Origin of the sequence: Hydrogenophaga electricum, assembly GCF_030160815.1 — a bacterium.
Taxonomy (GTDB): Bacteria; Pseudomonadota; Gammaproteobacteria; order Burkholderiales; family Burkholderiaceae_C; genus Hydrogenophaga; species Hydrogenophaga electricum.
The window spans coordinates 112,592-164,490 of record NZ_BSPB01000005.1; the positions used below are offsets into that span (position 1 = coordinate 112,592).

72 protein-coding genes (2 of these 72 running past the window's edge) are annotated in these 51,899 nt (G+C 66.6%); 50 read left to right on the top strand and 22 right to left on the bottom strand.

Annotation, left to right across the window (positions count from 1 at the left end):
- The 20 genes from QQK43_RS05210 to QQK43_RS05305 all read left to right on the top strand — a co-directional run.
- Window positions 1–189, top strand: partial view of a hypothetical protein gene (locus QQK43_RS05210; RefSeq protein WP_284306939.1) — the final stretch only. It extends 489 nt beyond the left edge of the window; the window shows 189 of its 678 coding nt (coding positions 490–678); the start codon falls outside the window, past its left edge; its stop codon occupies window positions 187–189.
- 40 nt (window positions 190–229) lie between these two features.
- Window positions 230–667 (top strand): hypothetical protein, encoded by a 438-nt coding sequence (locus tag QQK43_RS05215; protein WP_284306940.1) that lies wholly within the window; start codon window positions 230–232, stop codon window positions 665–667.
- Window positions 651–1,436: a hypothetical protein gene (locus QQK43_RS05220; protein ID WP_284306941.1), complete on the top strand. Its 786-nt coding sequence runs from the start codon at window positions 651–653 to the stop codon at window positions 1,434–1,436. The genes QQK43_RS05215 and QQK43_RS05220 overlap by 17 nt, the downstream gene beginning before the upstream one ends.
- On the top strand, window positions 1,429–2,208 hold the full coding sequence (locus QQK43_RS05225; RefSeq protein ID WP_284306942.1) for a hypothetical protein: 780 nt from the start codon (window positions 1,429–1,431) through the stop codon (window positions 2,206–2,208). Before QQK43_RS05220 ends, QQK43_RS05225 begins: the two co-directional genes overlap by 8 nt.
- A 5-nt stretch (window positions 2,209–2,213) precedes the next feature.
- A complete protein-coding gene (locus QQK43_RS05230; RefSeq protein WP_284306943.1) occupies window positions 2,214–2,432 on the top strand; it encodes a hypothetical protein in 219 nt (72 codons plus the stop codon).
- Between the two features lie 210 nt (window positions 2,433–2,642).
- Entirely contained in the window at window positions 2,643–3,221 is a 579-nt protein-coding gene (locus tag QQK43_RS05235) for a phage baseplate assembly protein V (protein ID WP_284306944.1), read from the top strand.
- Window positions 3,222–3,223: 2 nt separating this feature from the next.
- Window positions 3,224–3,583, top strand: a complete 360-nt coding sequence (locus tag QQK43_RS05240) for a GPW/gp25 family protein (RefSeq protein WP_284306945.1) — start codon at window positions 3,224–3,226, stop codon at window positions 3,581–3,583.
- On the top strand, window positions 3,580–4,452 hold the full coding sequence (locus QQK43_RS05245) for a baseplate assembly protein (protein ID WP_284306946.1): 873 nt from the start codon (window positions 3,580–3,582) through the stop codon (window positions 4,450–4,452). Before QQK43_RS05240 ends, QQK43_RS05245 begins: the two co-directional genes overlap by 4 nt.
- On the top strand, window positions 4,449–5,084 hold the full coding sequence (locus tag QQK43_RS05250; protein WP_284306947.1) for a phage tail protein I: 636 nt from the start codon (window positions 4,449–4,451) through the stop codon (window positions 5,082–5,084). Before QQK43_RS05245 ends, QQK43_RS05250 begins: the two co-directional genes overlap by 4 nt.
- Window position 5,085: 1 nt before the next feature.
- Window positions 5,086–5,979, top strand: a complete 894-nt coding sequence (locus QQK43_RS05255) for a hypothetical protein (RefSeq protein WP_284306948.1) — start codon at window positions 5,086–5,088, stop codon at window positions 5,977–5,979.
- An 8-nt stretch (window positions 5,980–5,987) separates the two neighbouring features.
- Window positions 5,988–6,317 carry a hypothetical protein gene (locus tag QQK43_RS05260; RefSeq protein WP_284306949.1) on the top strand — a complete coding sequence of 110 codons (330 nt, stop codon included), beginning with the start codon at window positions 5,988–5,990 and terminating at the stop codon, window positions 6,315–6,317.
- Entirely contained in the window at window positions 6,317–7,630 is a 1,314-nt protein-coding gene (locus QQK43_RS05265) for a hypothetical protein (RefSeq protein ID WP_284306950.1), read from the top strand. Before QQK43_RS05260 ends, QQK43_RS05265 begins: the two co-directional genes overlap by 1 nt.
- Before the next feature lie 17 nt (window positions 7,631–7,647).
- Window positions 7,648–8,280: a hypothetical protein gene (locus QQK43_RS05270; protein WP_284306951.1), complete on the top strand. Its 633-nt coding sequence runs from the start codon at window positions 7,648–7,650 to the stop codon at window positions 8,278–8,280.
- The gene (locus tag QQK43_RS05275) at window positions 8,277–9,449 is read left to right on the top strand and encodes a phage head spike fiber domain-containing protein (RefSeq protein WP_284306952.1); all 1,173 of its coding nucleotides are present in this window, start codon (window positions 8,277–8,279) and stop codon (window positions 9,447–9,449) included. Before QQK43_RS05270 ends, QQK43_RS05275 begins: the two co-directional genes overlap by 4 nt.
- A 21-nt stretch (window positions 9,450–9,470) precedes the next feature.
- On the top strand, window positions 9,471–10,013 hold the full coding sequence (locus QQK43_RS05280; protein WP_284306953.1) for a hypothetical protein: 543 nt from the start codon (window positions 9,471–9,473) through the stop codon (window positions 10,011–10,013).
- Complete coding sequence (locus QQK43_RS05285; protein WP_284306954.1) at window positions 10,010–10,270, top strand: hypothetical protein; 261 nt, start codon at window positions 10,010–10,012, stop codon at window positions 10,268–10,270. The genes QQK43_RS05280 and QQK43_RS05285 overlap by 4 nt, the downstream gene beginning before the upstream one ends.
- The gene (locus QQK43_RS05290) at window positions 10,267–10,779 is read left to right on the top strand and encodes a glycoside hydrolase family protein (RefSeq protein ID WP_284306955.1); all 513 of its coding nucleotides are present in this window, start codon (window positions 10,267–10,269) and stop codon (window positions 10,777–10,779) included. The genes QQK43_RS05285 and QQK43_RS05290 overlap by 4 nt, the downstream gene beginning before the upstream one ends.
- Window positions 10,776–11,303 carry a hypothetical protein gene (locus QQK43_RS05295; protein ID WP_284306956.1) on the top strand — a complete coding sequence of 176 codons (528 nt, stop codon included), beginning with the start codon at window positions 10,776–10,778 and terminating at the stop codon, window positions 11,301–11,303. Before QQK43_RS05290 ends, QQK43_RS05295 begins: the two co-directional genes overlap by 4 nt.
- Window positions 11,300–11,740, top strand: coding sequence for a hypothetical protein (locus QQK43_RS05300; RefSeq protein ID WP_284306957.1), 441 nt, complete (start codon window positions 11,300–11,302; stop codon window positions 11,738–11,740). Before QQK43_RS05295 ends, QQK43_RS05300 begins: the two co-directional genes overlap by 4 nt.
- Before the next feature lie 130 nt (window positions 11,741–11,870).
- The gene (locus QQK43_RS05305) at window positions 11,871–12,200 is read left to right on the top strand and encodes a hypothetical protein (protein WP_284306958.1); all 330 of its coding nucleotides are present in this window, start codon (window positions 11,871–11,873) and stop codon (window positions 12,198–12,200) included.
- A 30-nt stretch (window positions 12,201–12,230) separates the two neighbouring features.
- Here QQK43_RS05305 and QQK43_RS05310 read toward each other — a convergent pair whose 3' ends face one another.
- The 7 genes from QQK43_RS05310 to QQK43_RS05340 are packed head-to-tail and all read right to left on the bottom strand — an operon-like array spanning window position 12,231 to window position 18,183.
- Window positions 12,231–13,274 (bottom strand): contractile injection system protein, VgrG/Pvc8 family, encoded by a 1,044-nt coding sequence (locus QQK43_RS05310; RefSeq protein WP_284306959.1) that lies wholly within the window; start codon window positions 13,272–13,274, stop codon window positions 12,231–12,233.
- A gap of 8 nt (window positions 13,275–13,282) precedes the next feature.
- On the bottom strand, window positions 13,283–13,690 hold the full coding sequence (locus QQK43_RS05315; RefSeq protein WP_284306961.1) for a phage tail protein: 408 nt from the start codon (window positions 13,688–13,690) through the stop codon (window positions 13,283–13,285).
- Window positions 13,691–13,704: 14 nt separating this feature from the next.
- Window positions 13,705–16,029, bottom strand: a complete 2,325-nt coding sequence (locus QQK43_RS05320) for a phage tail tape measure protein (RefSeq protein ID WP_284306963.1) — start codon at window positions 16,027–16,029, stop codon at window positions 13,705–13,707.
- A 42-nt stretch (window positions 16,030–16,071) separates the two neighbouring features.
- Window positions 16,072–16,203 (bottom strand): GpE family phage tail protein, encoded by a 132-nt coding sequence (locus QQK43_RS05325; protein WP_284306964.1) that lies wholly within the window; start codon window positions 16,201–16,203, stop codon window positions 16,072–16,074.
- 14 nt (window positions 16,204–16,217) lie between these two features.
- Entirely contained in the window at window positions 16,218–16,505 is a 288-nt protein-coding gene (locus QQK43_RS05330; RefSeq protein WP_284306965.1) for a phage tail assembly protein, read from the bottom strand.
- A gap of 11 nt (window positions 16,506–16,516) precedes the next feature.
- A complete protein-coding gene (locus tag QQK43_RS05335) occupies window positions 16,517–16,999 on the bottom strand; it encodes a phage major tail tube protein (protein ID WP_284306966.1) in 483 nt (160 codons plus the stop codon).
- 26 nt (window positions 17,000–17,025) lie between these two features.
- Window positions 17,026–18,183 carry a phage tail sheath subtilisin-like domain-containing protein gene (locus tag QQK43_RS05340; protein ID WP_284306967.1) on the bottom strand — a complete coding sequence of 386 codons (1,158 nt, stop codon included), beginning with the start codon at window positions 18,181–18,183 and terminating at the stop codon, window positions 17,026–17,028.
- A gap of 169 nt (window positions 18,184–18,352) precedes the next feature.
- Here QQK43_RS05340 and QQK43_RS05345 point away from each other — a divergent pair, with 169 nt between their 5' ends.
- Both QQK43_RS05345 and QQK43_RS05350 read left to right on the top strand, forming a co-directional pair.
- Window positions 18,353–18,841, top strand: coding sequence for a WYL domain-containing protein (locus QQK43_RS05345; protein WP_284306968.1), 489 nt, complete (start codon window positions 18,353–18,355; stop codon window positions 18,839–18,841).
- A 9-nt stretch (window positions 18,842–18,850) separates the two neighbouring features.
- Complete coding sequence (locus QQK43_RS05350) at window positions 18,851–19,306, top strand: hypothetical protein (RefSeq protein WP_284306969.1); 456 nt, start codon at window positions 18,851–18,853, stop codon at window positions 19,304–19,306.
- 277 nt (window positions 19,307–19,583) lie between these two features.
- Here the strand turns inward: QQK43_RS05350 and QQK43_RS05355 are convergent, their stop codons facing one another.
- Window positions 19,584–20,159 carry a hypothetical protein gene (locus tag QQK43_RS05355; RefSeq protein ID WP_284306970.1) on the bottom strand — a complete coding sequence of 192 codons (576 nt, stop codon included), beginning with the start codon at window positions 20,157–20,159 and terminating at the stop codon, window positions 19,584–19,586.
- On the opposite strand from QQK43_RS05355, the gene QQK43_RS05360 reads away from it, so the two are divergent.
- The 18 genes from QQK43_RS05360 (at window position 20,158) to QQK43_RS05445 (ending at window position 30,194) form a co-directional block, all read left to right on the top strand.
- Window positions 20,158–20,424 (top strand): hypothetical protein, encoded by a 267-nt coding sequence (locus tag QQK43_RS05360; protein WP_284306971.1) that lies wholly within the window; start codon window positions 20,158–20,160, stop codon window positions 20,422–20,424. The genes QQK43_RS05355 and QQK43_RS05360 overlap by 2 nt on opposite strands.
- A gap of 49 nt (window positions 20,425–20,473) precedes the next feature.
- Window positions 20,474–20,863, top strand: a complete 390-nt coding sequence (locus QQK43_RS05365) for a hypothetical protein (RefSeq protein WP_284306972.1) — start codon at window positions 20,474–20,476, stop codon at window positions 20,861–20,863.
- Window positions 20,864–20,872: 9 nt separating this feature from the next.
- Entirely contained in the window at window positions 20,873–21,097 is a 225-nt protein-coding gene (locus tag QQK43_RS05370) for a hypothetical protein (protein WP_284306973.1), read from the top strand.
- Window positions 21,094–21,435: a hypothetical protein gene (locus QQK43_RS05375; RefSeq protein ID WP_284306974.1), complete on the top strand. Its 342-nt coding sequence runs from the start codon at window positions 21,094–21,096 to the stop codon at window positions 21,433–21,435. Before QQK43_RS05370 ends, QQK43_RS05375 begins: the two co-directional genes overlap by 4 nt.
- Window positions 21,416–24,286, top strand: a complete 2,871-nt coding sequence (locus QQK43_RS05380) for a toprim domain-containing protein (RefSeq protein ID WP_284306975.1) — start codon at window positions 21,416–21,418, stop codon at window positions 24,284–24,286. The genes QQK43_RS05375 and QQK43_RS05380 overlap by 20 nt, the downstream gene beginning before the upstream one ends.
- Window positions 24,287–24,336: 50 nt before the next feature.
- Window positions 24,337–24,606: a hypothetical protein gene (locus tag QQK43_RS05385; protein ID WP_284306976.1), complete on the top strand. Its 270-nt coding sequence runs from the start codon at window positions 24,337–24,339 to the stop codon at window positions 24,604–24,606.
- Window positions 24,603–24,770: a hypothetical protein gene (locus tag QQK43_RS05390; protein WP_284306977.1), complete on the top strand. Its 168-nt coding sequence runs from the start codon at window positions 24,603–24,605 to the stop codon at window positions 24,768–24,770. Before QQK43_RS05385 ends, QQK43_RS05390 begins: the two co-directional genes overlap by 4 nt.
- On the top strand, window positions 24,767–24,994 hold the full coding sequence (locus QQK43_RS05395; protein ID WP_284306978.1) for a hypothetical protein: 228 nt from the start codon (window positions 24,767–24,769) through the stop codon (window positions 24,992–24,994). The genes QQK43_RS05390 and QQK43_RS05395 overlap by 4 nt, the downstream gene beginning before the upstream one ends.
- Before the next feature lie 12 nt (window positions 24,995–25,006).
- Window positions 25,007–25,315, top strand: coding sequence for a hypothetical protein (locus tag QQK43_RS05400; RefSeq protein ID WP_284306979.1), 309 nt, complete (start codon window positions 25,007–25,009; stop codon window positions 25,313–25,315).
- 31 nt (window positions 25,316–25,346) lie between these two features.
- On the top strand, window positions 25,347–25,649 hold the full coding sequence (locus QQK43_RS05405; protein WP_284306980.1) for a hypothetical protein: 303 nt from the start codon (window positions 25,347–25,349) through the stop codon (window positions 25,647–25,649).
- A 45-nt stretch (window positions 25,650–25,694) separates the two neighbouring features.
- The gene (locus QQK43_RS05410) at window positions 25,695–26,042 is read left to right on the top strand and encodes a DUF4406 domain-containing protein (RefSeq protein WP_284306981.1); all 348 of its coding nucleotides are present in this window, start codon (window positions 25,695–25,697) and stop codon (window positions 26,040–26,042) included.
- Complete coding sequence (locus QQK43_RS05415; protein WP_284306982.1) at window positions 26,039–26,521, top strand: hypothetical protein; 483 nt, start codon at window positions 26,039–26,041, stop codon at window positions 26,519–26,521. Before QQK43_RS05410 ends, QQK43_RS05415 begins: the two co-directional genes overlap by 4 nt.
- Window positions 26,518–26,817 (top strand): hypothetical protein, encoded by a 300-nt coding sequence (locus QQK43_RS05420; protein WP_284306983.1) that lies wholly within the window; start codon window positions 26,518–26,520, stop codon window positions 26,815–26,817. The genes QQK43_RS05415 and QQK43_RS05420 overlap by 4 nt, the downstream gene beginning before the upstream one ends.
- Window positions 26,814–27,095 carry a hypothetical protein gene (locus tag QQK43_RS05425; protein ID WP_284306984.1) on the top strand — a complete coding sequence of 94 codons (282 nt, stop codon included), beginning with the start codon at window positions 26,814–26,816 and terminating at the stop codon, window positions 27,093–27,095. The genes QQK43_RS05420 and QQK43_RS05425 overlap by 4 nt, the downstream gene beginning before the upstream one ends.
- Entirely contained in the window at window positions 27,088–27,477 is a 390-nt protein-coding gene (locus QQK43_RS05430) for a hypothetical protein (protein WP_284306985.1), read from the top strand. The genes QQK43_RS05425 and QQK43_RS05430 overlap by 8 nt, the downstream gene beginning before the upstream one ends.
- A complete protein-coding gene (locus tag QQK43_RS05435) occupies window positions 27,470–28,399 on the top strand; it encodes a phage Gp37/Gp68 family protein (protein WP_284306986.1) in 930 nt (309 codons plus the stop codon). Before QQK43_RS05430 ends, QQK43_RS05435 begins: the two co-directional genes overlap by 8 nt.
- Window positions 28,396–28,956 carry a hypothetical protein gene (locus QQK43_RS05440; protein WP_284306987.1) on the top strand — a complete coding sequence of 187 codons (561 nt, stop codon included), beginning with the start codon at window positions 28,396–28,398 and terminating at the stop codon, window positions 28,954–28,956. The genes QQK43_RS05435 and QQK43_RS05440 overlap by 4 nt, the downstream gene beginning before the upstream one ends.
- A 260-nt stretch (window positions 28,957–29,216) precedes the next feature.
- Complete coding sequence (locus QQK43_RS05445; protein ID WP_284306988.1) at window positions 29,217–30,194, top strand: hypothetical protein; 978 nt, start codon at window positions 29,217–29,219, stop codon at window positions 30,192–30,194.
- Between the two features lie 27 nt (window positions 30,195–30,221).
- Here QQK43_RS05445 and QQK43_RS05450 read toward each other — a convergent pair whose 3' ends face one another.
- Both QQK43_RS05450 and QQK43_RS05455 read right to left on the bottom strand, forming a co-directional pair.
- The gene (locus QQK43_RS05450; RefSeq protein ID WP_284306990.1) at window positions 30,222–31,445 is read right to left on the bottom strand and encodes a DesA family fatty acid desaturase; all 1,224 of its coding nucleotides are present in this window, start codon (window positions 31,443–31,445) and stop codon (window positions 30,222–30,224) included.
- A gap of 164 nt (window positions 31,446–31,609) precedes the next feature.
- Window positions 31,610–32,869: an RsmB/NOP family class I SAM-dependent RNA methyltransferase gene (locus tag QQK43_RS05455; RefSeq protein ID WP_284306992.1), complete on the bottom strand. Its 1,260-nt coding sequence runs from the start codon at window positions 32,867–32,869 to the stop codon at window positions 31,610–31,612.
- Window positions 32,870–32,903: 34 nt separating this feature from the next.
- On the opposite strand from QQK43_RS05455, the gene QQK43_RS05460 reads away from it, so the two are divergent.
- Both QQK43_RS05460 and QQK43_RS05465 read left to right on the top strand, forming a co-directional pair.
- Entirely contained in the window at window positions 32,904–34,523 is a 1,620-nt protein-coding gene (locus QQK43_RS05460; RefSeq protein WP_284306993.1) for a peptide chain release factor 3, read from the top strand.
- A 23-nt stretch (window positions 34,524–34,546) separates the two neighbouring features.
- Window positions 34,547–34,774 carry a DUF3820 family protein gene (locus QQK43_RS05465; protein WP_234267316.1) on the top strand — a complete coding sequence of 76 codons (228 nt, stop codon included), beginning with the start codon at window positions 34,547–34,549 and terminating at the stop codon, window positions 34,772–34,774.
- Between the two features lie 7 nt (window positions 34,775–34,781).
- Here QQK43_RS05465 and purN read toward each other — a convergent pair whose 3' ends face one another.
- Window positions 34,782–35,363 carry a phosphoribosylglycinamide formyltransferase gene (purN, locus tag QQK43_RS05470; RefSeq protein ID WP_284306994.1) on the bottom strand — a complete coding sequence of 194 codons (582 nt, stop codon included), beginning with the start codon at window positions 35,361–35,363 and terminating at the stop codon, window positions 34,782–34,784.
- A gap of 54 nt (window positions 35,364–35,417) precedes the next feature.
- On the opposite strand from purN, the gene QQK43_RS05475 reads away from it, so the two are divergent.
- The 4 genes from QQK43_RS05475 to mdtD all read left to right on the top strand — a co-directional run bounded on the left by QQK43_RS05475 (window position 35,418) and on the right by mdtD (window position 40,206).
- Entirely contained in the window at window positions 35,418–36,089 is a 672-nt protein-coding gene (locus QQK43_RS05475) for a YceH family protein (protein WP_284306995.1), read from the top strand.
- Window positions 36,090–36,167: 78 nt separating this feature from the next.
- On the top strand, window positions 36,168–37,349 hold the full coding sequence (locus tag QQK43_RS05480; RefSeq protein WP_234267318.1) for an acyl-CoA dehydrogenase family protein: 1,182 nt from the start codon (window positions 36,168–36,170) through the stop codon (window positions 37,347–37,349).
- Between the two features lie 92 nt (window positions 37,350–37,441).
- Window positions 37,442–38,557, top strand: a complete 1,116-nt coding sequence (locus QQK43_RS05485; RefSeq protein WP_284306996.1) for an acyl-CoA dehydrogenase family protein — start codon at window positions 37,442–37,444, stop codon at window positions 38,555–38,557.
- A 209-nt stretch (window positions 38,558–38,766) separates the two neighbouring features.
- Window positions 38,767–40,206, top strand: a complete 1,440-nt coding sequence (gene mdtD, locus QQK43_RS05490; protein ID WP_284306997.1) for a multidrug transporter subunit MdtD — start codon at window positions 38,767–38,769, stop codon at window positions 40,204–40,206.
- Between the two features lie 29 nt (window positions 40,207–40,235).
- Here mdtD and QQK43_RS05495 read toward each other — a convergent pair whose 3' ends face one another.
- The 11 genes from QQK43_RS05495 to QQK43_RS05545 form a co-directional block, all read right to left on the bottom strand.
- Window positions 40,236–40,793, bottom strand: a complete 558-nt coding sequence (locus QQK43_RS05495) for an HNH endonuclease (protein ID WP_234267322.1) — start codon at window positions 40,791–40,793, stop codon at window positions 40,236–40,238.
- Window positions 40,794–40,941: 148 nt separating this feature from the next.
- Entirely contained in the window at window positions 40,942–41,499 is a 558-nt protein-coding gene (locus tag QQK43_RS05500) for a recombinase family protein (RefSeq protein WP_370465222.1), read from the bottom strand.
- 413 nt (window positions 41,500–41,912) lie between these two features.
- Window positions 41,913–43,046 carry a zonular occludens toxin domain-containing protein gene (locus QQK43_RS05505; protein WP_284306999.1) on the bottom strand — a complete coding sequence of 378 codons (1,134 nt, stop codon included), beginning with the start codon at window positions 43,044–43,046 and terminating at the stop codon, window positions 41,913–41,915.
- 1 nt (window position 43,047) lies between these two features.
- Window positions 43,048–43,359 carry a DUF2523 domain-containing protein gene (locus QQK43_RS05510; RefSeq protein ID WP_284307000.1) on the bottom strand — a complete coding sequence of 104 codons (312 nt, stop codon included), beginning with the start codon at window positions 43,357–43,359 and terminating at the stop codon, window positions 43,048–43,050.
- Between the two features lies 1 nt (window position 43,360).
- A complete protein-coding gene (locus QQK43_RS05515; protein WP_284307001.1) occupies window positions 43,361–44,071 on the bottom strand; it encodes a virulence factor TspB C-terminal domain-related protein in 711 nt (236 codons plus the stop codon).
- A 959-nt stretch (window positions 44,072–45,030) separates the two neighbouring features.
- A complete protein-coding gene (locus tag QQK43_RS05520; RefSeq protein ID WP_284307002.1) occupies window positions 45,031–45,258 on the bottom strand; it encodes a major capsid protein in 228 nt (75 codons plus the stop codon).
- Between the two features lie 254 nt (window positions 45,259–45,512).
- On the bottom strand, window positions 45,513–45,719 hold the full coding sequence (locus tag QQK43_RS05525) for a hypothetical protein (RefSeq protein WP_284307003.1): 207 nt from the start codon (window positions 45,717–45,719) through the stop codon (window positions 45,513–45,515).
- Entirely contained in the window at window positions 45,719–46,039 is a 321-nt protein-coding gene (locus QQK43_RS05530) for a hypothetical protein (RefSeq protein WP_284307004.1), read from the bottom strand. Before QQK43_RS05530 ends, QQK43_RS05525 begins: the two co-directional genes overlap by 1 nt.
- Before the next feature lie 13 nt (window positions 46,040–46,052).
- Window positions 46,053–47,255 (bottom strand): replication initiation factor domain-containing protein, encoded by a 1,203-nt coding sequence (locus tag QQK43_RS05535; protein WP_284307005.1) that lies wholly within the window; start codon window positions 47,253–47,255, stop codon window positions 46,053–46,055.
- Window positions 47,252–47,647, bottom strand: coding sequence for a hypothetical protein (locus tag QQK43_RS05540; RefSeq protein ID WP_284307006.1), 396 nt, complete (start codon window positions 47,645–47,647; stop codon window positions 47,252–47,254). Before QQK43_RS05540 ends, QQK43_RS05535 begins: the two co-directional genes overlap by 4 nt.
- Before the next feature lie 73 nt (window positions 47,648–47,720).
- The gene (locus QQK43_RS05545; protein WP_284307007.1) at window positions 47,721–47,912 is read right to left on the bottom strand and encodes a hypothetical protein; all 192 of its coding nucleotides are present in this window, start codon (window positions 47,910–47,912) and stop codon (window positions 47,721–47,723) included.
- Window positions 47,913–47,936: 24 nt separating this feature from the next.
- On the opposite strand from QQK43_RS05545, the gene QQK43_RS05550 reads away from it, so the two are divergent.
- The 4 genes from QQK43_RS05550 to ileS form a co-directional block, all read left to right on the top strand.
- Window positions 47,937–48,131, top strand: coding sequence for a hypothetical protein (locus QQK43_RS05550; RefSeq protein ID WP_284307008.1), 195 nt, complete (start codon window positions 47,937–47,939; stop codon window positions 48,129–48,131).
- 120 nt (window positions 48,132–48,251) lie between these two features.
- The gene (locus QQK43_RS05555) at window positions 48,252–48,518 is read left to right on the top strand and encodes a hypothetical protein (protein ID WP_284307009.1); all 267 of its coding nucleotides are present in this window, start codon (window positions 48,252–48,254) and stop codon (window positions 48,516–48,518) included.
- A gap of 31 nt (window positions 48,519–48,549) precedes the next feature.
- Window positions 48,550–49,623 carry a bifunctional riboflavin kinase/FAD synthetase gene (locus QQK43_RS05560; protein ID WP_284307010.1) on the top strand — a complete coding sequence of 358 codons (1,074 nt, stop codon included), beginning with the start codon at window positions 48,550–48,552 and terminating at the stop codon, window positions 49,621–49,623.
- Window positions 49,624–49,744: 121 nt separating this feature from the next.
- Window positions 49,745–51,899: the 5' portion of an isoleucine--tRNA ligase gene (gene ileS / locus QQK43_RS05565; RefSeq protein ID WP_284307011.1), read on the top strand. It continues 767 nt past the right edge of the window; the window shows 2,155 of its 2,922 coding nt (coding positions 1–2,155); it begins with the start codon at window positions 49,745–49,747; the stop codon falls past the right edge of the window.

Below are 51,899 nucleotides of genomic sequence, written 5' to 3' on the forward strand. Positions count from 1 at the left end.
GCCGCCATCAACTTTGATGGCGTGATCCACGGCAGCCTGCGCGACGCGCTGCTGGCCGAGGCTGAACGCCGCTTCGACGAGGACGGCGACGACGGTCTGGACGAACGCCACATCGCGGCCCTGATCGCTGACGGCCGAATCACCCAGGCGCAGGCCGACGAGCGCGCCGAGAACATCGCCAACAACTGATCCACCGCCGGCCAACGCGGCCGGCATTTTTGGAGGCCAAATGGCTGAGAAATTTGCAATCTACGCCGGCGAGCCCATGGCCAGCGCCCTGGCGGGCTACGAGAGCGAGCGCAGCGGGCGCATCAACCGCATTTGTGCCGACTGGCGCGACCTGATCAGCGCGGCGGTGCCGACCCTCACCGAGGCGCAGTGGTGCGCCGTGATCGACGCCACGAACGGCACGATGATCGATGACGACATGACGATGCGCCACCTGTGGGCTGAGGTGGCCGACGCCCGGGAAATCTGCGAGAAATGGGGCATCGATCAGGCGGCCACCGTGGCCGCCTTGCGGGCCCTGGCGTGGCCCGAGCTGGTCGCTCTGCGCGAGACCGTGCGCCGCTATTGGCTGAGCCTGGAAGGTGGCGCGCAGAGCCATGGGGATGCTCTGCGCCAGGCCGGCGCGCGAATCGGAGGGAGCAATGCCGCCACCGCTTGACCTGCGTGGCCGCCGTTTCGGGAAGCTGCTGGTGGTGGACAAGGCACCCGACGTCTTGAGCGCCAGCGGCAAGACGAGTTATCGGGCCTGGCTTGTGCAGTGTGATTGTGGTCGGCAAGAGGTCGTGATGGCCCAGCGGCTCCCCCACTGCGCTAGCAACCGAGCCCGCAAGGATGTGATCGAGGCCTGCTCTCATTGCCGGGCACAACGCACGTGTGAGGTCTGTGGTCGGTGGTTCGAGAGTGCGCTTTTTCGCGCGACCTGCTCGGACGCATGCGCACTGCTGCAGAAACGCGCCAACAACATGGCGTACCACCACCGCAAGGTGGCAGTAGATCCCGAACACTACAAGCGCATCCATGCTGAGCGCGCCGCGCGCGCGGCAGCGGACACGGAATTTGCCCTGCGATTGCGCGCGCAACAGAGCGAGCAGGGCAAGCGCAAGCGGGAACGCCTCAAAGCCGACCCGCATCGCTACGCGCGCACTCTGGAGCGGGCAAGAGAGCGCTACGCGGCCGACCCTTTCGCCCAGGCCAAGAAGCGAGCCGCGCGCGACGCCCGGATGGCCGCCATGACGCCCGAGCAGTACGCGGCGTGGAGCGAGCGGGCGCGCGAGTCGTGGCGGCGCTCAGCGAACAAAGTGCGCAGCACCCCCGAAGGGCGCCAGCGATACCGGGACTACATGCGGGAATACATGCGCCAACAGGCCCTGCGCGGCCTTGTGGCGGCCGGTGACGAATTGATCAAACGGAGCCTCAACGATGAATGACGGACTGATGGCGGTGGACACCATTCCCCTGCCGACCCCGTATGAGCTGGGCAGCATGAGCACCCAGACCCTGCGAGGCGAGTTGGCTAAGTCGCTCACGATGAGCGCGCGCCACCTGCAGCACCTGGCATTGATCTGGGCCGAACTGGAGAAGCGAGGCGAGGACCTTTCCGACCTGCGCACTGGGCTGGCCGTGTACCTTCCCATGATCGCGGCCGGTCGCCTCGATGCGGAGGCTGTGATCCGCTTTGCTGGGCAGCCCACCGTGCTGCGCAGCCTGGCCAATCTGCCCGTGGAGCGCCAGCATGCCCTGGCGCTGGGCGGAACTGTGCCGGTGCTGACCGTCAACGCTGCAGGCGAATACCAGAGCACCGAGCTTCCGGCCCACACGCTCACGGCTGCCCAGGCTCGCTTGGTGTTCTCGGGCGACTCGATCCGCTCGCCGGCTGAACAACGGGCCGTCCTTGAATCTGCCCGGGTGTCTGCACAGCGCCGGCCCCGGCCGGGACCGGATAGCCGGGTGCGCTACGACGCCAAGGCCGATGTGATCCGGATCGGCCGGTCATCGGCCACCGTGGGGGAGGTGGCGGCCGCCATCGCCAGCGGTGCCCTGTCGGCCGAGCATGATGGCCCGGCGCCTGTCCTGGATGCGGGCATGCTGATCAGGCTGACCGAGAGCGAGCACCGCATGATCAAGGCCCGTGCCGCCGAGGCGGGAGTGTCGCAGCAGGATCTGGTGCGCAACATGCTCAAAGCAGCGCTGGCGGTGTGATGAGCATGACCCCAGCCCAATTCGACGCCCTCGCCCAGCTCAAAGGCCTGCACAAAGGCCCAACACAGGAATGCGCGCGCCTCATGCTCGTCGACGGCCTGTCGCAGTCCGCCGCCGCCGCAGCGGCCGGCGTAACTCCACAGGCGGCCAGCCAGGCCCTCAAAAGCGCCCGCCGCACCCTTGCCCTTGCCCGCGCAGCTCTAGGCCTCCCATCGGCCGAATAGGCCCCCGCGCACCCCAAAAAAAAGCCCGGCCAAAGCCGGGCTGCAGGCCCGGCAGAGCGCTGTCACACGCTGGAACCCGCCGGGAGGGAGGAAATGCCGGCCATCTCACAGCCGGCCCGCCCAGTATAGGCAGCGCCGCACCCTTGGCAATCCGCGCATTGCCAACCGCCGCACATTGCCCTCGCGCGAGGCCCGCCCGACCATCGGGCAATGTCCCCCGACACCCCCCGCCAACACTTCCTCAGCGCTGACGACGCCCGCGCCCTGCAGGCGCTCGTGTTCATGGGCACCATCGCCGAGGTCGACCACTCGGCCACGCCGCCGCGTGCCCGGGTGCAGCTGGGCAGCATCCTCACCGCCCCCCTTCCCGTGCCGCAAGAAATCGGCGCCAATTTCCGCCGCTGGCGCCCTGTGCGCGTCGGCTCCCAGGTGCTGATGGCTTGCCCAGGTGGAGACACCCGCCAGGCTGTCATCGTCCAGATCTACAACACCGAGGCCCTGCCCCCGCCCAGCACCGACGACGCGGTCGACCTCATCGAATTTGACGACGGCACCATCCTGCGCAAAGACGGCACCGCGCTGCTGATCGACAGCGCCGTACCCGCCACCCTCAAGGCCCCGCAGATCACGCTCGACGGCGAAGTTTTCATGCAGGGCGGCAGCTTCCACAAAGTGGGCGGCAGCATGGACCACGACGGGCAGGACGTCGGCAAAACCCACATCCACCTCATCATCGCGCCCGTGCCCGGCACCCCGGTCACACCGCCCATGCCGCTGGGGGGTGCCTGAGCATGCCGCGCATCGCAGATTTCGCGGGCATGGACCGCACCACCGGCCGCACCCTCACCGGCACGGCCCACCTGGCCCAGTCCATCGGTGACATCCTCACCACCCGCATCGGCTCCCGTGTTGAGCGCCGCGCTTACGGCTCCACCGTGCCCGACTACATCGACGCACCCATGACCGCCGTGCAGCGCACCCGCTGCTACGGCGCCGCTGCCGCCGCCCTGCTGCGGTGGGAACCTCGCCTCAAGCTCGCCCGCGTGCAGATGCAGCCCATCGAGGCCGCCCAGGGCATGCAAGGCCGCGCCGTGTTCGCGGTAGACCTCATGCTGGAAGACGGTGATGTGACCGTGGAGGCCGTTGTATGAGCAGCGCCGCCGCGTTTGCCTCCATCAACCTCGACGCCCTGCCGAAACCGGCCATCGTCGAAGCGCTCGATTTCGAATCCATCGTCAGCGCCATCAAGGCCGACCTTGTGGCCCGCCAGCCCGCCCTGGCCCCCGTGCTCGCGCTCGAAAGCGAGCCCATCACCAAACTCACCGAGGCCTTCGCCTACCGCGAAATCCTGCTCCGCCAGCGCTACAACGAAGAGGCCCTCGCCCTCACCCTCGCCTACGCGGCCGGCGCCGACCTCGATCACATCGGCCTCACCTACTACCAGGAACCGCGCATCGCTGACGACGAGACCGACACCGCTTACCGCCGCCGCCTGCAGCTCAAGCCCGCCAGCTGGTCCACCGCGGGCCCGCGCGATGCCTACCTGTTCCACGCTTTGAGCGCCCATGCTGACGTGGCCGACGCCGGCGTCTACTCCCCCCACCCCGGCACCACCATCGTGGCCGTGCTGGGCGACACCGAAAGCGGCGAACCCAGCGCCGAAGTGCTGGCCGCCGTGGTCGCCCGGCTCAACACCGACACCGTGCGCCCGCTGTGCGAAACCGTCGTCGTCCAGCCGGTGCAGGTGCAGCTCTACGTCGCCCACGTCACTCTCTACACCTACCCGGGCGCCGACCCCGAAGCCAAGGTCGCCGAAGCCACCGCCGCCCTGCAAACCCTGGTGGCCCAGCTCTACACCGTCGGCACCGACGTGGCGCGCAGCGCCATCGCCGCCGCCGCGCATGTGGCCGGCGTGCAGCGCGTTGACGTGGCCCGCCCGGTGGCCGACATCGTGTGCGACGCCACACAAATCGCCCGCTGCACCTGGGTCGACGTGCAATGGGGAGGCACCGCGCAATGACCACCAGCGCCACCCGCCTCATCAACTACGCGCCCGGTGCCGGCAGCGTGCTGCCCAGCAACGCCACCCCGCTCGAAACCGCCGTAGACCTCACCGCCGGCGCGCGCCTGTGGGGCACCCTGCCCGGCGTCAACGGCACCACCGGCCTGCACCGCCAGGTGCCCCAGTTGTGGGACGCCGCCACCGCCCCGCTCGCCACCCTGCCCCTGCTCGCCTGGGCCTTCCGGCTCGATTTTTTTGATACGGCATGGCCCGAGCGCTTCCAGCGCGAGATGCTGGCCAACGCCCGCCGCATCAACCAGCTGCGCGGCACCGTGGCCGGCATCCGGCTCACCCTGCAACTGCTCGGCCACCCCAACGCCCAGGTCATCGAACACCCGGGCGCCCGCCGCCGTGGCGACGGCTCCGAGCGTGACGGCGTCCAGCGCCGCAAAAACAGCGCCGACTGGGCCACCTTCTCGATCGTGCTGGAGAACCCCATCACCGACCGCCAATACCAGGTGCTCCTGCAGGCCGTTGACCGCGTCAAACGCGCCTGCTGCCACCTGGTCGACATGAACCAACCCACCACCCCCCTGCTGCGCGGCCTGGGCCACCTGCGGGGCACCGGCAAAGTCCGAGGAACCATCTGAAATGGCCAACGTCAACGAAAACGACAACTGGGGTGCCGGCGTCTACCAATACGCCGACGGCGACGTGCTCGACGGCGGGCCCGACAGCTCCGAAACCCTGCCCATCCGCCAGCTCGCCAGCCGCTCGCTCTACCAGCGCCTGCGCAACGTCACCCCGTGGGACGCCGGGCTTGCCGCCCAGCACACCTACCCCGCCGGCGCCTGCGTGCTGCACGCCGGAGTCACCTGGCGCGCCAAAGTCAACACCAGCGCCGAGCCCGGCACCGACGACACCAAGTGGGAGCGCTGGGCCTTCACCGCTGCGGAAATGACCGATGTCATCAACGCCCTGGCCGCCGTGCGCTACACCCCCCAGGCGCTCTCTACCGCGCAGCAAAAGCAGGCCCGCACCAACATCCGCGCCATCGGCTCGGTGGTGGCCATCCCGGCCGCCAACGAAGGCCTGATCTGGGTCGAAGGCACCGGCTTCATGGTCTGGAACGATCCCACCGGCTACGAACCGATCAACGTCGTTCAAAGCGCCACCACCGCCACCACGCAAGCCCTGGTGGTCGACTCCGCATGGACCAATGCCGGCGCCTCCGTCGTCGCGCGCCGCACCGGGCTGGCCAACCTGCTCGCGTGGACCTCCTGCACCAACGGCGTCAACGGTGGCGCGGGGGGCCGTATCTCACCCATGACCGCCATCCAGGTCAACGGCGCCCAGGTCGGCTTCGGCAACCACCTCAAAGACAGCTACCCCGGCGGCGGCATGCAGCTCGACGGCCTGGCCGTCGCCCTGTCCGTCCAGCTCAACAAGGGCGACACCGTCGCGTGTTTTGTGCGCAACGCGGGCGGCGCCGCCGTCACCGCCACCAAGGTCGGCGCCGGCATCCAGGTCGCCTACGTGGCCTGACCCACCCCATGGCCACCACCCTCCGCCACATCGCCGGCAGCGTTTTCGGGCTCGCGCTCAGCACCGAGCAGTGCCCCATCGCCACCGCCGACGCCGAGCCCGTCGACATGGCCGGCTGGGGCGTGGCCCTGCGCCTCATCGGCACCAGCTACACCGCCGAATTGCCCGGCACCTGGCTCACCACCACCGATCCCGCGTGGTCATTCGCCTTCGAAGTGGCCAACACCCTGCCCTGGCCCCCCGGCACCTACGCCGCGCGGCTGGTCTACACCGAGCCCGCACCCGCCAGCCGCCGCTTTGAGGTCGAAACCGCCATGGCGGTGGAGGTCATCCGCTGATGTCTGGCGTGCCCTTCCCCTTCCCGGTGCTGTGCACCTACACAGTCACCAGCACCGGCACCGCTGCGCAGGGCGCCACCGCCACGCCCGTGCAGTTCGCGGCCGTGGCCGTGCACGTCGGCCTCACCGGCCCCACAGGGGCCACGGGCGACATGCACCCCGATATCCCGGGCTACGTCGCCGTCGCCGTCGAAGCCAAAGCCGCCGCCCTCGTGGCCCAGGCCGCCGCAGAAGCCTCCGAAGGCAACGCCGCCGACAGCGAAGCCGCCGCCGCAGCCAGCGCAGCAGCAGCCGCCAGCAGCGAGAGCAACGCCGCCGATTCCGAAGACAACGCCGCCGCCAGCCAGGCCGCGGCAGCAGCCAGCGCCGCCGCAGCCGCCAGCAGCGAAAGCAACGCCGCCACCAGCGAAGCCGCCGCAGCCGCCAGCCAGGCCGCCAGCGCGGCAGACGCGGCCGTGGTGGCCCTCACCGCCACCGACATGTCCGCCGGCGCATACGCGCTGAAGGGCCCCTGGGCCACCCTGCCGCAGGTGCTGGGCGCGCTGCCGCTGGCACGGCCCGCCGTCGTCTCCCACCTGGGCCAATACTGGGTGCTGGTGGCAGACCTGGCCAACGCCGCCACGGCAGAGCCCGGCACCAGCGCCGCCTGGGTCGAATACGAGTCAGACAGCTACACCATCGGCCACGGCCTCACCACCGTGGGTGATGCGCTTGACGATCTCGCCGGCCAGCTCGCCGCGCACACCACCCTGCTGGCCGCTCGCCTGCCCGTTCTGGGCGCCGCCGAAGCCCTGCCGGTGGCCAACGTCGGCCCCATCTACCACGACGGTTATGCCGACCTCATGACCTGGCGCACCATCGGTGCCTACACCGGCTACGCCTCGCTCCGGCTCGGCCAGCCCGTGTACTACGACGGCGACACCCTGCCCCCCGGCACCGTGGCCGCCAATGCCGACATCAGCGCCGCCGTGTTCGCCGCCCTGCGCGCCTACACCGGCCGCACCACCACGGTAGACGTGCGCGGCACCGTGCTCAAAGCGCTTGACCAGGGCCGCGGGTTCGACCCCGGCCGCGTGCGCGGCACCTACCAGGCCGACAACCTCAAGGCCTCCACCCTGCGCCTCAAGCGCCTGCAGGGGGGGTTTGAAGCCGCCACCAACTTCACGGGCGAATTCAGCTCGGGCGGCACCACCGGCTCCACCAACCCCGTCGCCTTCGGCACCACCGCCACGGCTGATCAGGTCATCAACCTGGGCAGCGGCGACCACACCAACGTCCAGAACAGCGCCTTCCCGCTGTGCTGGAAATACTGAGCCCGGGGCCCACCACCATGCGCGAACTTTTCTGCCAGCTCGCCCCTGAAGACGACGTCTACACCGGCCCGGTGTGGGCCTTTGACACCACCATCACCCCCGGCGTCATCGTGCCCCCCGTTCGCGCCGTGCGCGCCGAACAGCCCGAAGTGCCGCCCGGCCACCAGGCACGCTGGCAGGGCGAAGGCCTGCCCTGGCTCATCGAAGCACTGCCCCTGCCGCCCGAACCACCCGCCCCGGCGCCCCTCACCGAAGCCCAGGCCCTGCAGTTGATCGACGCCCAGGCAGACGCCATCGTCCGCGCCGTCATTGGTGACCGGGCTGAGGAATACCGCCAGGCCGAGGCCGAGGCCACCGCGTGGCACGCCAGCGGCCACGCCGACAGCGCGCCGCCCAGCGTGGCCGTGTGGGCCAGCGTATCCGGCATGGACGAAGTGGCCGCCTGTGCCGACATCCTCGCCCAGGCCGCCACCTGGCGCGCCGCCCTGCTGCAAATCCGCACGGCGCGCCTCACCGCCAAGGCCGCCATCCGAGCGGGTGACGATGCCACCGCCTGGGCAGACTGGGCCGCGTTTGTGGGCACCATCAGCGCCGCGCTCGGCATCACCACCCCGGCCCCGGCAGAGCCGCTCGAGGAGCCCGCGCAATGACCGCCCCGCAGCGCACCCCCTGGGGCCTCTGGCGGGCCGTCGTCAACCCGCTCGACTACCTGCTGTCCAAGGCCGCCTTCCTGCTCGACGTCAACAACGACACGCTGCCCCCCGGCCTCGTGTTCACGGGCGACGCCAACCGAACCTATTTCGGCCCAGACGGCGTGCTGCGCACGGCGGGCGTGAATGAATGGCCGGTGGAATACGACCCGGTCACGCTCAAGCGCGTGGACCGCAAGATCTGGGAGGCGCGGACGAATCAAGTCCTGAACTCCAACATCGTCACGCCAGGGCCCGGTAGCACGTACGTGCAAGACGGGCCAGCACTCCTGTCTGGTGTTCCGAGCCAGCGCCTCACGGTTGCTGGGTCGCGCTTTCTCCGGGATGTGGCCCTGACCGCAAACGGTACGGTTGCCCTTTCGTGGTGGATTTGGACAGCCACTGCTGGCCGCGCCATGCAGTTGATCCTCAAGGACTACACCTCAGACACGGTTCGGGCTACCACCAATTTTGTTTCTGTCGCTGGCTGGCAGCGCGTAGCGGTTGTCGGGGCTGTCGCAGGCGCCGGCAACGGGTGCCGAGCCGAATGGGCAGGTCCGGTGGTCGGCGACTGCTTTTTCGGCATGCAGGTCGAGACGGGCAGCTTCGTCACGCCCTACATCATCACCGGCGCCGCCGCCGTCACCCGCGCCACGCCGAGCGCTGCGCTCTCCGGTTCGGCGTTCTCGGCCGTTTGGAATCCGTCGGGCGGAACGCTGTTTACCGAAGCCTCGCAGCCCGCCCTCGTCGGTGCCTCAAAAACTGCGGTGGGCGTTTCCAACGGTGGCGGCACGAACCGCACCAGTCACTACGTCAACTCGGCCGGCGCGATCAATCTGTACACCAACCCCGCGCCGTCAACGATCGTGACGGGGCCCAATGCCGCCGCCGGGGTGCTGTGGCGGCGGGCCACGTCCTTCGCCGCTGGCACCTGCAGCACGTCAGCGAACGGGGGCGGTGTGGTTGAGCGCGCCCACACGATGGACCTGGCGGCCATGAACGTGCTCACTCTGGGCAACGCCTTCCCAGGTGCGTCCGAGCACTGGAACGGCGGCATCAAGCGCGCCGCCTACATCCCCACCGCCCTCCCAAACCGCCTCCTGCAGTCGCTCGGCATGGCCGGGCTCTGACCACCACCGGAGCACCGCACCATGATCGTCCTGGGCTACATCGGCAACCACGCATCCGACGACATCGCCGCCCGCATCGGCTGGGCCGCCGTGCGCGCCGCGCAGAAGGGCGCCACCTGGCGCCGCGTCACCCACGTGGAAGCCGTGCTCGCCGGCACCGGACGGCACTGCGCCATCGGCTCCAGCTCCCTGCGCGACGGCGGCGTGCGCATCAAGCCCGACGCCAACCTCACCCCCGCCAACTGGGTCGCCGTCAACGTGCCCCACTGGGATACCGAGGCCGCCATCGACTGGTTCACCGCCCACAGCGGCGAGCCCTACGACACACGCGGCGCGCTGGCCACGGTGCTGTGGTTCCTGCCGCACCACCGGGGCAGTTGGTTTTGCAATGAGGCCGTGGCCGCCGCGCACGGCGTGATCGACCCGCACCGCCTCACCCCGGCCGCCTTCTTTGCTCTGGCGCTCAGCCAGCCCGGCGCCCGCATCTGCACCGCCGAATTCTTCGCGGTCGACGAACCCGGCGCCCCGCGCCTCACCCTCCAGAAAGGCCTGGCATTGGCATGAGCAACAAGGTCGCCGAACTGCTGCAACAAACCTCGCAAGAGCCGGGCCCCGTGGTCAAGGCCATCAACTACATGGCCGCCGCGCTGGGCGCTGGCACCTTCCTGGGCCTGGTCAACCTCGCGGTCGGCCTGCTCTCAGGCCTGTGGCTGGGCGCCCAGCTCTACGGCTACGTCCGCTACGAAATCCCCCACAAGCGCGCCAAGCTGCGCGCCGCCCTGCGCGACCTGGGCGAAGACTCGAAAGGAGCCAACCTGTGATCAACAAAACCCCGCGCATCGTCGTCGCGGCCCTCAGCCTCAGCGCCGCCGGTTTCGGCGCCATGGTCGCGCACGAGAGCTACACCACCACCGCCGTCATCCCCGTACCGGGTGACGTCCCCACCGTCGGTTTCGGCAGCACCAAGCGCGACGACGGCACCCCCGTGCGCATGGGCGACACCATCACCCCGCCCAAGGCCGTGCAGCGCTCGCTCGCCCACATCGGCCGCGACGAAACCCGCCTCAAGCGCTGCATCACCGCACCCCTGCACCAGGCTGAATACGACCTACTGGTAGACCACGCCTACCAGTACGGCGCCGAAGCCACTTGCAACAGCGGCATCGTGCGGGCGGTCAACGCCGGCCAGTACGCCCAGGCATGCGATCAATACGCCCGCTGGCGCTTCGTCGCCGGGCGTGACTGCGCCCTGCCCGGCAGCGGCTGCCGCGGCGTGGCCCTGCGCGCCCACGAACGGCGCACCAAGTGCCTGGAGGCCCAACAGCCATGACCACCCTCACCAAAGCCCTTCTCGCCGCCCTGCTGGGCGCCCTGGCCTGGGGCGGCATGCAGGCCTACCGCGCCGCAGGCCTGCGCGCCGATGTGGCCGAGCTGCGCGCCACCCAGGCCGCCGCGGTCGCCACCGCCCACCGCGAAAACGCGCGCGAACTCACCCGCCTTGTGCAGGCCAATCAGGAGATCCAGCATGCCTACAACCAAGCACTGGGCAGCGTGGCCGCTGCCGCTGCTGATCGCGCTCGCACTGAGCGCGTGCGCGGCGCCGAGCGTGCCGCCATCGTCGCCGCAGCCGAGCGAGCCGCTGCCGGAACCTGCGGTCGATATGCCCAGGCCGCCGAGCGCGATCTTGCAGTCGTTGAAGACGATGCAGTCCGACTGGGACACGAGGCGGCGCGAGCGTCTGCAACTGCTCACGCCCTCAAGCTCACCATCGACCAGCGCCGCGCCGCCCTTGAAGCCAAGCGCACCGCGCTGAACCCCCAGGCCAAGACCACCACCCCGGAGCCCACGCCATGAAAGCCCTCATCAAAGCCGCCCTGCTCGCCGCCGTCGCACTCGCCACACTCAGCGGCTGCGCCGCACTCGACGCCGCCCACATCAAGGGCCAGGAACAAGACGCGGCCAAATACCGCGCCTACAGCGATGTCGAGCTGCAAAAACAGGTCAACGTGCAGAGCTGTTTCGACAACGCCCGCACCGACCACCAGATCGCCATGTGCGCCATGTACGGCCAGGGCGTCGGCCTGGCCAGCACCTTCGGCGGCCGGCCCACGGCCACCACCATCGCGCCCACCACCGGCCAGGTCATCCAGGGCACCGCCACCGCCGTGGCGCCCTACGCCGCCGGCGCCAGCATCGTCAAGAGCGCCACCAGCGTCACCAGCAAAGACCCTGTGGTGGTCACCCAGCCCGAACCCACCATCGTGCGGCCCGAAGTGGTCATCGTGCCCTGACGCACGCGCGCAATTCCCGGTTGTCTCCTGTGGGCCCCGGCCCACATTGCCCGCCCGCAGCCATGCCGGCGGGCTTTTTTTCGCGGCCGGCATGGGGTAATCTGGCCCCCTGTCACACAAAGGAGCTTCCATGAAAGACGTTTACAAATGGCTGGCGTTGCGCGAACTCGATCACGGTGGCGATCACCACACACTGCGCGAATCGGCGCGCGGCTGGGCGCTCGTGGCGGCCACCCTGGCACTGGTAGGCCTCATCGCCTTTGCTCTGCTGGCCGGCTTCAGCGGTGCGGCCAACAGCAACCCGTCAGCACCCACCAGCCAGATGTTCGCCGTCCTGCTCGCCAGCCTGCCGGCATGGCTTGAGCCGGCTGCGTTCATGGTCATGCTCGCTGCTCTGTACGCAGGCCTGTACGCCTGGGCCCTCAGCCGCGCGGCCGAGCGCCTGCGCTCCCACCTGTAAGCCACCCTGCGGGCCCACCCGGGCCCGCCATCACTCAGCGGTACCGCTCCCGTCCTGCGGCCGGTCCTCAGCCTCCACGGCCGCGCTGAATCCCCGGGTGGGGTCCATGCGCAGCGTCACCCGCGTGGTGATCCAGCGGTCGTGGTCAATCTCGGGTTTCAGCCAGCCCTCCAGCGTCAGCGGCGTCTCGGCAAACAGCGCCGGGTCGGCGTCGGCCACGTCAAGCTGCATGGTCGCCAGGCCCCGGCTCAGCCGCTGGAACTCGGCCTGCGCCGCCTCCCGCGCGGCGGCCTCGCTCGGGTAGGTGCGGGGCAACTGCTTGCGGTAGCCATCATCGCCCACGTCCACGCGCTCACGCTTGCCGCTGGCGTAGTCATGCCAGTGGGCAGAACAACCCGTCCACCGCCCCTTGTCGGCGGCCTCCCAGGTGTGCTGGTCGCCCTCTTGCCGCTTGATGGTGATCGGCTCGATCGCCTCACCCTCCGCCGTCTCGCCCGTGCCAGCACGCAGAAACAGCAGCTTGCCGGCCTTCACGGTGGCCACCGCGTCCAGATCGTGCGCAAGGCGGGTCAGAAAGTGGCCGTCGCTCTCGGTCTGGTCCATGTGCGCGATGAAGTGTTCTTCCAGCGCCTCGCTCACGCGCACTTCCAGGCCATAGGGCGCGGCAATCTGGCGCACCAGGTCGCCCAGGGTGATCGCTTCCCAGCTCCGCTCGCGCCGCTGCTTGAGCTTCGGGCCCGCGCCCACCTCCGTGGTCACGTTGTCGAGCCCGTTTTTCTGCGAGAGCCGGGCCGACTTGGCCGTCACCTCCAGCACGTCGGGCGGGCCAGTGTGGCGCACGCAGTCCACCACAAACACACCCCGGTCAATCAGTTCCGCGTCGCCCTCGTAGCCCACAAACACGCCCAGCTCCACGCCCTTCTGGGGGATGGCCAGCAGCCCGTCCTGATCGGTGAAGCTGATCACCAGCGTGTCCACCTCCAGGCCGCGGTTGTCGGTGGTGCTCAGGCCCATGAAGCGGCGGCGCTCCACCTCCTTGCCGTTCAGCGTGATGCGCCAGTCGGGCTTCTTCATCGGGGTGCTCAGGCGTAGGCGTAGGCGCGCGTGGCAATCGCCGCGTCATCGTCGCGCACCAGGTGCAGCGTGAAGTCAATGCGCTGCGCCTGCCCGCCCATGATGTGCCTCTTGGTCTCGCTCACGCGCTCGATCGCGAACAACCCGTAGACCCAGCCCGCCTCGTCCACCAGCGGCAGCGACTCACCGGCATCGCCCAGCGCCCGCAGCGCCTCAATGCTCTCTGCCCCGTCGGTCAGTTGCGGGTACAGCGTGCCCTCGATCGTCACCTTGTCGTCATCAGGCCCCACAAACTGCAACAGCGGGCGCTGCCCCACGCGCGGGTGCTTCGCCACGCGCCAGCTCGTGTCGCGCTGGATCTCGTGGTAGCTGGTGCCCAGCGCCCAGAACGCAAACTCGCCCAGGGTGATGATCATGGTGGCGGCTCCCCTCAGTTGTCGTCAAAAAACCGGGCCTGCGCGTCGCTGCGGGCCTGCCGGGCCAGCGTTTGCAAGCGCCGCTCCACCTCGCGGCCAATGGCTTCCGCGTCCATGCCCGCGCCGTTGATGACGATGCTCACCGGCCCAATCTGCACGCCACCACCGGCAGCGCCAGCACCGGCCGCACCGCCGGGGCCACCTGCCGCCGCCGCACCCACTGCGCCCACCGTGGCCACGCCGGCCACGGCCACGCCGGCGGCCATGCGCCGCACGCTGGCCACGGCCGATGGCGTGCCACGCTCAACCCCCAGCGCCAGGCCCTGCGCCGTGTTCAGGCCGATGCCGGCGAACACCCGCGAAGGCGAGCGGATGCCCAGGAAGGCCTTGACCGCATCAACACCCCTTGACACCAGGCCGAGGATGGCGCGCACCACCTCCGCCCCGCCGTTCAAGATCGGCTTGATCAGCCCGTCCACAATGGCCCGGCCCACGGTCAGAAAGAACCCGCCCACAACGCCCAGCTCGAACTTCAGGTCGGCCCATTTCTGCTTGAACGCCGCCACGATCTCATCCCAGTAGACGAACGCAGCGGTCACCGCGGCCACGGCGCCGGCAATCAGCACCAGAATGCCCAGCACCGGCGCCAGGCCCACGCCCAGGGCGGCAGCGCCCACCGTCAGCGCAGCAAACGGGATCAGCACCGCCGCCAGCATCAGCGTGATGCTGCCGCCCACCACCAGCAGCACGCCCAGCAGCCCGGCCAGCGTCGCCAGCAGGGTTATCAGCTTCGGGTGGCGCTCGGCAAAATTGCCCAGCCCGGTGGCCGCGCGCGACAGCACGCCAGCCAGCGGCACCAGCACCGGCGCCAGTGCCTGGCCCAGCATGATCTTCAGATTCATCCACGCATCGGTCAGGCGCCGAACCTGCACATCCTGGTCCACCACCACGCGCTCAAAGTCGGCGTCGATCATGGTGCCCGAGGCCGCCGCCAGCGCCTCGTTTTTGATGCGCCGGTACTCGTCCATGTTCTGCAGCATCGGCCGCAAGAACGCCTGCACCTGCATGTCCTGGAACAGATCGCCGATCAGCTTCTGGTCGCCGCCCTTCGTCGCGGTCTGGATCGCCGACAGCGCGGCCTCAATCGGGTTCTTCCCGGCGGCCTGGGCCTTGGTGATCACGCCGTACAGATTCAGCCCAAACTTCTCTTGCGCCTTCTTCAGCGTCTCCGGGCTCATGACCTTGGTCAGAAAATTCTGCATGTTGTTGGCCGCAATGTCGGCCGTGGGCGCGCCCTTTCGGGCGATCTGCAGACCCGCCGCTATCGTGGCCACAGCCTCATTGCCCTTCATCTTCAGGGCCACCATGCCGGAGCTGAGAACCGGCAGCGTCTTGGCCATGTCTCGCAGCTCCACGTTGCCCTCTTTACCCGCCTTGGCCATGATGCCAATGGCACCCTGCAGCCGCTCGGGCACGATGCCCAGCGCATCGTTGAGCACAAAGGCCGACTGCGACACCTCCAGGATGTCGGCCTTGTAGGCCGTCGACACCTTGCCAATGGTGTGGATCGAGCGCTGCGCCACGTCGTTGGCCATGCCGGCCGCAATCAAAAACGCGATGCCGCTGGTCAGCTGCTCGGTGCCCTGGTAGACCTGCCCGCTGGTGCGGATCAGCTGCTGCCCCAGCGCGCGCATCTGCGCGTCCGTCATGTCGGCCGTCAGCGCAATCTGCCGCAGCTCCGACTGGTAGTCGCCGGCCGCACCGGCCGCACCACCCAGGCCCCGCGTGATCGCATAGCCCGGCACCAGCATGCTGGCACCGGCGGCGGCCATGTTGCCGGCCGTGCCGCGCATCCGGTCAGCCCGCGCCCGGGCGGCCTCCATGCGTTCTGCCCGCTGCACCTGGGCCAGCGCCGCGGCGTGATCAGCCTGCGCGCGCTGCTGCAGCGCCGAAATGGTGGTGCCGCCCACGTCGTAGCCCTTGCGGCCCAGGCTCTGCTGGGCCACCTTCATGCGCTCGGTCAGGCGCTCGTAGTCACCAGCCAACGCACGGACCTTTCGGCGTGCGGCTTCGTAGGGCTCTGCGGCGAAGGCTGTCTTTCGGGCCAGGTCGCCGAATTCCTTGGCCTTGGCTTTGGCCTTATCCAGCTCGTTCTTGGTCTGCAGCACCTCAGTGCGCAGCTTCTCGAAGCCCTTGAGCTGGTTCTGCGTGATCGCCACATCCTTGAGCCGCGTCCGCGCCTGCTGCGCCCGCGTCGTCAGCTCTTTGATGCGGTCCACCGCCTGTTTGACCTTCGGGCCCAGCGCGTCCACGCCGCGCAGGGCCACGGTCACATTCATGTTTTTGTCCATGGCGGTGGCGGCTCGTGTGGGGCGTGGTTGTCAGGTCTGTTTCGGCGCCCGGGCCAGCGCCAGATCGTGCCAGCGCATCAGCTCTTCCAGGCTCATGGCGGCCGTGGTTTCGGGCGTCCAGCCCGGGAACACGACGAACAGGTTGGCCTCGATCTCCTGCACGTCGTCGGGCAGCGTCAGCCCTGGCCCGGCGTCGGGCTCGGCGGGGCGAAAAAATTGGTCACCTCGATACCGAGGTTGAGCAGGTCGGCCGGGTCCAATGCCTCCACGTCGGCCTTGGTCAGCGTGGGCGTGCTGATGCGCGGAAGCAGCACCGAGAGGGACACCGTGTCCATGTTCAGCAGGTCCATCAGCTTCAGCCCGCGCAGCTCGCCCGATCCAGGGCGGCGCAGCGTCAGCGCGGTGATGGTCTGGTCACCGCGCTGCAGCGGCACGGCCAGGGGGATCGATTCCGTCGTGTGCATCGTCCCGGCCCTCAGTTGATCGCGGCAGCGATGGCGCTGTCGCTGGTGTTCAGGGCATCCACTTCGGCCAGCACGGCGCCGTCCATCACGAAGCGGATGTAGCTGAGCTTGAGGCTCAGCTTGACCTTGTTTTTCTCGCCCTGCTTGGCGGTACCGGGGTCCAGCTCGGTCGCGGTGCCGCGCACGTAGATGTCCACGGCAGACACAGCGCAGGTGTCGTCGCGCTGGTACGCGCCGCTGAAGCGGCCCACCACAGATGCCACGCCCACACCGGTGGCGAAGCCGATGGCGGCGGCCTCCACGCCGCCCAGGGTGATCGCCATTTCCAGCGCTTCATAGCCCAGCGACATGGGGGCCGGCGCGACCATGCCGGCACCCTGGTGGTCCTCGATCTTCTTTTTGATCTTCGGCAGCTCGATCTCGTCGACCAAGCCTTTCCAGGCGTCGCCGTCCGAGAAAAAATTGAACGCCTTCAGCGTGTAGGGCATCTTCATGATGGGTGCTCCGGTTGGGGGGTCGTTCAGGCGTTCAGGATGGCGCTGTTGAAGTCCATCCAGTACCGGTCGGTGATGCGCTGCCGGAACATCAGGTCTTCCAGCGGCGGCGTCGGCGTGTAGTCGTAGTCGATGGCGATGCGGCCCGAAGACAGCGTTGCCGCCGTGTTCACGTCCGGGTCATACCAGGCGCTCCCGCCGATCAGGTAGCCGTACTGCACCCACTCGCGCATCTTGGCGTTCACGCCCTCGATGATGTCTTTCACCAGGCCCGGGCTCATCACCTTGTCGTTGGCCCAGAAATGCGCTTCGGCCATGGTGTCGGCCAGGATGTGCGCGGTCCGCGCGAAACTCTCAAACGCGAACAGCGGGTCATCGCTGCAGGTGCGGTTGCCCCAAAAGCGAAAGCCCTCCTGCCGAATCAGCGCGGTGATTTCGTGGTTGTTGAGGTAGCCCGCGTCGGTCTCCATGCTCTGCTGCAACCACGACACGTCTTTGCTGATGCCGGTCACACCGTTGACCGGCACGTTCGACAGCGTTTTGTGCCAGCCGGTCACGTTGTCGATCTTCGCGCGTAGGCCCAGCGCCACGGCGCCAGCCTCCACCGTGTTCGCCCCGTTCTTGAAGTCGGGCCAGTGCAGGCACAGCTCACGCGAGCCGAAATTCTCGCGGTAGGTGGCCGCGGCTTCCTTGGTCGAGCCCACCGCCCGGGCGTACACCATCGACCGGCTCTGCTCGGCCAGCGAAACCATGGCCGTGGTCACCACCTGCGTGTCCAGCCCGGGCGCACCCAGCACGCGCGGCTGAACGCCCAGCTGCGCCTTGGCCGCGCCCAGCGCCTTGATACCGGTGGCCATGCCGTCGGTGTAGCCGCCGACCACCAGTTCATCCTGGGTCGGCGAGCCTTCGCCAGCGGTACCCACACGCACGATCACGATCATCGGCCGCGTCTGCTCAAAGATGGCCGACAGTGCCCGCGCCAGCGTGCCGGTCTCGCCGGCCTTGTCGATCATGGCGGCATCACCCGCGCACAACACCGGGCGGTTGAGCGGAAAGGTCGCAGCGTCGGCATCCTCAGCCGTCGCCACCAGCCCGATCACGCCGGTCTGAATGGTCTGGATGGGGCGCACGCCCCCTTCGAGTTCAACGACTCGCGTGCCGTGGTGGAAAGCGTCAAGGGCCATGGTGGAACTGCTCCGGTGGGGGTGATGCGCGCACATCAGCGCACGATGCAAAGCAGTGTCCGCCGCCCCTCGCGCGTGGTCCATCGCCCCCCCTTGGCAATCCCGCCATTGCCAAGCGCCCCGGGCGTGACAAAATGAAAGTTCATTTTCAAAAGCTGGCGGGGTGGGAATGCAAGACCTGATGCGTGCAGTGATCGCGATGGCACTGTTCTGGCTGTTCTGGCGCTGGATCAAAAAGCGCCACCCTCCAGGCTCGGGAAGTCAACCGCCCACCAAGCCAGAACCCTTTACCTTCCACCGTACTGATCGCGTTCAGCCGGAAGAAAGGAAGATGGTGAAGCGGGCAGCATCGCCAGCATCCCCCGCACGCACGTCAAACAATCAGCCACCGGCACTTGCAAAACGCACCAGACAAGCCAAGACGGCGCAGCCCGCCCACCGGCATGTCGATCTTGAGTACGGGAGGCTCTATCAGCTCACCTACTCCGACGCCAACGGCGAAGTGTCCGAACGAACGATCAAGCTCAACGGCGTGGCAAGCCGCCGGCACGGTCAGTGCCTAGAAGCCTACTGCCACAACGCCCGCCAACAGCGCACATTCCGCGTTGACCGCATCGTTCAGCTGATCGACACCGAAACCGGCGAGATCGTCCTGTAAGGTCCGTCCATGGCATCCATCCGCATCCTCCCGCTCATCGCTGCAACGAGCATCGCCGCCTGCACAGACAGACCGCCGCCGCCTCCAGACACAGCGCTCCGCGAACCCATGCCACCCGAGGTCGCAGAAGTCATCCAGCCGGCCTGGCCGAAGGTGCTCAAGGCTTGCCCCGGACTGCAGCGCTACTGGTCCGACCTTGAGAACGCCGGGACCGAAGACAACCGATCATTCGCCCCGCCCGAGGCCCGCCGCGTCTCCCTGCTGCTCAAGGTCGCAGGCTCCCCAAAGACCATCCCCGGCGCATTCGGCGCCCAGGGTCACACCTGCACATTCGAAGTCACCCCAGACGGCTCCACACTGACCGTTCCGAAACTGGCCTGCGCCAGCGTATGCCTGGGCGAAGACGCCGATCCACACATCCCCATGCGCACTAGGGTTCTCCGCCTGCCCTTGGTGGCTGATTGAGGCCGTTTCCTCCCCCCAGGCGTGGGGATGCGCCCCCAAACCCGCACGCATGACAACGCGCGGAATCGCAAGGGGCGACCTACCCCCCGGCATGCCTGAAAAACCGCGCCCACGGCCCCATCCAGCCCGCGCGAACACCCCCCAAACCGCGTAATTCCGACCCCAAGAGCGCCCGGGCGCGGCGGGGGGCCGACCGCGGCGCTCGGGACGGGTCAGGCATGGGTGGGGGTAGTAGGGGCCGGACTGCACCAGGGCGGTGCAAAGGCCCCCGCGCGGCTCAGCTGCGGCCCGCTGCGGCCAGCTCGACGATGGTTTGCAGCACCCCACGCACCCGATCGTCCCCACGCATCGCGTTGATCACGATCTGCTCGGGCAGTGACAAGTCGGCGTGCTGGTGCTCGCCTGTCCTGTGGTTCGAGCCCTGCTCTGCCTCCAGGCCCTGGCGCCAGGCATCAGGAATACCCCATGGCGCCTCTGCGCCGGGGAACGCTGCGCGGGGCCCTGCAGGGTCATAACGCAGGCCCCGCCCCTCGCTCAGCCACAGCGGGCGAATGCCCAACCGGATGCAGGCGCGCACGTGGTAGACGGCGCGCAGGTTGGAGCCGTTGTTGATCGCCTGGTTGATCGACTGGCTGTTGTTTCCGATCGCGCGGGCCAGCTTGCTCTGGCCGCCCTCGACCTCAAACCCGCACTCGGCCATCGCTGAGGCAAGGCGTTCTCCGTAGGTCATTTCACTGGCATCCATTGAAAGGAAATTTACAACGGTCTTCACCAACAAAGCGTGAAGACTATTGAAAGTTTGTTTACAAGCGTGGTAGGCTTCGCCTGAAAGTTTTTTTACAGGCGACCACATGAAAACCACCACCCAACCCACACCGGCCCAGCTGATCGACGCGCTGGGCGGTGCCTCAGCCGTCGCCCGGCTGATCTCGGCCGACCCGCACAACAAGCCGATCACCCCCCAGATCGTCAGCACCTGGAAAAGCCAGGGCATCCCATCGCACCGCATCACCCAAATCGCGCTGGCCAAGGGCCGCACTCTGCGATCGAGCGCCGACCTCGACCCCACCAACTGGCCCCGCCTGTTCCCCGAGCTCAAGGCCGTGCAGGCCGCGTGATCTGTTCATGCGGCCTATTTTTTTGGGCCGCAGTGACAAGGAGTGAAAAATGAATTTGTCACCCGTTATCACTGGCGCCGCAGCGCCCCAGGCGGCCGCGCAAATGGCCGTCAGCCTGGTGATCGAGCCCGGTCTATCCCGGCGCCACACCAGCCTGCGTGACGTGGTTTCCACCGGTGTCTATCAGCATGGTCTGAGCCGTGTGGCAGCCGAGGTTGGTGTGCCGGCCGGCAACCTATCGCGCCAGCTTGAGGGCAGCGGGCTGCGCCGACTCAGCGTCGACACGCTGGAGGCCTACATCGCCGAATTCGACGATCTGCGGCCCATCCACTACCTCGTCGAACGGTACGTTTTGGCGAGTGCCCACCGCGCCGACGACGCCCACAAGGCCGCCGTTCTCGCCCAAGTGCAGGCCCTCATGGCCAGCCTCGACCGGTGAGGGGGAGCCATGGCCATCAAAGTGACCTACACCCGCACCTGGGACCACAAACCGCTGGCAGTGCTTGACGGCGGCCCCTTCGTCGACGCAGAGCGCACGCCTGCGCAACTGCGCGAGATGGCGGCCATGCTGCTCAAAGTGGCCGACGCTGCCGAGGCTCGCCCTCTGCATGGGCGCCACTGGTACCCCGGCCGCGTGGTGTTGACCGACGCCGGCGAGCAGGTGGCCCCATGACCACCCCACCCCACACCGAAGCCGCCATGGCCGCGTTTCGCGCGGCTGGCTGGCCCGGCAAGACCGACATCGACGGCGACGCCATCGTGGCCCAACTGGTGGCCGACGGCGTGCCCACCGAGCAGGCCACCCACGCCTTCCACGCGGCGTTGGCCCGGCTGGTGGCTGAGCTGCTGCGCTCGCCCCATTCCATCGACGTGGACGCCTGCACCTCCCACCTGCTGGTACTGCGCCAGCGCGACCAGGTGCGCCACCTCTCCATCGACTACGTGCTCCAGACCATGACCGCCGTGGTCGGCCCGATCTTTCCACCGCCCCATGACAGCAACCTCCACTGACCGCCGGCGCTCCGGCGGCTCCGACAGCGACGCCACCGCATCCCTGCTGCGAGACATCGCCGAAGCGCTCAAGACCGACTACGGCATGCAGCCCTCCAAGCACAACGGGGGCAAATTCCTGCAAAAGGGCGTGTGCCCGCGCTGCAGGAAAAAGAGCCTGTGGACCTACGCCGAATCCCCCTGGGTGGTCAAGTGCGAGCGCGCGGCCAAATGCGGTGCCGAGTTCCCCGCCAAAGAGCTCTACCCCGACTATTTCGACAGCTGGACAGACCGATTCCAGAAGGTCGAAGACACCAAGCCCGAAGCCGAGCGCAACCCGCACGCCGCGGCTGACGCCTACCTCAAGCTCAGCCGCGGGTTCGACATCGGCCGGCTGGCGGGCCTGTACACCCAAGAGCACTACTACGACGCCAGGGCCGACGACGGGCGGGGCGCCGCATCGGCCACGGTGCGCTTCACCGTCGCCGGCACGTGGTGGGAACGCATCATCGACAAGCCGCACCGGTTTGGCAGCAAGAAGGCCAACTTCAAAACCGGCGGCAGCTACGCGGGCCACTGGTGGACGCTGCCCAGCATCCACTTCAACGCGCCCACGCCAGACACCCCGGCCGATGCCCCCAAGCCACCGGCCGAACTGTGGCTGGTGGAAGGCATCTTTGACGACATTGCGCTCACCCAGCACGGCATTGCCGCCGCAGCACTGCTCAGCTGCAACAACTACCCCGAACACGAACTCGCCGCGCTGCGCGCCCACATCAAGCGCCAGGGCAGCATGGTCCCCGAACCGCGCCTGGTGTGGGCGCTGGATGGCGACAAGGCCGGCCGCGCCTACACCCTCAAGCACGTGGCCCGCGCCCGCGAAGATGGCTGGGCATGCGAAGCCGCCACCATCCCCCAATACGGGCGTAGCAAGGTCGACTGGAACGACCTGCACCTCAAAGGCAAGCTCGAAGAAAAGGACATCGCGGAATACCGCTACCAGGGCGCCCTTCTCATCGCCGCCACGGCCAAAGACAAGGCCCTGCTGATCTACAACCACACCGGGCGCAACACGTTCGACTTCGTGTTCGACCAGCGCTGGTACTGGTTCAAGTTGGACATTGAGCACTTCGTCAAGGTGTCCAACACGATCGAACAAGAGATCAAGGACGGCAAGCGCCCCGAGATGGACAAAGCGGCCGTGCGAGAAGCTGCGGTCCTCGAAAGCCACACCCTCTCCCCCATCTGCAACTGCAACCCGCAGCTGTTGTACTACCAGGCCAACGAAGTCACGCAGGAGGCCTGGTACTACTTCCGCGTCAGCTTCCCGCGCGATGACGCCGACGTGAAGGGCACCTTCACCGCCGGCCAGCTGGTGGCCGCCAGCGAATTCAAAAAGCAGCTGCTGCACATGGCCCCCGGCGCCATGTACACCGGCAACGCCGCCCAGCTCGAACGCATCATGCAGCGCCAGCTGGACGCGCCCAAAGTGGTGCAGACGGTCGACTTCGTCGGCTACAGCCCGAAGCACAAGACCTACTTGCTGGGCGACCTGGCCGTACACCAGGGCCATGTGCTGGAGGCCAACGAAGACGACTACTTCGAGGTGGGCCGCACCAGCCTGAAAACGCTGCAGCGCTCGATCAAGATCGACATCAACACCGACCGCGCCACGCAAGAGCGCGCGTGGCTAAACCGCCTCTGGTCGGCCTACGGCCCGCGCGGCATCGTCGCGCTCAGCTACTGGCTCGGCAGCCTGTTCGCCGAACAGATCCGCGCCGAGCACAAGAGCTACCCCTTCCTCGAAATCGTGGGCGCGCCCAACGCCGGCAAGTCCACCCTGATCACCTTCCTGTGGAAGCTGCTGGGCCGCGACGGCTACGAAGGGTTCGACCCCAACAAATCGAGCCCGGCAGGCCGCCAGCGCACGTTCTCGCAGGTCAGCAACCTCCCCATCGTCCTGATCGAAAGCGACCGCGCCGACTCGGCGGAAAAAGGCCCCCACGTGCGCGCCTTCGACTGGGACGAATTCAAGGACGCCTACAACGGCAACCCCATCCGCACCATGGGCGTCAAGACCGGGGGGAATGAAACCTACGACCCGCCCTTTCGCGCATCGCTGGTCATCGCGCAGAACGCCCCCATCGACGCCAGCCAGGCGATGAAGGAACGCATCTGCCACATCTACTTCGACGGCAGCCACAAGACCGCAGCCAACAAAGAAGACGGCCAGTGGATCAAGCGCGCCCCGGGCCAGCAGCTCAGCGGCTTCATTCTTGAAGCGCTCAAGCGCGAGCGCGAAATCCTCAAAACCGTTTTCGACCACACCGAGCCCGAAGCCGCCTGGCTGGAAGGCCACGACGGCGTGCACAACGACCGGCTGGCCTTCAACCACGGCCAGATGCTCGCCCTGCTGCACGCCCTGGGCCGCGTGGTGCGGCTCAACGACAAGCAGCTCGAAGCCACCCGCGCCGCCCTGCTGGGCATGACGCGCGACCGTCAACTGACCATCAGCGGCGACCACCCCACCGTAGCCCTGTTCTGGGAAACCTTCGACTACCTCGACGGCATCCCCACCAGCACCCTCAAAGGGCAGCTCTACACACCGCGGCTCAACCACTCCGGCCGCGTTGGCGAGATCGCCGTCAACCTCAATGAGTACCTCGAAATGGCCAGCCAGCACCGCCAGCAGGTGCCCGCGCTGCCCGAGCTCAAGAAGGTGCTGCGCAACAGCAAAACGCGCCCGTTCCTGGCCGTCAAAAGCTACGCCAGCGCCATCGCCACCCGCCCCGGCCCCGACGGCAAAGCCGTTCCCCGCACCGTGCACTGCTGGGTCTTCAAAGACCCCAAGGCCGCCACCCGCAGCGCCTGACCACCCCCCACCCCGATCACCCGCACCACCACCACAGGAGGCCCACCACCATGACCACCCCCACCCACCAGCAGGCCACCCCAGCCCGCAAAACCGCGCCCCCGCGCGGCGAAGCCGTCGTCGCCGAGCGGCTCTGGGGCACGGCCGAACTGCTCGCCTATTTCAACTGCGGCACCACGAAGCTCGCCGCCATCAAGGCAGACAAGGGCTTCCCCGCCCCCGCCGTCATCGGCGGCCTCAAGCGCTACATCCCCGCCCAGGTGCAGGCCTACGTCATCAGCAAACTGCCCCAGGGTGGCCAGGAAGGCGGTGCGGCGTGAAGACCCTGCACATCACCATCAGCCACGCCGGTAGCGAGCCGCTGGAATACGACGGCCTGTTCGCCAGCGCCATCGACGCCATCACCGACGCGCTCGACCGCGCCGCGGCGGCCTTCGGCGAATCGGCCCGCGTGGGCATCCGGGCGCACGAGGTGGCCGCATGAACTGCTGTGACGCCTCTGGCCGCTGCACCAACGGCCCCGACTGCGCTGCCCGCTGCACCGCGCCCCTGCGCTTTGCGCCCGGCGCCATCGAACACCACCGCGCACCCCGCCAGCCCTGGCGCGCCTGGCTCATGCGCGCCGCCGTGTTCACCACCTGCGCGTTTGCCCTGGCCTCTGCCGGCGGCTTCATCGGCGGGCTGGTCTACGCCATCACCCAACGCTGAAAGGCCGCCGCCATGACCACCCAGCGCCACGCCGTCTGCACCACCGCGCGCCAGCACGGCAAAACCACCGCCATCGCCATCACCCGCGCCGTGCGCCAGGTGCCCACCCTGCGCGCCTGCGCCCTGTGCATGCACTCGGCCGGCGAGCAGCCGGGCCCCGAACTCGTGTGCCACTGCAGCCGCGTGGGTGCCGTCCACGGCCAGCGCCCTGCCTGCAGCACGGCCCGCGCCGCTGGCGGTGCCTGCGGCCCCGACGCCCGGCACATGGACATGGCCGCCTGGCAACTGGGCCACCGCACCCGCGCGGCCGCCGCGGCCTGAACGCCCACCCACCGCACCGGAGGCCACCGCCATGACAACGCCGCCCACCGCCGAAGAACTGCGCACAGCCTGGGAGGCCATGCGCACCCGCCGTGCCCTGGCCCACTGGCCCGCCGAGTTCGAAGACGTGATGCGCGACGCCATGCGCAGCCGCCTGGTGGCCATCGAAGCCACAGCCGCCCGCCGCCAGTGCCAGCAGCAGCGCCCGGTGTTCATCGGCTTCGATCCCGCCAGCGGCCCCGACAGAACCGCCTACTGGCGCCCGCCTGCCCACCCCACCCAGCAGCCCGACCTGTTCGACCGCAAGCGCGCGGCGGCCGGGGATCTGGACTGACCGATTCCGTTTTTTCTCACCACCACCAACCCACAGGAGCAAACCATGCCATCCGCAACCCGCGTCTACCTCAGCGGCCCCATGACGGGCCTTCCTGACCTCAACTTCCCCGCCTTCCATGCCGCCGCCGACCAGCTGCGCCGCATGGGCCTGGACGTCGTCAACCCCGCCGACATCAACCCCGACACCAGCATGAGCTGGGCCGGCTGCATGCGCGCCGACATCAAGGCGCTTTGCGACTGCGACGCCATCGCCCTCATGCCCGGCTGGGAGCGCAGCAAGGGCGCCCATCTGGAACTGCACATCGCCCACCGGCTGGAACTGGCCGTGGTCTACGTGGACCGGCCCGAGAGCCTGCAGGTGCTGGGTGTGACGGAAGGGGTTGCGGCATGAACAACGAACGCTTTCAACAGGCAGAAGGCCTGACGCTGCGCGTGGAGAAGACGGCAGACCTTGCCGCCCTTGTCGGCTCCGGCTCATTCGATGGCCGGCATCTGCCCGAACCGCTCGACGACTTCCTCGACGACGCCTACCACCACAAGAGCACCAGCGGATCCATCGGGGAGTTGTTCTCGCTGTTCCGCAGCAACGACCCAGAGGAGGATGGCGACGCGGAGGAACTGGCCTACCAGATCATGAAGCGCGACCTGCTGGGTGTGGTCCTGAAAGTCGCCACACCGGTGAAGAGCTTCTACCAGCCAGAAACGATGAACTGCAGCTACAGCTGGGGGCACTACCACACCGCCTGGGTGTACGGCCACACCTATGAAGACGCCTGGTCCGAAGCCATGCAATGGGCCAAGAAGAGCGCCCAGGAAGACAAGGTCAAGTCTCTGAAGGAAAAGGCCAAGAAGAAGGGTGGCGCGAAATGAAGACCACCATCACCTTCGAAATCGACACCCAAGGCCTGGACGGCTACACCGACGAGTACATCGCGCAGCTCTGGCACATCGCCCAGGCCAACCCGGAACCGTGGTGCAACAAAGAGGCCTGCGAACTGGTCGGCAAGGTCGGCACCGAAATCATCCGTCGGTGGCTGACCGCCATGCCACCACCGCTGCACCACCACGCCCCAGGTTCCCACGACAGGGCCACCCTGCAGGAGCACGGGAAATGGATCGGTGGGGTGTGGACGCCGAACATCTACCTGAAGGGGGAGTCAGCATGAACACCACCGCCGAAATCATCGACCGCAGCAACAAGCTGCTGGCAGAGACCACCGCCCTCGAAATGCTGAGCTGGATCAACCCGACCCCTACCACCATGCCCGACGCCTTCGAGCTGGTGCTGGTGGAGCGCGAGGAAGACGGCTCCCCGCTGCCCGTCGCTTCGGGCTACTGGGACGGCGACCTCTGGCGCCGCGAAAACGACGCCCTCGTGACCGGCAAGGTCACCGGCTGGGCCCCGTGGCCCAACGGCCGCCAGGGAGGTGCCCGCCATGGCTGAGCACACGATGGGCCGCATTGCCCGATTCACCGTCTACGCCCTCCCGGAACTGCGCGACCAACAAGGCCAGACGGTGGCCGTCGTCGGTTCCGGTGGTGCCATTGACTGGGCCAACGCCAGACGGCTCGAAGCCTGCTGGAACGCCTGCGATGGCATCAGCACCGAAAACCTCGAAAACAACCTGCCGATCAAGGAACTGGCGCTTCGCTACAACGCGGCGTTGAAACAGCGCGGCGAACTCCTGAGGGCCCTGCAGCTGGTGGCTGCAAAGCTCGGTTCGCGCCCCTACGGCACCGGAAGCTACCTGCCAAAGCCCATCCGTGACCAGGTGTTCGCGGCCATCGCTATGGCCACAAAGCAGGAAGGGGTGGCCCATGGCTGAGCACACCAACATCGAATGGTGCGACGCCACCGTGAATTGGTGGGTGGGTTGCACCCAGATCTCGCCCGGCTGCGACGCCTGCTACGCCAAGCGCATCGCCGCGCCGTTCTGGGGCCAGAAGTGGGGCCCTGGCGTGCCGCTGCAGCGCTTCGAGGGCGCGCTGGAAACCCTGAAGGCGCTGGACCGCAAAGCGCAGCGCCTGGGCCGGAAGCTGGTGGTGTTCCACAACTCGGTTTCCGACATGTTCGACAAGGACGCACCGGACGCTTGGCGCATGGACGCCTTCGAGGGCATGGCCCAGACGCCGAACCTGATCCACCTGGTGTTGACCAAGCGCATCGGCAACGTCGGCCCCTACCTGCAGCGCGACAGCCTGGCGTTCGACCTGATCGGCGAAGGGTGTGTGTGGCTGGGGATCACGGTGTGCAACCAGCCGGAGGCGGACCGCGACATCACAAAGCTGCTGGCGGTGCCGGCCGCGAAGCGGTTTCTGTCGATGGAGCCGCTGCTGGGGCCGGTGGATCTGACGGGGGAGTTTCTGACTTCAAAGTTCGGCTTCTATCCGTTTCGCGCCCTTGAAGGTGAGTACAGGACACATCTTGTCGATCTGCTGGACTGGGTGATCGTCGGCGGAGAGAGCGGCCCAGGCGCCCGCCCCTTGCACCCCGACTGGGTGCGCTCCCTGCGCGACCAGTGCCAGGCAGCTCGCGTGCCGTTCATGTTCAAACAGTGGGGCGGGTGGCTACCGGCGAAGGAAGGCCGCAGCATCACCGGCCGCGTGCTGGTGCTGGAGGGCGCGGCTCCGTTTTCCAAGAACCCAAAGTGGCATGGATTCGAAGACGGCCAGCAGGTCGCCCGAGTCGGCAAAAAAGCCGCCGGCCGCCTGCTCGACGGCGTGGAACACAACGGGAGGCCCGAATGACCCGCAAAACCACCCCCTACGCCCGCAAGCGCGCCGCCCGCGCGCGCCACCAGGCCGCGCACCCGGTGTCGGACGCCAACCTCGCGTGGATCACCGCCATCGAGCGCAGCCGCCCCTTTGACGATGACCCCGTCATCCCCGGGCTTACCGCGCCCACCGGCAGCAACGCCGTGGCCGCGGCCATCATGGTGCGCACCGCGCTGGACGACCTGCTCGCCCACCGCGTCAAGCCCGACGACACCCGCGCCGCCGACCTCGTTTCGCACGCGATCGACATGGCCCACATCCGCGCCCTGCAGATCCAGCCCGACGACGACAACCCCGCGTTGCCGCCCCTGCTGGCCGCCAAGGCCGCCATGTACCAGGTGCGCCAGCGCCGCGTGCGTGTAGGCGCCTGGGGCCTGGCAGGCCCCGAGCGCGAGCAGCTGCTCGCCGCGATCGACATCTACGAAGACGTGCTCAAGGCCAGCAGCCCGAACCAGATGGCCAAGGCCGTAGACATCCGCCGGGAAGCGCTGCGCAAGGGGTATGTGTGGGCGCCGGGGATTGGTGAATGATCACTTCGTGGCATCAAAAATGGCATCCTGAAAGAAGACCCTTGAAATACCTATGAAAACCGTTCCTCTTTCCGGCACCATCTTGAAACCCCTGTCTCGTCAGAGCCAGGGGTTTTTTCATGCACGGGCGTCAGCACCGGGGTCGCGCCATAGGCCATTTCGCCTATTGCGAACACTTCGCTTTTGCCACACAGTGACGCACCTTTTGCCACTGGGCGAAGGCGGATGATCTGCAGCCGCCTCACCGCCGCCGCGCTCCGATGAAAAACATACAACTGCTGCAGAACTGCCTGACCGACACCCAGCTGGCCCACCTCATGCCGGGCTTCAAGGCCCTGGATTTTCGCCACAACCCCCGGCCGGAGTGCCGCGAGTTCCAGATCTTCGAAGCCCTGATGGAGGCGGGCGTCCCCCAGTCCCACGACCTGCTCGGGGCGGTGTCCAGCCGGTTCCAGGCCAAAACCCGGTTGAATGGCCTCCAGGTGCGCCAGTGGATCACCGCCCATCCGGGCTACGAGGTCTACGGTGTCCACCCCTGGCCCCAGTGGCAGTACCTGCATTTCAACAGTTTCGAGCGTGCCCACATCATTCACGGGCCGGACTTCACGGCCCGCACCCAGCAGGTGTTGGACGCGGCGCGAATCCCGATCAATGCCACCGCGCCAGGGCGCCAGCACAACCGCAACCTGTGCATGAGCAGCTACTGGTTCGGCACGCCACGTTTCTGGGGCCGGTTCATGTCGGAACTGGTGCTGCCGATCATGCGCCTGAGCCCCCGCGAACTGGGCAGCGAACTGCACGATTACCTGTATGGCAACCCACTGCCTTACTACGGCCTGTCCACGCACCGGGCCGGCGCCCTGCCCTTTGTGCTGGAGCGGCTCACCAGCCTCTACATCGCAGCGGCTTTCCCCGGCCATGCCCTGTATTACCAGCGCGATCTGCCGCAGATCCTGGAAAGCTGCCTGTTCCCCTTCGAGCGCGACCTGATCACCCAGTTTCACACCCAGGTCGATGCCTGGGATGCGGCAGGCGTCTACGACACGGAGGCCATGCGCTACTTCGACCGGGCTTCCCGGCATGGGGCCCACGGATGGCTGACCTACATGCTGATGCACCCGGTCAGCTTCGACCACGGCGACCCGCGCCCGCGCCTGCCCTGGTTTGCCAGACAGGCACCCGCGAGCACCTCGGTCACGCCGTGCCCGGCAGTCACCGTGCCCGAAGAGGCGTGGTGACGACAGGATCGCGACAACGCGCCCGGATCAGGCGTGCGCCGAACGCAGGCGCACGGAGAAGTCCCGCAGCGCCGCGATGCCACTTTCTTCGGCGCGACGGCACCAGGCCTGCAGGTCGGCCGCCATCTGTTCGCGCGTGGCATGGGTGCCCGTCCAGAGGGCACGCAGCTCTTCGCGCATGGTCACCATCTTGTCGAGCACCGGATGCTCGGCACGGACCTGGGCCAGTTGCGGACGCACCTCGGCGGGGACCTTGTCGTCGTCACGGTGCAACCAGCGCCGCGCCGACTTCATCACGCCCGTGTCGGCACTGCGGGCCTTGAGGCCTTCCAGCTCGCGCTGGCAGGCAGCACGCAACTCGACGGCGAAACCGGCCATGACCTCATAGCGGTTGGCGATGATGGCCTCCAGCGTCTTTTCATCCGCCACCGGCTTCACATCGCCGTATGCCATCTTGGGCGGCACCTTCTTGGGATTGGCCAACCCGAGCAGCCCCAGCGCCCGGATATAGACCCAGCCGATATCGAATTCGTAGGGCTTGACCGAGAACTTGGCCGAGGTGGGATAGGTGTGGTGGTTGTTGTGCAGCTCTTCGCCACCCACCACCAGGCCCCAGGGAAACACGTTGGTACTGGCATCGGTCGCTTCGAAATTGCGATAACCCCAGTAGTGACCGATGCCGTTGATGATCCCCGCTGCCCAGAACGGAATCCAGAACATCTGGACGGCCCAGACCGTCAGGCCCACCGCCCCGAACAGCGCCACGTCCAGGATGAGCATCAGGCTCACACCCAGCACCGGGAAGCGGGAGTACAGGTGGCGTTCGATCCAGTCATCGGGCGTCCCGTGACCAAACCGACTCAGCGTCTCGGCATTCTTGGCTTCGGCGCGGTAGAGCTCGGCGCCCTCCCACATCACTTTCTTGATACCGAACACCTGCGGGCTGTGCGGGTCGTCCTCGCGCTCGCACTTGGCGTGGTGCTTGCGGTGGATGGCCGTCCACTCCTTGGTCACCATGCCGGTGGTCAGCCAGAGCCAGAAACGGAAAAAGTGCGCCGCCACCGGGTGCAGGTCCAGCGCCCGGTGCGCCGAATGGCGGTGCAGGTAGATGGTGACGCTGGCAATCGTGATGTGCGTGAGCACCAGGGTCACCAGCACAACCTGCCACCAGCTTGCACCGGTCAGACCCTGATCCAGAAAGTGGACCACGCCGTCCCACAGGGTGGAAACAACGGTATCGGAGGTATTCATTCAGTTCCTAGCAGTTCGCCCAACGACGGCGAGGGGACAACCCGGCAGCGGCGGTCTGCGCGACCGGAAAATCACCGATTTTACCGACGGTACCACTGGGAACCAAATCGGGCCAGCCGGTGGAAAACACGGGTAAGACCCGCCAGTTCCCGAAAAGTGCCGCCTCAGGGCTTGCGCTGCCAGACGGCGGCAAAAAAACCGTCCGTCGCATGCCGGTGGGGCCACAGGCGCAGAAAACGGCCATCGACGCCCTGGCACAGCCGACCGGCGTCCGCCCCCGGCAGCAGCGCGGCCACCGGCTGCGCCACAAAGTCGGGATGCGCCTGGTCGAACGCCTCGGCCACCGCCTCGTTTTCCTGCGGCAGCAGGCTGCAAGTGGCATACACCAGACGCCCGCCCGGCTTGAGCAAACGGGCCGCGCTGGCCAGGATGCGCTGTTGCAGCTCTGCCTGGGCAGCAATGGTGTCCGGCGTCTGGCGCCACTTGAGGTCCGGGCTGCGGCGCAGCGTGCCCAGGCCGGAACAGGGGGCATCGACCAGCACCCGGTCGATCTTGCCGGCCAGGCGTTTGATGCGCTCGTCGCGTTCATGGGCAATGGCCACCGGGTGCACATTGGACAGGCCGCTGCGCGCCAGCCGCGGCTTGATGGCGTCGAGCCGGTGCGCGGAGGTGTCGAAGGCGTAGAGCCGGCCGGTGTTTTTCATGGCGGCGCCAATGGCCAGGGTTTTGCCACCGGCTCCGGCACAGAAATCGGCCACCATCTCGCCGCGCTTGGCGTCCAGCAGCAAAGCCAGCAGTTGCGAACCCTCGTCCTGCACCTCGACCTCACCGCTGGTGAAGGCCGGCAGCTTGTGCAGGGATGGCTTGCCCTGCAAGCGGATGCCCAGCGGCGCATAGGGCGTCGGCTCCGCCACCAGCCCGGCTGCGCGCAGCTCGGCCAGCACGGCCTCGCGTTTCTTCTTCAGGGCATTGACGCGCAGATCCAGCGGTGCGGGCAACAGCAGGCTGGCCGCGAGCGCGTCGAACTCATCACCCACCTGGTCGCGCAGCACGGCGGCCAGCCATTCGGGCAGGTTGTGGCGATGCGGCGCCAGCAGGTCGGCATCACCGGCCTTGGCGCAGGCATCGAGCCAGCTTTTTTCGGCATCGTTGAGTGCGCTTTTGAGGAAGTCGCGATCGCCCGGAAAGCCCAGAATGGCCAGGCGCCGCCATTTGGAGCCGCTCCCGGAGCGCGCCAGCCCTTCGAATTTCAGCCGCTCGCGCAGCACGGCGTACACGGTGTCGGACAAGGTGGCCCGCTCGCGCGGACCCAGGGCCTTGTTCTCGCGGAAATGGCGCGACACCACGGCGTCGGCCGGGTGGTCGAATTTGAAGACTTTTTCAATGAGGCTGGCGCTTTCGTCCAGCAGGGCTTTCGGGTGCATCCTGACATTGTCCCACCGGGGATAATCGAAGGCTATGTCCGACATCGCCCAACAGGTGCGCCGCCGCCGCACCTTCGCCATCATTTCCCACCCCGACGCGGGCAAGACCACCCTGACCGAGAAGCTGCTGCTGTTCTCGGGTGCCATCAACATTGCCGGCTCGGTCAAGGCGCGCAAGGCCGCGCGCCACGCCACGTCCGACTGGATGGAGATCGAAAAGCAGCGCGGCATTTCGGTCGCCTCGTCGGTGATGCAGATGGAGTACCGCGACTGCGTCATCAACCTGCTGGACACCCCCGGCCACCAGGACTTCTCGGAAGACACCTACCGCGTGCTCACCGCCGTGGACGCGGCCCTGATGGTGATCGACGCCGGCAACGGCGTGGAGCCGCAGACCCGGCGCCTGCTGCAGGTCTGCCGCGCGCGCAACACACCCATCCTCACCTTCGTCAACAAGATGGACCGCGAGGTCAAGGCCCCGCTGGACCTGATGGACGAAATCGAGCGCGAACTGGGCATGACCGTGGTGCCCTTCACCTGGCCGGTCGGCATGGGCAAGACCTTCCGCGGCGTGTACGACCGCCGCGAGAACCAGATGCGCGTGTTCGCCGCCGGTGAAGACCGCCGCGGCGGTGACGAAGAAGTGCTGGCCGGCCTGGACAACCCCGAGAGCGCGCAACGTTTCGGCATGGAGTGGGGCCCCGCCAAGGACGAACTCGAACTGGTGGAAGGCGCTTCCCCCGCTTTCGACAAAGAAGCCTTCCTCAACGGCCAGCAAACGCCCATGCTGTTCGGTTCCGCCGTCAACAACTTCGGCGTGCGCGAGGTGCTGGACGCCCTGGTGGACCTGGCGCCGCAGCCCGGCGCCAAGGCGGCGATCCAGCGCGTGGTCGAGCCGACCGAACCCAAGTTCAGTGGCGTGGTCTTCAAGATCCAGGCCAACATGGATCCGGCGCACCGCGACCGCATCGCCTTCGTGCGCTGCGCCAGCGGCCACTTCGAGCGCGGCATGCGCCTGAAGGTGGTGCGCAGCGGCAAGGAATTGCGGCCCAACACCGTGGTGAGCTTCCTGAGCCAGCGCCGCGAACTGCTGGACGAGGCCTTTGCCGGCGACATCATCGGCATTCCCAACCACGGCGTGCTGCAACTGGGCGACACCCTCACCGAGGGCGAAGCGCTGCAGTTCACCGGCCTGCCCTTCTTCGCGCCGGAAATCATCCGCAGCGTGGAAGTGGCCGATCCGCTCAAGACCAAGCAGCTGCGTGCCGGCCTGACCCAGCTGGGCGAAGAAGGCGCGATCCAGGTGTTCCGTCCCATCGCCGGCACGGTGCTGCTGCTGGGCGCCGTCGGGCAGCTGCAGTTCGAGGTGGTGGCGCACCGGCTGGAGCACGAATACGGCGTCAAGGCCCGCATCACGGGCAGCAGCTACAACGTGGCGCGCTGGGTGACCTGCGCGCCCGAGGACGGCGGCGAACAGGAACTCAAACGCTTCATGGACGCCAATGCCCACCGCGTGGCGCTGGACGCGGTGGATGCGCCCACGGTGCTGCTGGACCACATGGCCACGCTGCGTGCGGTCGAAGGCAATTGGCCGAAGATCAAATTCCACGCGATGCGCGAGCACGCGGGCCTGGTGTTCCACAAGGGCGTCTGATGGCAGCGGCAGGCGCGCCCGGCATGCGCCCTGAAGACCTGGAGCGCCTGTTCAGCGTGAAGATGCCCTACGGTAAGTACCAGGGCCGCGCCATTGCCGACCTGCCCGGCAACTACCTGAACTGGTTTGCTCGCGAGGGTTTCCCCCGCGGCGACCTGGGACGCCTCATCGCGCTGATGCACGAAATCGACCACAACGGCCTGGGCGAGCTGCTCGCGCCACTGCGGGCGCGCCACCGCCCGCCCGGCTGAGGCCGGTTCAGGCAGCGATCAGGCGCTCGACCACTTTCGGATAGATCTGGTGCTCCTGCGCCAGCACGCGGGCGGCCAGCGCCTCGGGCGTGTCGCCCGGCAACACGGGCACCACGGCCTGGTCGAGGTATTCGCCGTGGTCCAGCTCGGCCGTCACGCGGTGCACCGTGCAACCCGCAAAGCGGCAGCCGGCTTCGATGGCGCGCCGATGGGTGTGCAGGCCCGGAAAGGCCGGCAGCAGGCTGGGGTGGATGTTGACCAGCCGCCCCGCGTAATGCTGGACAAAACCGGGCGTGAGAATGCGCATGAAACCCGCCAGCACCACCAGCGCCGGGTGGTGGCGGTCGATCTCGGCCATCAGCGCCGCGTCGAAGGCCTCGCGCGAATCGAAGGTCTTGTGGTCCAGCGCGGCGGTGGGGATCCGGTGCTCGCGGGCCATCGCCAGGCCGGCTGCATCCGACCTGTTGCTGACGACAGCCGCCACGCGGGCGCCATGGCGCTCGGCCCAGCGCCCTTTGAGCGACGCATTGACGATGGCGGCCATGTTGGAGCCGCTGCCAGAGATGAGAATGACGATGTTTTTGTCCACGGCCCTGATTGCAGCCACCCGCCAGTCGGGGCCGCCAAGTGTAGCGACCCGCCCATGACCCTCGACTTCCGCACCCGCCCCCTTTCCCCCGCCGAAGCCCGCGTGCTGGCCACCCTGATGGAGAAAGCCCGCACCGTGCCCGACAGCTACCCGCTGTCGCTCAACAGCCTGCAAAGCGGCTGCAACCAGAAATCGTCGCGCGAGCCGGTGATGAATCTCGGCGAAGCCGAGATCACCGACGCCATCGACGGCCTGCGCGACCTCAGCCTGGTGATCGAATCCAGCGGCAACCGCGTGCCGCGCTATGAACACAACTTCCAGCGGGCCGTGGGCGTGCCCGAACAGTCGGCCGTGCTGCTGGGTTTGCTGATGCTGCGCGGCCCGCAGACGGCGGGCGAGTTGCGCACCAACGCCGACCGCTGGTACAGGTTCCTGGACATCGCCTCCGTCGACGCCTTCCTCGACGAACTGCAGGAACGTGCCGAGGAAAAAGGCGGGCCGCTGGTGGTCAAGCTGCCCCGCGCGCCAGGCGCCCGCGAACAACGCTGGGCGCACTTGCTGTGCGGCCCGGTGGACCTCTCATCGCCGGCAGCGAGCAGCGCCCCAGCCGGCGATACCGCGCTGGCCGAGCGCGTGACCACCCTGGAGAACACCGTTGCCACCCTCCAGGCCCAACTGGCCGATCTGCGCGAACAACTGGGCATGTCGCAGCCCGGACAGCCCTAAAACGAACGGCCGTGCGAAACTCCGCGGATCGGGCCGCCACCGCCGGCGGCTGTCGATCACCCGACCACGGAGACAAGCATGGATTTGGCATTCACGCCGGAAGAACTGGCATTCCGCGATCAGATTCGCAGTTGGGTCAAAGCCAACCTGCCTGCGGACATTGCCCACAAGGTCCACAACGCCCTGCGCCTCTCACGCGACGACATGCAGCGCTGGGCCAAGATCCTGGGCAGCAAGGGCTGGCTGGGTTATGGATGGCCCAAGGAATTCGGCGGCCCCGGCTGGACCGCCGTGCAGAAACACCTGTTCGAAGAGGAATGCGCCCTGGCCGGCGCGCCGCGCATCGTGCCTTTCGGGCCGGTGATGGTGGCCCCGGTGATCATGGCCTTTGGCAATGCCGAACAGCACCAGCGTTTTCTGCCCGGCATCGCCAGCGGTGAAGTGTGGTGGAGCCAGGGCTACAGTGAACCGGGCTCGGGTTCGGACCTGGCCTCGGTCAAGACGCGCGCCGAACGCCAGGGCGACCACTACCTCGTCAACGGCCAGAAGACCTGGACCACGCTGGGCCAGTACGGCGAGTGGATCTTCTGCCTGGTGCGCACCAGCACCGAAGGCAAGCCGCAGACCGGCATCAGCTTTCTGCTGATCGACATGAAGTCACCCGGCGTGACGGTGCGGCCGATCAAGCTGCTCGACGGGGAGTGCGAGGTCAACGAAGTCTTCTTCGACAACGTCAAGGTACCGGCCGAAAACCTGATCGGCGAGGAAAACAAGGGCTGGACCTACGCCAAGCACCTGCTCAGCCACGAGCGCACCAACATCGCCGACGTCAACCGCGCCAAGCGCGAGCTGGAGCGCCTCAAGCGCATCGCCAAGGCCGAGGGCGTCTGGGACGACGCGCGGTTCCGCGATCAGATCGCGCTGCTCGAAGTCGACATCGTGGCGCTGGAAATGCTCGTGCTGCGCGTGCTCTCGGCCGAAAAATCGGGCAAAAACCCGCTGGACATTGCCGGCCTGCTCAAGATCAAGGGCAGCGAAATCCAGCAGCGCTACGCCGAGCTGATGATGCTGGCCGCCGGCCCGTTCAGCCTGCCCTTCATCGAAGAAGCCATGGAAGCCGGCTGGCAGGGCAACTTCCCGGGTGGCGTGGTGGCCAATGCGCCGCTGGCGTCGACCTACTTCAACATGCGCAAGACCACCATCTACGGCGGCTCCAACGAAGTGCAGCGCAACATCGTCGCGCAGACGGTGCTGGGATGATTTTCCGCCGGGCCGCCCCTGGGAAAATCGCGCCCCCTTGGGGGGCAGCGAACCCGGGGTGAGCGTGGGGGCTCAAATTTCTGGAGATTCAAATGGACTTCAATTTTTCCGACGACCAGGAACAGCTGCGCGACGCGGTGCGCAAATGGGTCGACAAGGGCTACGATTTCGAGCGCCGCCGTGGCATCGTCAAGGCGGGCGGTTTTGACCGCGCGGCGTACAACGAACTGGCCGAACTCGGTCTGGGTGGCCTGTACATCGGCGAAGACGACGGCGGCCTGGGCATGGGCCCGGTCGAGGGCATGGTGGTGATGGAAGAGCTGGGCCGCGGCATCGTGCTGGAGCCGCTGGCGCAGACCCTGATCACCGGCGGCGTGATCGGCGCTTACGGCGGCACCGAGGTGAAGGCCGCCTGGCTGCCGAAGATCGCGGCGGGCGAGGCCCTGGTGGTGCTGGCGCAGCAGGAGCGTGGGGCGCGGTACCGGCTCGACGTCTGCAAGACCACGGCCACCCAGACCGGCAGTGGCTGGACGGTCAACGGCACCAAGAGCGTGGTGCCCGCCGGTGATCAGGCCGATGCCTGGCTGGTGCCGGCCACGGTCAACGGGCAGATCGCTCTCTTTCTGGTCGAGCGCAGCGCCAGCGGCGTGAGCACACAAGGCTACGGCACGCAGGACGGCGGTCGCGCGGCCGAGGTGACGCTGCAGAACGCGCCCGCCACCCTGGTGACCTCCGACGGCCTGCCGGCGCTGGAGCACGCGGTGGACATCGGTATCGCCGCCATCTGTGCCGAAGCCGTGGGCGTGATGGACAAGACCATCGCGGTGACGGCGGAATACCTGAATACGCGCAAGCAGTTCGGCGTGGTCATCGGCAGCTTCCAGGCCTTGCGCCACCGTATCGCCGACATGAAGATGCAGCTCGAACTGGCCCGTTCGATGAGCTATTACGCCAGCCTCAAGCTCAATGCCCCGGCCGACGAGCGCCGCCGCGCGCTCTCGCGCGCCAAGGTGCAACTGGGCCAGAGCATGCGCTACGTGGGCCAGCAGGCGGTGCAACTGCACGGCGGCATCGGCGTGACCGACGAGTACATCGTCAGCCACTACTTCAAGAAGCTCACCCAACTGGAAATGACCTTCGGCGACACCCTGCACCACCTGGGCGAGGTGTCGGCGCGCATGGAGGACACGGCCGGGGTGTTTTCCTGAACACCCCCCTGCGCCGCTGACGCGGCTTTCCCCCGCTCTGGCGCGCCGCAACGCGGCGCTGGGCAGGGGGACGGCACCTGGGGCCGGCGAAGCCGGACCCTCGTCGCCCTGGTGACGCAGACACTTGGCGCCGAACAGGGAGATGGGCTCCTGCGCCACTTTCACCCTGCTCTCTTCGGGGCAGCGGCAGCCCACCTATCATCCGCGCCATGAATTCCGCCGTATCGCCCGCCTCGTCCCGCCAACTGCTGTGGCTGGTCGCGGTGGGTTTTTTCATGCAGACGCTGGACGCCACCATCGTCAACACCGCCCTTCCCGCCATGGCGCGCAGCCTCGGCGAAAGCCCGCTGGAGATGCAGGCGGTGATCGTCTCGTACGCGCTCACCATGGCGGTGGTCATCCCGGCCTCGGGCTGGGTGGCCGACCGCTTCGGCACCCAGCGCGTGTTCTTCACCGCCATCGTGCTGTTCACCCTGGGCTCGGCCGCCTGCGCCGCCTCGCCCAGCCTGCACTGGCTGGTGGTCGCGCGCGTGCTGCAGGGCCTGGGCGGCGCCCTGCTGCTGCCGGTGGGCCGCCTGGCGGTGCTGCGCGCCTACCCGCGCGAGCAGTTTCTGGAAGCCATGAGCTTCGTCGCCATGCCGGGCCTGATCGGTCCGCTGGTCGGTCCCACGCTCGGCGGCTGGCTGGTGGAAGCCGCGTCCTGGCACTGGATCTTCCTCATCAACCTGCCTGTGGGCGTGCTCGGCGCACTGGCCACCCTGCGCTACATGCCGGGTGGTCGCTCGGAACGGCCGCCCGCGTTCGACGCGGGTGGCTACACGATGCTGGTGGTGGCCATGCTGGCCCTCTCGCTGGCCCTGGACGGACTGGGTGGCCTGGGCATGAAACACCTGCTGGTGCTGTTGCTGCTCCTGCTGGGGCTGGCCGCCCTCACCGCCTACTGGCTGCACGCCGCGCGCGTGCCCGCCCCCCTGTTCACGCCCCGGCTGTTTTCGCTGCAGAGCTTCCGGGTCGGGCTGCTGGGCAACCTGTTCGCGCGCATCGGTTCCGGTGCCATGCCTTACCTGATTCCCTTGCTGATGCAACTGGCCATGGGCTACAGCCCGGCCCAGGCCGGCATGCTGATGCTGCCGGTGGCACTCGCCGGGCTGGGCATGAAGCGCCTGGTCACGTCCATCATCGGCCGCTGGGGCTACCGCCGCGTTCTGATCGGCAACACGCTGGCCCTGGGGGCCATGATCGCGGGCTTCGCACTCATGACGCCCGACCAGCCGCTGTGGCTGCGCGTGTTGCAGATGGCGATGTTCGGCGCGGTCAATTCGATGCAGTTCACGGCCATGAACACCGTCACGCTCAAGGATCTGGACCCGGCCCACGCCAGCGGCGGCAACAGCATGCTGTCGATGGTGCAAATGCTCGGCATGGGCATGGGCGTGAGCGTGGCCGCCACGCTGCTGGCCGCTTTCGGACCTTGGCTGGGCGTTTCCGCCAGCGCCGCGGGCCCGGACGCCCTGCCCGCGTTCCGCGCAGCGCTGGGCGCCATCGGTGCCGTCACCATGCTGTCGGCCGGCATCTTCTGGCAATTGCAGCCCGAGCCGCCCCGCCCCGACGACGACCGCCGTGCCGGCGAATCGCGCGCGGAGCACTGAACCGACTCACGGCGGCCGAGCGCCCGCCGTCAGGCGTGCAGCCGCGACGACTTGGGCAGATGCGCCATCAGAAACTCCATCTGATCCGCCAGGATGCGGCGGTTGCGCAGGATGAAGTCTTCCCACAGGCTGGGCACATAGGGCGTGTACAGCAGCGCCATGTGCGCCTGCTCGGGCGTGCGGTTGCCCTTGCGGTGGTTGCACGAACGGCAGGCCGTGACCACGTTCATCCAGTGGTCGCGCCCCTGCTGGGCCAGCGGCCGGATGTGCTCGCGCGTCAGCTCGTCTTCGTGGAAAGGGTTGCCGCAGTACGCGCACACGTTGCGGTCGCGCGCGAACAGCTTGGGATTGGTGAGCGTGGGGTAGAGCTCGAAAGGGTTGATGGCCGGCACGCCCTTGGTGCCGATGATCGAGTTGACGGTGACGATGGACTGCCGCCCGGTGAGCGCGTTGTGCCCGCCATGGAACACCGCGATCTCTGCGCCCATCTCCCAGCGCACCTCGTCGGCGGCGTAGTGGAGCACGGCTTCCTCCAGGCTGATCCACGATTGCGGCAGCCCCTGGGCAGAGAGCTTCAAGACCTTCAAGACCCACTCCTTCGAAGCAGAGACCGGCAAAGCCCGGCTGCACCGACCGGGCAACCGGTGCGCCCGGATCGCCGAAAATTCCGCGACCCGAAAGCGCTGTCTTGTATGCCAATATAGCGTGCCTTTTTGGCGTCGCCTTGACACAACATTAACCGAGCTTTGCGCTCGGTTTTTTGTGGTTCGGATGGAACATAGAAATGTTCCAGACCATGCCGCGAGATATGCCATAGGCATCGGCAACGACGGACTTAGGCCAGCCATACCAAACGAGGTAGCGCACCTCAAGACGAGTGCGATCTGATATCCGAGGTGGACGCCCCCAAACAGCGCCGCGCGCGATCGCCGCACGCACACCCGCCCGAGTACGTTCGCGGATCATCGACCGTTCGAGCTCGGCCACAGCGCCGAGCACCTGCAAGGTGAACTGACCAATAGGGTTCGACGTGTCAATCGGCTCAGTGAGGCTCTTAATCGACGCGCCGGCCTGCTTAACCTGGTCGATGATGGTCAGGAGGTCGGAGAGGCTACGGGCCACCCGATCCAGCTTCCAGACCACCAAGGTATCTCCCTGTCTTAGGGATGCGATGACCTGGCGCAGTTGCGGCCGTGGTCCGACACCGCTGCTCTTATCTTGATAGATCTGCTTGACGCCTGCGCCCTTGAGAGCATCAAGCTGAAGAGCGGTGTCCTGATCGATGGTGGACACCCTTGCATAGCCTACAAGCACGCCTGTTCCTCCTTGCGGAAAAGTCTAGGCGGACCGTCATCAAAGGATAGCCGGAAAAACAGGGGAAACAGGTAAGCGGTGCACGCTCCACGGTCCCCGTCCACTCGCACTACACCCGCTCGCACAGAGCCTGTTCGCACTCCGATCACTCGCACAAATCCCACTCGCACTTCGTGTCTACGTGGAATTTGTGTCTACGTGATCTGCGTGTCTTCACAGGCTCTGTGTCTACGCGGGTTCCGTGTCTACGTGGCCGGTGCCCGTTCCGCTTTTGGCTTTGATGTGGAGGTCATTGGACATTGCCAGGTTGACATGGGGCCTGCCGCCCCATACCCCTGCCCCCAACCCTTCGGGCCGGACCTAACCGGTCCTTTGGGTCCCCCGGTCTGTCTTCAGAGAGCGGGTTTTCGGTGGACCCAGGCGATCAGATCGGCGTCGCGTGGATCAGAGGGCCGCAGGGAGCCCGTGACGTTACGAGGCTGGTCTAGGGTTGCCGATGGCTTGTCGGGCTGCTGCTGGGCCGGCTGGGCCTGTTGCTGGGCTTGCTGCTGCGGTTGCTGCCAGTCCACAAAGTAGCCATTGGCTGCAATGTCGCGGCACAGGCCGTCATCGACGTCCATGCGGGTTGCCTGCTGGGTGTAGCACCGGCAATCGTTGCCGAAGGTCAGGCAAGCGGCCGGGTACGGTGCGGTGCTGGGCTTGGTGACCTCATCGTAGCGGGGCGCTGTGTGCGGCAGACCTGGAACGCGAGGTGCCCAGCCTTCGTACCAGTTAGGCGCGGCGCTGGCCATCGGCCGGGCTTGCTGCTGCTGCTGGGTTCCCTGAGATGGGGATATGGCTGATGGGTCTTTGCCGCGATCGGATGCGGGAGTGTGGAGGTACGTCAGTTTCTGCCACGCGATCCAGCCGGCTGCGAGAAGGCCGAGAGGAAGCAGCATCAGCACAATGACCTTCGCCGGGATCCGCACCTTAACGGTGTGGACCTCAGCGCTTTTGTACCAGGTGTAGACCTCTTTCGGGTACCGGAACTGGCTCTCGATACTGTCTTTGCGAGTCGTGATGCAGTTGGCCTTCACGCCCTTCCATTCGTGGATCGTCGCCCAGCGCGATCCGAACTTGCGCATCAGGTGCTTGTGGGTCTCGACCAGGTTGCGGACGTTGCTATCGACCAATGCAGGTGCCTGCGTGACCAGGTAGATGTCGTAACCCTTGTGGCGGTGGGTCTCGAGGGCAGCGACGTAATCGGGCACCTTGGAGCCCACCGCTCGATTGCGGAACAAGCGCTGAGCCTCATCAATAACGATGATTGAGCCGACGGGCAACGTGTTCCAGTTGGCCGGGTCGGTCATGTGCGGCGCGGAAGGATCGGCGCTATCGTTGCCGAACAGTTCCCAGGGCAACAGCAGGTCCTTGACGCCGGAATAGTAGACCGGTCGCTTCTCAGCCTGGCGGCGGCGCTCGACCTCCCAGAGCAGAAGCAGAGTCTTGCCGTTGCCAGGTGCGCCAGTAATCAACGTGATGGCCATATCAGGAGCCCCCGCCCTTGGTCACCATGCTGGTGAGCTTGCCATCGGTGAGGCCCTTGACCAGCAGGCGGGCCATGAATGCGCTGGCCAGGATGTTGATGCAGGTGCCGACCTGGAGCACGCCGGCGAGCTGAACGACGGTGGAGCCGAGGCCACCGAGTCGGGCCAGTGTTTGGTCTTTGGCGGTGGTCAGCATGAGGTCGATACCGGTGTACGTCACGTAGCCGATACCGAGGCTGATGAGCACGCGGCCGACGAGGGTTCCGGCACCTTGAATCAATGCGCCCAGAAGCGCGGCGATGAAGAGAGGCATATCAGACCTTCACAACAATGAAAGCTGCAGCAAGCAGGGAGAAAGCAACAGCTATGGCACCCATGGCGGAAAGAGCGGTGCAGAGCTGACTGAGTGGGATAACGATGGTCTTCCCCAGGACAGGGATGCCGATATCGGATGGACAGCCACCGCCGAATGGGTTTGTTTGATCGAGGACGCCTACGTCCTTGAACTCAGCGTTTGAGCGGGGATGGTCTGTACCGTTGCCACCGCCGAGGGCAGCTTGGCCGACGCCGAGCACACTATTTGCAGGGTCCACCTTCAGAGCACAGAGTTGCTCATTCGCGGCCCTGGCCGTGGCGCACTGGACGGCATCGCCAGTGCACTGGAAAGAGCCGGAGCAGTCACCGCCGAAAGAGGAGTCGACACAGTGCGCGGACGTCGGGTTCTGCTTGCAAAAGTCGTCCTTGGACTCTTCCTTTGTCTCGGTTTTTGTGGTGCTACCGCCACCGTTACCACTGCTCGTGGTGGTCTCGGTCGTGGTGGTGCACTTGCCGTCTTTGCAAGTGGTTGATGACGTGCTGTTTGATGAGCCGGTCTCGGAGCCAGTCGTGTTGCCTTCGCCGTCCTTTGTCGTGGTCGTGTTGTTGCTGTTGTTACTGGTATTCGTCTTGGACTCGGAGCACTTCAGGCAAACGTGCTGGCCGTTGACCGTGCCAGGACAGAGCCCCGTCTTACACGTGCGCGGCACGTCGTCCTTAAGAGGCGGATCGTCGGGAGGTGAATTGTTGGATGTCGGAGGGGAGCCGGGACCACCACTCGGAGAGCCAACGCACGACACACCAGTAGAAATCAAAGGACCGGAGGCAAACCACTTGCCCGAAGTGGGGTCTTTGCCGGAGAAAGATGGATAGACCTTGCAACTGTTGAAACACAGGAGCCCACCTGTGTAGCCAGCACCGCCCTGATACTGACCCTCACCGGCGACGGTAGAGCCAAGAGGCGCGGGACACTCAGGAGGCTTGCATTGACCGTCCTTGAGAACTTGACCCTCAGGGCACTTGCAGACGCCATTCGTCAATGTCTGACCGCTGGGGCACTGTGTCGGGGGGTCATAGGGCACAACGCATTCATTCCCGACCTTGACCTGACCTGTAGGGCAGTTGGGGTCCTGCGGATCACCCGGGCCGTAGTCCACCGGGATACAGACGCCCATAAGCTCGCTGTACACATAGCCGACCCTGCACTGGGGGGGCGGCTGGCACGCGCCGTCTTTTTCGATGTAATCAAGAAAACACTGACAAGACATCGGGGCCGACAACCAGCTATTAGCTGGGCACACCTGCACGACGCGAGAGCTAAGAGCCTGGTTGCCAATGACGGCGTAGTTACAGCGCGGATTAGAGCCGCTGTACGTAATACCCAAAAAAGAACGAGCCGTGTAAACACGGCACGCAGTCTCCATATCAGTGCGCCAGCCATCCTCAGCAGTGATGAGAGATGACCGCCACTCTGTTTGCGATGTCGAAGGCAGGAGAGCCCAAGCAGAGGATGCAAAAAAGAGAGCGAGCGCGCATGCAATCAGGCGGAAAAGATGAGCCATGCTGCCCCCACCAGTGCAATCACGATCCAGATACCACCTACGTCCGCCATGCTTCCTCCAGCTGCTTACCAATGCACACGGGCCCATGTGCATCAGAAAGCATCCGGTCAGAACGCGCGGCGCACCCACTTGTAGAGGGCGATGCCGACGAAGACCAGGACCACAGCGGCGCCAATGGCCATCACTGCGGTCTTGGCTGCGGCAATCTCGGCATCGATTTCGGTGGTGTCGATGGCAGCATGGGCCATCGCGGTGCCAACCAGGGCGCCCAGGACGAGGGCGCCTTGGGACACACGGCTGTAGCCGCGGCGGATCAGTTCGTTGGTTTTCTTCATGGTGATGGTTCCTTTTCAGGTTTCAGGGTCGCCGCCATTAAGGGCTTTGATCGCTGCGCGCGCCGTGAAGGCCGCAGCCCAAACGGTGAGAATCGCAACGCTCAAAAGACCACCTTCCGTGGCGGACATGCGGAAGGGGGATGCAGTGGCTCCCTGGTGCTCAGCGAGCGTCAGGAGCACGTAATCGGTTGGCTCACACTCGACCGCGCTTGTCACGACGAGCGTGGATTCAGGCGTGATGGAAAGACAGCGCATCAGAGGTCAGCCCGGTGCAATTGATCGAGGTCCACGACCATCGGTCGATGCCATGGCTCGGTGTGGTCTTCGATCAGTTGAGCGCAGGATTCGAGGTCCTGCACTACCCCGGCTTCGCGCAGCAACATGACCCATTCCGGCTGCCCGTCGATGAACGACGGGGCCAGGAACTGGCCCGTGGTGCCGGACTGGATCACGCAGCGCATCACGCGGCCTTTTGCGCGGCCTGGGGCCGGATGGCGAGCAGTGTGAGCTTGGTCGTGTTGTCAGAGCCGGCCACCACGTCGAAATCACATTCGACCGGGATGCCGGTGAGAGGCCAAGAATTTTTCAGGTGCTTCCACTTGTCGAATTCGCCCGAGGTGCCGAGCTTGAAAGGTCGCGTCACGACGCCGAGGCTTTCGCCGAACGAGCTTTCGCCGAGATCCACAGAAAGGTGGAACTTCGTGCTGTCGAAACCTCGACCGTCAATCTCGCCTTTGCTGGTTTGGATGCCGTGGAGGACGGCTTTGCTGGACATGCGCATGATGGTTTTTCCTTTAAGCGGCCTGGTACACGCTGAATCCCGGGCGGCCTGTCCCGGAGCGAGAAACGTCTTTGAAGCACTGTTCGTAGAAGGCGCGAACCTCTGTCGGTTTGAACTTGGCCAGGCGACCGGGCAGCTTTGCGCCTTCGAGCATGTCAACGAGCGCATCAGCGCCGACATGGCGGAACACGAGAGCAGCGGTCGCAAGCGCGGTTTGCGAGAACCAACGCACATTGCGGGTTACTTCGGCTTTGATGGTCTCGACCGGCAAACGCTGCTGAACCTTGATGGGCTCGGGCACCGCTTGGCCTTCGGCTTCGCGCAGAACCTGGGCATGCCATTCACTGGCGCCAGCGAAGTAATCGGCCGGTCGATTGAGAACATCGGCATCGAGCACACGCAGCTTGTTGCCATAGCGAAGCTCGACCCGGACCCAAGGATTGCCGGACTCCCAGCCAAATAGCTGGTGACCTTTCTCGTAAACGTTGGTTTGCTTGCCGGCCTCACGGCTGCCGAAGTAGAAGGAGCGCTCGCGGTTGAGCGGCCAACGGCCAACCTGGTTGCACACTGGACGCTTGCCGTAAACGTCCATGAGCCCGGCCATGTAATCGCTGACTACACGGTCCATGCCGCCAGCGAAACCATCGAAGAAATCAAGCGCGAGATCAACGCGGGTAATCGTGGCTTCGGTCTTGCGCACGAGGTCGGCCAGCCGGTGGTTGAAGCCTGGACGAGCAAACGTGCAGGCCGTGCCGTACACGTTGGCATGAAGGGTGCTGGCTTGAGCTTGCTGACGCGGGCTGTCGCCGGAGGCGAGATAGCCCACCCAGCCGCACTCAACATCGTTGCGAACGATGCTCCAGCGGAAACGGTAGAAGTCATGGCCCTTGCGCACTTCAGGGCACACGCTGAAATCAGGCCCGAGGGCTTCGCACACTTGATCGGCCAGGGCCTTGGCTTGCGTGGAAACGGTGAAATCCGCGTCAGGCAGGGCGCGCAGCAACTCGGACATACGGTCCAAACGCAGGCGGTCTGCATAGCTCTGAGGCAGTGGGAACAGATCGTCAATCGCAGGAGCTGGAGCACGCTTCACCTTTGCGGTGAAGCGGACCCAATCGACATGGACCACCGAGGCTGTACGACGACGCTCAGCCTTGAGACGGACAGCAACTTCATTCCCATCCAGAACAAGGTCGGAAAGCTTGGCTCGGGTCATGCGTCAGACTCCGTGGAAACGTTCTCCCCGTGATTACCATCGGGGAGGGCTGACGCCCCGGCGCGGCCGGCGCCATCGCAAGCTCCCGCACCGGCCGCGCCGGTTGCTGCCGAGAAATCCGCAGGCGCACAGGTGCAGCGGCCGTCAACACCCTGGCAGAGACGCACGTTCCGCGAAGGCGCGGAAATGCGGCCATGGAGCGGACCGAGAAGGTCCAACTGCCACATTTCGAGACCGTCGGCGGTATCCCAGGCAGTGACGATGCGAGCGCAGCAAACCGTATGACCGATCCGGGCCTGAACGTGGGTCGGTTTGATCGTGATGCGCTCGCCACGGATGTGACCGATCACGATGGATAGGGCGTGGTCTGCGTGGGTGTAGGCGTAGGTCATGCGGCACCCAAAGCGCACCAGGCGCCACCAGTAACGAAGCCGATCGCGAATGCGAGAAGCAAGAAGCCCAAGTTCATGCCGCACCCCGCTGGTTTTCGAGGTGCAGGCGGACAGCCAGCCAGGCCAGGTAGTTGGTGCCCCCCGCCCTGGCCGCGACCTGGCCCGCCAAAGGTTGCTTCGCGGCTGTGACAGTGGGAGGGGGACTTAAGCGGATGGCCTCGACGAACTCAGCGTCGAGGATTTGGGAGACGGTGCGAAATGCCATCATTGGCCCCTGACCGGAGGAACCATGATCGAAGTACACGCCTTCACGTTCTGGGGGATCACAGCCATGGCCGTGATCGGAACGCTGCTCGCCCTTGCAAACCTGTTCGTGAAAGACAAGGCCGCAGAGGAAAAATCGAAGAAGTGGTATGTGCCGGAGCACCGGCCACCAGGTGAGGCGCCACCGGGGTACCGGTGGGTGCTGGTGAAAGACGAGTGAAGCATTGGCGGGCCCTTGACTCAACAAGGTGTTAAGCCTAGTAAAACCTCAACACCCTGTAAAGCCAAAACTCAACAGGGTGTGAAACAATCAGCCGCACCTTGACAAGGGGAACCAAACATGCCGCACACCATCGACCTACTGGAAAAAGCACTAGCAAAACAGAAGGCTGCAAGCTGGTGCCGTCAGTTCAACATCACTGAAGCCGCGATATCAGCAGCGAAGAAAAGAGGGCGCCTAAGCCCTACGCTAGCTGGGATATTTGCTATGGAAATGGGTGCAGACCCGATCTACTGGACTGCTGTTGCAGCAGCCGAAGCAGAACCGCCAGGACCACTAAGAGAACGACTAGAAAAATCCCTTGAGCGCCGCAAAACGGTGCTTTGATGACAGGCCTTTGCCTGCGACGATTGCCCCCATGAAAATCCTCCGAGGCCTCTGGAACCGCGACGCAGCCGCCCCGCACGGCTGCGCGCTGACCATCGGCAACTTCGACGGCGTGCACCGTGGTCACCAGGCCATGCTCGCCCTGCTGCAGAACGAGGCCCGCCACCGCGGCGTGCCCACCTGCGCCCTGACCTTCGAGCCCCACCCGCGCGACTTTTTCGCCGCCGTGCACCGCAAGCCCGAGCTGGCACCGGCCCGCATCGCCACCCTGCGTGACAAGCTGCTGGAGCTGGAACGCTGCGGCGTCGACCAGTGCGTGGTGCTGCCCTTCAACGCCCGGCTGGCGGCCCTGCCGCCGCAGGCCTTCATCGACGACATCCTGGTCAAGGCCCTGGGCGTGAAATACGTGCTGGTGGGCGACGACTTCCGCTTCGGCGCGCAGCGCGCGGGCGACTACGCCCTGCTCGACAGCGCCGGCCAGCGGCTCGGCTTCGACGTTGCCCGCATGCAAAGCTACGAGGTGCACGGCATCCGCGTCTCCAGCTCGGCCGTGCGCGAGGCGCTGGCCGCTGGCGACATGGACCGCACGGCCGCGCTGCTGGGCCGCCCCTACAGCATCAGCGGACATGTGGTGCACGGGCGCCAACTCGGGCGACAGTTGGCCGAGAGCCGACCCGGTGCGGGCGATGGCTTCCGCACCCTGAACCTGCGCTTCGCGCACTGGAAGCCGGCCGCCAGCGGCATCTTCGCCGTGCACGTGCACGGCCTGCACCCAGACCCGGACGCGCCGCCGCTCAACGGTGTGGCCAACCTCGGCATCCGCCCCTCGCTAGACCCCGACGACGTCAACGGCGGACGGGTGCTGCTGGAAACCCACTGCCTGGACTGGCCCGCCGAACTGGCCGCGCACCTGCCGCAGGGAGAGGCCTACGGTAAAATCATCCGGGTGGAACTGCTGCACAAACTGCACGACGAGCTCAAGTACCCCAGTCTCGACGCCCTGACCCAGGGCATCGCCAAAGACTGCGACGATGCGCGCGCGTTCTTCGCCTCCCTGCACGCGCAGACCCGCCGCCAGACCACGCGCGACCGAATTCAGGGCTGATCGCCGCCCGGTCGCCGCCCCCGACAGACTCAGGGCGAACGGTCCCTTCCTTTGTGCTCGCCTGTCCTGCCGTCCGGGCTTGAGTCTGTCGACACCCCGATCCCGAGATTCGAGACTCATCATGTCCGACCAGAAAACCCCCGCCAAATCCGAGGCGAAAGCCGACCCTTCGGGCGGCGCCTACCGCGCCACGCTCAACATGCCCGACACCCCGTTCCCGATGCGCGGCGACCTGCCCAAGCGCGAACCGGGCTGGGTGAAGGATTGGAACGAAGGCGGGCTGTACCAGCGCCTGCGGATGGCGCGTCGCGGCGCCCCACTGTTTGTGCTGCACGACGGCCCGCCCTATGCCAACGGCCAGATCCACATGGGCCACGCGGTCAACAAGGTGCTCAAAGACATGATCGTCAAGAGCCGGCAGTTGGCCGGCTTCGACGCGCAGTACATCCCCGGCTGGGACTGCCATGGCCTGCCGATCGAGAACGCCATCGAGAAAAAACACGGCCGAAATCTGAGCCGTGATGACATGCAGGCCAAGAGCCGCGCCTTCGCCACCGAACAGATCAGCCAGCAGCGCGAAGACTTCAAGCGCCTGGGCGTGCTGGGCGACTGGGAACGCCCCTACCTGACCATGAACCCCGGCAACGAGGCCGGCGAAATCCGCGCCTTCAAACGCGTGATCGAGCGCGGCTTCGTCTACCGTGGCCTCAAGCCGGTCTACTGGTGCTTCGACTGCGGCTCCTCGCTGGCCGAATTCGAGATCGAATACGCCGACAAACAGAGCGACACGCTGGACGTGGCCTTCGAGGCCGACGATCCGGCGAAGCTGGCCGCCGCCTTCGGCCTGGCCGCCCTGCCCGAGGGCAAGAGCGCCTTCGTCGTCATCTGGACCACCACCGCCTGGACCATCCCGGCCAACCAGGCGCTCAACGCCCATCCCGAACTGGACTACGCGCTGGTCGACACGCCGCGCGGTGTGCTGCTGCTGGCCGAGAGCCTGGTTGGCCCGTGCCTGGAGCGCTTCGGTCTTGAAGGCACCGTGCTGGCCACCGCCAAGGGCGAAGCCCTGGGCGGCCTGGCCTTCCGCCACCCGCTCTATGACGCCGACGCCGGCTACCGGCGCCTGTCACCGGTGTACCTGGCGGACTACGTGAGCGACAGCGACGGCACCGGCATCGTGCACTCGGCGCCCGCCTACGGTGTGGACGACTTCAACTCCTGCGTCGCCAACGGCCTGCCATACGACCAGATCCTGAACCCGGTGCAGGGCAACGGCACCTACGCGGCCGACTTCCCGCTGTTCGGCGGCCTGCACATCTGGAAGGCCGTGCCGGTCATCCTGGATGCGCTCAAGCTCGCCGGCCGGCTGATGGCCACCCAGCGCATCACCCACAGCTACCCGCACTGCTGGCGCCACAAGACGCCCGTGATCTACCGCGCCGCCGCGCAGTGGTTCGTGCGCATGGACGAAGGCGAAGGCGTGTTCACCCAGCCGGGCGCCAAACCCGCGAAGACGCTGCGCCAACTGGCTCTGGACGCCATCGACCACACCAGCTTCTACCCTGAGAACGGCCAGGCCCGGCTGCGCGACATGATCGCCAACCGGCCCGACTGGTGCATCTCGCGCCAGCGCTCCTGGGGCGTACCGATTCCCTTCTTCCTGCACAAGGACTCGGGCGAGCTGCACCCGCGCACCATGGACATCCTGGACCAGGCGGCCGACATCGTGGAAAAAGGCGGGATCGAAGCCTGGAGCCGGGTGACGGCCGAAGAGATCCTGGGCGCCGAGGACGCGCCGCACTACACCAAGAGCACCGACATCCTGGAAGTGTGGTTCGATTCCGGCTCCACCTTCTGGCACGTGCTGCGCGGCTCGCACGCCCACGCCTACCCGAACGGCGCCGCGCACGCCGAAGGCCCCGAGGCCGATCTCTACCTGGAAGGCCACGACCAGCACCGCGGCTGGTTCCACAGCTCGCTGCTGCTGGCCAGCGCCATCTACGGCCGCGCGCCCTACAAAGGGCTGCTGACGCACGGCTTCACCGTGGACAGCCAGGGCCGCAAGATGAGCAAGTCGCTGGGCAACGGCATCGACCCGCAGGAGGTCAACAAAAAGCTGGGCGCCGAAATCATCCGCCTGTGGGTGGCCGCGTCCGACTACTCCGGCGACATCGCCGGCGACGACAAGATCCTGGCCCGCGTGGTCGACGCCTACCGCCGCATCCGCAACACGCTGCGCTTCCTGCTGGCCAACACCAGCGACTTCGACCCCGCCA

Bases quoted from the DNA above. Each gene is read 5' to 3' on its own strand.
- QQK43_RS05215 (WP_284306940.1), top strand. From the start codon at position 230: ATGGCTGAGAAATTTGCAATCTACGCCGGCGAGCCCATGGCCAGCGCC.
- QQK43_RS05220 (WP_284306941.1), top strand. From the start codon at position 651: ATGCCGCCACCGCTTGACCTGCGTGGCCGCCGTTTCGGGAAGCTGCTG.
- QQK43_RS05225 (WP_284306942.1), top strand. From the start codon at position 1,429: ATGAATGACGGACTGATGGCGGTGGACACCATTCCCCTGCCGACCCCG.
- QQK43_RS05230 (WP_284306943.1), top strand. From the start codon at position 2,214: ATGACCCCAGCCCAATTCGACGCCCTCGCCCAGCTCAAAGGCCTGCAC.
- QQK43_RS05235 (WP_284306944.1), top strand. From the start codon at position 2,643: ATGTCCCCCGACACCCCCCGCCAACACTTCCTCAGCGCTGACGACGCC.
- QQK43_RS05240 (WP_284306945.1), top strand. From the start codon at position 3,224: ATGCCGCGCATCGCAGATTTCGCGGGCATGGACCGCACCACCGGCCGC.
- QQK43_RS05245 (WP_284306946.1), top strand. From the start codon at position 3,580: ATGAGCAGCGCCGCCGCGTTTGCCTCCATCAACCTCGACGCCCTGCCG.
- QQK43_RS05250 (WP_284306947.1), top strand. From the start codon at position 4,449: ATGACCACCAGCGCCACCCGCCTCATCAACTACGCGCCCGGTGCCGGC.
- QQK43_RS05255 (WP_284306948.1), top strand. From the start codon at position 5,086: ATGGCCAACGTCAACGAAAACGACAACTGGGGTGCCGGCGTCTACCAA.
- QQK43_RS05260 (WP_284306949.1), top strand. From the start codon at position 5,988: ATGGCCACCACCCTCCGCCACATCGCCGGCAGCGTTTTCGGGCTCGCG.
- QQK43_RS05265 (WP_284306950.1), top strand. From the start codon at position 6,317: ATGTCTGGCGTGCCCTTCCCCTTCCCGGTGCTGTGCACCTACACAGTC.
- QQK43_RS05270 (WP_284306951.1), top strand. From the start codon at position 7,648: ATGCGCGAACTTTTCTGCCAGCTCGCCCCTGAAGACGACGTCTACACC.
- QQK43_RS05275 (WP_284306952.1), top strand. From the start codon at position 8,277: ATGACCGCCCCGCAGCGCACCCCCTGGGGCCTCTGGCGGGCCGTCGTC.
- QQK43_RS05280 (WP_284306953.1), top strand. From the start codon at position 9,471: ATGATCGTCCTGGGCTACATCGGCAACCACGCATCCGACGACATCGCC.
- QQK43_RS05285 (WP_284306954.1), top strand. From the start codon at position 10,010: ATGAGCAACAAGGTCGCCGAACTGCTGCAACAAACCTCGCAAGAGCCG.
- QQK43_RS05295 (WP_284306956.1), top strand. From the start codon at position 10,776: ATGACCACCCTCACCAAAGCCCTTCTCGCCGCCCTGCTGGGCGCCCTG.
- QQK43_RS05300 (WP_284306957.1), top strand. From the start codon at position 11,300: ATGAAAGCCCTCATCAAAGCCGCCCTGCTCGCCGCCGTCGCACTCGCC.
- QQK43_RS05305 (WP_284306958.1), top strand. From the start codon at position 11,871: ATGAAAGACGTTTACAAATGGCTGGCGTTGCGCGAACTCGATCACGGT.
- QQK43_RS05310 (WP_284306959.1), bottom strand. From the start codon at position 13,274: ATGAAGAAGCCCGACTGGCGCATCACGCTGAACGGCAAGGAGGTGGAG.
- QQK43_RS05315 (WP_284306961.1), bottom strand. From the start codon at position 13,690: ATGATCATCACCCTGGGCGAGTTTGCGTTCTGGGCGCTGGGCACCAGC.
- QQK43_RS05320 (WP_284306963.1), bottom strand. From the start codon at position 16,029: ATGAATGTGACCGTGGCCCTGCGCGGCGTGGACGCGCTGGGCCCGAAG.
- QQK43_RS05330 (WP_284306965.1), bottom strand. From the start codon at position 16,505: ATGCACACGACGGAATCGATCCCCCTGGCCGTGCCGCTGCAGCGCGGT.
- QQK43_RS05335 (WP_284306966.1), bottom strand. From the start codon at position 16,999: ATGAAGATGCCCTACACGCTGAAGGCGTTCAATTTTTTCTCGGACGGC.
- QQK43_RS05340 (WP_284306967.1), bottom strand. From the start codon at position 18,183: ATGGCCCTTGACGCTTTCCACCACGGCACGCGAGTCGTTGAACTCGAA.
- QQK43_RS05345 (WP_284306968.1), top strand. From the start codon at position 18,353: ATGCAAGACCTGATGCGTGCAGTGATCGCGATGGCACTGTTCTGGCTG.
- QQK43_RS05350 (WP_284306969.1), top strand. From the start codon at position 18,851: ATGGCATCCATCCGCATCCTCCCGCTCATCGCTGCAACGAGCATCGCC.
- QQK43_RS05360 (WP_284306971.1), top strand. From the start codon at position 20,158: ATGAAAACCACCACCCAACCCACACCGGCCCAGCTGATCGACGCGCTG.
- QQK43_RS05355 (WP_284306970.1), bottom strand. From the start codon at position 20,159: ATGTGGTCGCCTGTAAAAAAACTTTCAGGCGAAGCCTACCACGCTTGT.
- QQK43_RS05365 (WP_284306972.1), top strand. From the start codon at position 20,474: ATGAATTTGTCACCCGTTATCACTGGCGCCGCAGCGCCCCAGGCGGCC.
- QQK43_RS05370 (WP_284306973.1), top strand. From the start codon at position 20,873: ATGGCCATCAAAGTGACCTACACCCGCACCTGGGACCACAAACCGCTG.
- QQK43_RS05375 (WP_284306974.1), top strand. From the start codon at position 21,094: ATGACCACCCCACCCCACACCGAAGCCGCCATGGCCGCGTTTCGCGCG.
- QQK43_RS05380 (WP_284306975.1), top strand. From the start codon at position 21,416: ATGACAGCAACCTCCACTGACCGCCGGCGCTCCGGCGGCTCCGACAGC.
- QQK43_RS05385 (WP_284306976.1), top strand. From the start codon at position 24,337: ATGACCACCCCCACCCACCAGCAGGCCACCCCAGCCCGCAAAACCGCG.
- QQK43_RS05395 (WP_284306978.1), top strand. From the start codon at position 24,767: ATGAACTGCTGTGACGCCTCTGGCCGCTGCACCAACGGCCCCGACTGC.
- QQK43_RS05400 (WP_284306979.1), top strand. From the start codon at position 25,007: ATGACCACCCAGCGCCACGCCGTCTGCACCACCGCGCGCCAGCACGGC.
- QQK43_RS05405 (WP_284306980.1), top strand. From the start codon at position 25,347: ATGACAACGCCGCCCACCGCCGAAGAACTGCGCACAGCCTGGGAGGCC.
- QQK43_RS05410 (WP_284306981.1), top strand. From the start codon at position 25,695: ATGCCATCCGCAACCCGCGTCTACCTCAGCGGCCCCATGACGGGCCTT.
- QQK43_RS05415 (WP_284306982.1), top strand. From the start codon at position 26,039: ATGAACAACGAACGCTTTCAACAGGCAGAAGGCCTGACGCTGCGCGTG.
- QQK43_RS05420 (WP_284306983.1), top strand. From the start codon at position 26,518: ATGAAGACCACCATCACCTTCGAAATCGACACCCAAGGCCTGGACGGC.
- QQK43_RS05425 (WP_284306984.1), top strand. From the start codon at position 26,814: ATGAACACCACCGCCGAAATCATCGACCGCAGCAACAAGCTGCTGGCA.
- QQK43_RS05430 (WP_284306985.1), top strand. From the start codon at position 27,088: ATGGCTGAGCACACGATGGGCCGCATTGCCCGATTCACCGTCTACGCC.
- QQK43_RS05435 (WP_284306986.1), top strand. From the start codon at position 27,470: ATGGCTGAGCACACCAACATCGAATGGTGCGACGCCACCGTGAATTGG.
- QQK43_RS05440 (WP_284306987.1), top strand. From the start codon at position 28,396: ATGACCCGCAAAACCACCCCCTACGCCCGCAAGCGCGCCGCCCGCGCG.
- QQK43_RS05445 (WP_284306988.1), top strand. From the start codon at position 29,217: ATGAAAAACATACAACTGCTGCAGAACTGCCTGACCGACACCCAGCTG.
- QQK43_RS05450 (WP_284306990.1), bottom strand. From the start codon at position 31,445: ATGAATACCTCCGATACCGTTGTTTCCACCCTGTGGGACGGCGTGGTC.
- QQK43_RS05455 (WP_284306992.1), bottom strand. From the start codon at position 32,869: ATGCACCCGAAAGCCCTGCTGGACGAAAGCGCCAGCCTCATTGAAAAA.
- QQK43_RS05460 (WP_284306993.1), top strand. From the start codon at position 32,904: ATGTCCGACATCGCCCAACAGGTGCGCCGCCGCCGCACCTTCGCCATC.
- QQK43_RS05465 (WP_234267316.1), top strand. From the start codon at position 34,547: ATGCGCCCTGAAGACCTGGAGCGCCTGTTCAGCGTGAAGATGCCCTAC.
- QQK43_RS05475 (WP_284306995.1), top strand. From the start codon at position 35,418: ATGACCCTCGACTTCCGCACCCGCCCCCTTTCCCCCGCCGAAGCCCGC.
- QQK43_RS05480 (WP_234267318.1), top strand. From the start codon at position 36,168: ATGGATTTGGCATTCACGCCGGAAGAACTGGCATTCCGCGATCAGATT.
- QQK43_RS05485 (WP_284306996.1), top strand. From the start codon at position 37,442: ATGGACTTCAATTTTTCCGACGACCAGGAACAGCTGCGCGACGCGGTG.
- mdtD (WP_284306997.1), top strand. From the start codon at position 38,767: ATGAATTCCGCCGTATCGCCCGCCTCGTCCCGCCAACTGCTGTGGCTG.
- QQK43_RS05505 (WP_284306999.1), bottom strand. From the start codon at position 43,046: ATGGCCATCACGTTGATTACTGGCGCACCTGGCAACGGCAAGACTCTG.
- QQK43_RS05510 (WP_284307000.1), bottom strand. From the start codon at position 43,359: ATGCCTCTCTTCATCGCCGCGCTTCTGGGCGCATTGATTCAAGGTGCC.
- QQK43_RS05520 (WP_284307002.1), bottom strand. From the start codon at position 45,258: ATGAAGAAAACCAACGAACTGATCCGCCGCGGCTACAGCCGTGTGTCC.
- QQK43_RS05525 (WP_284307003.1), bottom strand. From the start codon at position 45,719: ATGCGCTGCGTGATCCAGTCCGGCACCACGGGCCAGTTCCTGGCCCCG.
- QQK43_RS05530 (WP_284307004.1), bottom strand. From the start codon at position 46,039: ATGCGCATGTCCAGCAAAGCCGTCCTCCACGGCATCCAAACCAGCAAA.
- QQK43_RS05535 (WP_284307005.1), bottom strand. From the start codon at position 47,255: ATGACCCGAGCCAAGCTTTCCGACCTTGTTCTGGATGGGAATGAAGTT.
- QQK43_RS05540 (WP_284307006.1), bottom strand. From the start codon at position 47,647: ATGACCTACGCCTACACCCACGCAGACCACGCCCTATCCATCGTGATC.
- QQK43_RS05545 (WP_284307007.1), bottom strand. From the start codon at position 47,912: ATGGCATTTCGCACCGTCTCCCAAATCCTCGACGCTGAGTTCGTCGAG.
- QQK43_RS05550 (WP_284307008.1), top strand. From the start codon at position 47,937: ATGATCGAAGTACACGCCTTCACGTTCTGGGGGATCACAGCCATGGCC.
- QQK43_RS05555 (WP_284307009.1), top strand. From the start codon at position 48,252: ATGCCGCACACCATCGACCTACTGGAAAAAGCACTAGCAAAACAGAAG.
- QQK43_RS05560 (WP_284307010.1), top strand. From the start codon at position 48,550: ATGAAAATCCTCCGAGGCCTCTGGAACCGCGACGCAGCCGCCCCGCAC.